Source organism: Citromicrobium bathyomarinum (genome assembly GCA_001306305.2).
Lineage (GTDB): Bacteria > Pseudomonadota > Alphaproteobacteria > Sphingomonadales > Sphingomonadaceae > Alteriqipengyuania > Alteriqipengyuania bathyomarina.
In genome coordinates, this window is record CP155577.1 from 1,689,513 (window position 1) to 1,745,753 (window position 56,241).

The window sequence follows — 56,241 nt, forward strand, 5'->3', positions numbered from 1 at the left end:
TCTGCACACCTGGCAGCCATGGGTCGATGCGCTGAAGGGCCGTTACCGCGTGATCCGCTTCGACCAGATCGGCCACGGGCTGACCGGGCCGGACCCGGACAGCGATTATTCGATTCCCAATTTCGTGTCCGATATCGACGAGGTGGCGGACAGTCTGGGGCTGGATCGCTTCGTGATCGGCGGCAATTCGATGGGCGGCAGCCATGCGGTCGCCTACGCGCTCGCCCATCCGGAGCGGGTCGAAGGGCTGATCCTGGTCGATGCCGCAGGCGCGCCGATCCGCAAGGAAGGCAGGGGCAATATCGGCTTCGCCATCGCCCGCACGCCGGTGGTCAACCGGATCATGAACCACATCACCCCGCGCAGCATGATCGAACAATCGCTGCGCGAAACGGTCAGCAATCAGGCCATCGTCACCGATGCGATGGTCGACCGCTATTGGGAATTGCTGCGCTATCCCGGCAACCGCGATGCGACGCGCATCCGCTTCTCAGGCGAATGGAACAGCTTTTCGCAGGAGGATGTGGCGCAGATCGAGGCGCCCGCCCTGATCATCTGGGGCGAGGAGGACGGGCTGATTCCGGTCGAGGCAGGGCTGTGGTACGACCGCTATCTGCCGGGCAGCACGCTGGTGGTCTATGAGGGCATCGGCCATCTGCCGCAGGAGGAAGAGGCGCAGCGCAGCGCCGATTATGTCGCGCAATGGCTCTCGCGGCAGTCTTTCGCTGCCCGTACAAGCCCTTCGCCCACGCAATGACGGGCATACCTGCCGCGCTGCTATGGACGTTGCGCCCGCTTCCTCGGTAAGGCTGTCAATCCCCCGCAGCTGGATTCGAGGACGTGGTTTTGCGCAAGGTTGGCCTGATTGGCGGTATGAGCTGGGTCTCTACCGGCATGTATTACGAGTGGATCAATCAGGGCGTCACCAAGCACTGCGGGCCTATGGTGTCTGCCCCGCTGCTGATCGAAAGCCTCGATTTCGCAGAGCTTTACGGCCTGACCAAGGACGACGAGTGGGATCGTGCGGCGGAAATCCTCGTCAATTCGGCCAAGCGGCTGGAGGCGGCGGGGGCCGAGGCGCTGGCGATCGCGGCAAATTCGATGCACCGTCTCTACGATCAGGTCGCCGACGCGGTGGACGTGCCGGTGCTGCATATTGCCGATGCGGTGGGCGAGAAGATGAAGGCGGCGGGCGCGGTCAACGCTGCGCTGATCGGTACCCGCAACGTGATGACCGAGAGCTTCTACCGCCGCAAGCTGGTCAGCCACGGGATCGACCTGCTGCCGCCCGACATGAGCAATGTCGATCGCACCAACGAGATCATTTACGAAGAGCTGATGCGCGGCAAGGCGAGCCGCAATTCGGAGCGGTTCTTCCGCACCATGATCACCAATCTGGAACAGGCCGGCGCGAAGGCGATCGTGCTCGCCTGTACCGAGCTCGACATGGTCATCGATGTCGATGCCAATGTCCTGCCGATCTTCGATTCCGCGCGCATCCACAGCGAAGCGGTGGTCGATTGGATACTGGAGCGGTAAGGGGCACCCACAGCTTCCAGTTTCAGCAAAGGTGATCGTCGGGTGGAGAACAGCGCGGTAATCGAGCGGCCAGCGGATCGCTCCCACCTCGCGGCCGATCCCGCGCGTTCGCGCGGGCGCGAATTTCCGGGCACTACCGACGAAAGCCGGGGTCCGCGCAGCGCGTTCCAGCGCGACCGCGACCGGATCATCCACTCGATCGCGTTCCGCCGGCTGCGCAGCAAGACGCAGGTCTTCGTCGCGCCCGAGGGCGATCATTACCGCACCCGCCTGACCCATAGCCTTGAGGTCGCGCAGATCGGCCGCGTGATCGCCCGATCGCTGGGGCTGGACGAGGATCTGACCGAGGCGCTGTGCCTTGCGCACGACATCGGCCATCCGCCCTTCGGCCATGCGGGCGAGGATGCGCTGGACGCCGCACTGGCGGATGCGGGCGGGTTCGACCACAACGCGCAGACGCTGCGCACGCTGATGCGTCTGGAAAGCCCCTATTGCACGCACGAGGGGCTGAACCTGAGCTGGGAAGTGCTCGAAGGGCTGGCCAAGCATAACGGCCCGGTCGAGAACCCGCACTGGGCGCTCGCCGCGCTGGACGATGCCTTTCCGCTCGATCTGCATCAATGGCCCAGCCTGGAAGCGCAGGTCGCTGCGGTCGCGGACGATATTGCCTACGATAACCACGATATTGACGACGGGCTGCGCGCAGGCTTCCTCGAACTCGACGATCTGCTGACGCTGGACTTCATTGCCGATCAGTGGCGAGAGGTCGAACGCCGCTTTCCCCATGCCCCGCGCGACCGCCAATTGCGCGAGCTGGTGCGCGGGCAGATCGGGTGGATGGTCAACGACGTGCTCGCCCACACCCGCGCCTCGACCGAAGGGTTGGACGATCCCGCGCAGATCGCGCAGGCGGGGCGGCAGTTGGCAGGGTTCTCGCCCGCGCTCCACGCGGCGGAACGCAGGCTCAAGGCATTCATGTATGCCAAGCTCTATTACCATCCCGAACAGACCGCCACGGCGGACAAGGCCCATGCCGTTATAGAACAGCTCTGGCACGCCTATTGCGAAGATCCGGCGAGGATGGGATCGGAGTGGGCGGACGGCTTGCCTGCGCAAGAACCGCACCGCAGCAGGCATATCGCGGATTATATCGCGGGCATGTCCGATCGATTCGCGCTAGAACGCATTCGCGAGATCACCGGAAACGCGCCGGACGATCTGAGCAATGTGTAAAGGGGGCACATGAGCAGCCGATTTCGCGTCGCTATGGGGGGAGTGAGCGAGGTCGTGGGGCTGCGCCTGATCCATCAGGCGTTGCATCAGCCGCAGATCCGCCTCGTCGCGCTGACGCTGGGCGAGATCGAGATGCCCCGGGGCAGCCGGATGGAAGTGTTCATCGCCGATGCGGACCGCTGGTCGCGCGTGATGAAAGCGATGCGGCCCAAGGTGTTCATCGTCGGCCTGGGCCCCGCGCTCAATCTCGCCGGGCGCGACGACAGTCCGCTGCGCGCGATCGAGGACGAGGAAGCGGTGGTCGAAATCGCCAAGACCGCGCGGTTTGCAGGGGTCGAGCGGCTGATCGCGATTAGCGCCGAAGGGGCAGACCGCTGGTCGCGCGACCGGCATCTGAGCGCCAAGGGCAAGGCGGAGGCGGAGCTGGCGCGGCTCGGCTTCAAGCGGCTCGACATCATCCGCCCCGGCCCGCTGGTCGAAAAGACCTCGCCCGATGGGGGCAAGCTGGCTCGACTAGGCGCGCTGCGCGGTCGCGGGACCGATATGCAGACCGTGGCGGAAGCGATCATGACGCTGAGCCTGCGGCGCACCCCGGGCAAGTTCACCCACGAGGAGGACGGGATAGAGCGCGCTGCGGCGATGCTCTCGCGCGCGCCGACAGGCAGGCAGGCGACGGGCGCGGGCGCAGACGCGACGGGTGAGGATACCGGCGACGCGGAGCACCCGCGCGCGCAGCAGGAATAGACGCAATGTGGCAGGCCCTGTTCGATATCACCAACGCGATCGCGCTGATCGGCTGGGCGCTGCTGATCCTGCTGCCCCGGCGCGAGAGCGTGATCTACACCATTCTGTACGGCGCGATCGGCTTGTTGTGCGCGACCTATCTGGTGATGCTGGTCGCGCTGGTGGGCAATCTGGTCGATCCGATGCCGGCCGCCGGAGCCGCGGCGGATCCGGGATTCGACTATTCGGTCGAAGGGCTGATGGCGATGTTTCGTTCTCAGGGCGCGATCGTGGTCGGCTGGACGCATTACCTCGCGCTGGACCTGCTCGCCGGGCTATGGATCGCCCGCGATGCGGACAGGCTGGGGGCGGGGCGGTTGCTGCAGGTGCCCTACCTCGTCGCGACCTTCATGGCCGGGCCGGCGGGCGTGTTCGCCTGGCTGGTGACGCGCCAGTTCATCGGCGACGACAAGGCGGCGCGCTGATGGCACTGGTCGATCAGGATAGCGCGCAGGTCCGTTTCCCCCCGCCGCTGGTGGTGCTGGGATGCCTGCTCGCGGGGCTCGCGCTCGACCGGGTGCTGGGCCTCGCCACGCTCGATATTGCGGTGCTGCGCCCCGTGGGCGTGGTGATCGGCGCGCTGGGTGCTGCGATCCTCGGCTCGGGACTGATCGGCTTCTTCAGGGCGGGCAATGACCCCGAACCGTGGAAGAAGGATACGCAGCTGGTCACCTCGGGCCTCTACCGATTCAGTCGCAATCCGATGTATCTGGGCATGGTGATGGTCCAGCTGGGCATCGCGCTGTTCTGCCAGAGCATCGGCGGCGTGCTCTCGGTTCCGCTTGCCATTGCGCTGGTCGATCGGTTCGTGATCGCGCGGGAAGAACCCCATCTGCGGGCAACCTTCGGGCGGGATTACGAGAACTACTCCAAACGCGTGCGGCGCTGGCTGTGAGCGCGAAACGCGAAAGCCCCGCCGCACAGCGCAACCGCGAACCTATCGCGGACGTGCTGGCCGATGTTCTGCCCGAACGGGGCATGGTGCTCGAAATGGCGAGCGGCACGGGCGAGCATGTCGTCCATTTTGCGAAGCGTTTTGCGCATCTCGATTGGTATCCGAGCGATCCCGATGCAGAGGCGCGTGCATCGATCGCCGCACATGTCGCGCAGGCCAGGCTCGCGAATGTGATGCCACCGCTCGCTCTCGATGCGGCGGCGAGCGAATGGCCGCTGGATGCGGCCGACGCGATTTTGTGCATCAACATGGTCCATATCAGCCCGTGGCAGGCGACCGAGGGGCTGTTTGCGGGGGCCGCGCGGCTGCTGCCGCCGATGGATGGCCCGCTGATACTCTACGGCCCTTATCTGGAGCGTGAGGTCGAGACAGCGCCGTCCAATCTCGCCTTCGATGAAAGCCTGAAGGCGCGGGATCCGCGCTGGGGCCTGCGCGATCTTGCCGAAGTTGATGCACTGGCCAAGCGCCACGGGTTCACGCGCACGTTGCGCGTGGCGATGCCCGCGAACAATCTTATCCTGGTTTACCGCAAGCCCTGACGGTCGGCACTGCCGACCGTCAGGATGCCGAGCCTCAGGACGTCTGCGTGAGAGCGGGCCGCTCGTAATTCTCCGGCGTCAGATCCAGCCGTTCGATCCGTTGCACGGGCTCGCGTACGCGCAATCTGGTGCCGGTGGTTTGGGCGAAGCGCTGGGTGATCGTGTAGCGCTCGATGATGTAGAAGCCCGGAATCTCGCCATCGCGGGCCACGGGGGCGTAGCGGCGGCTGTTCACGTGCCGTTTGACCTGATCGAGCCAGCCGGTTTCGCCTTGCGAGCGCAGGACTTCGAAATCCTCGACCACGCCGTCCGTATTGACCCAGAAGGCAACGTCCGCCCATGTCGGGTGATTGCGCGACAGCGACGTCAGACGCGCGTTCCCGCTGTTGGGTCGCGCCGATTCGCGGTCGAGATCCGCATCCGTGTAGAGCGGGGCGGAATAGAGCAGCATCGGCCGTTTGACGCCGCCACGTTCGGCAAAGCGGCGGATCAGATCTTCGGTCGAAGCATCCTTGCCGTCCCTACGATCGACCCGCGCCAGCATGACGTCAGCGATCAGGCCGAGATCCTCGGCACCCTCTAGAGGTTTCTGGCGAATTTCCTGCAATTGCTGGACGAAACGGCGGCGATAGACATCGTTTCTGGTGGTTACGAAACGGCTGTCGTCGAGCAATGCCTGCCGCAGTCGGGCATAGGTCGCCACGCGCGGCTGACCTGCTGCCAGCGCTTCTTTTTCGACCCGCTCGTAGATGACCCTCGCATCGTCCGGATGGCCGAGCTTGGCGCGGCTGTCGCCGACATCGAGATCGGCGAGCAGGACGCGCGGATCGTTGTCGTCGAAGCCTGCCTCCAGCGCGTCGCGCGCATCGAGCGTGGCGAGCTTGAAGCTGTTCGCTTCGCCCAGATGCTCGGAGACGCGTGAATAGGCGCGGTACAGGCCCGACACCTCTTCGGGCAGTCGCTCATCATAGCGGCTGTTGCGACCGATCGCCTTCCTGAGGATGGAGCTGGCGTCGCGATATTCGCCTGCGACGAACAGATTTTCCGCGTAGGCCAGCGAGGCCGCGATATCTTCTTCCGGAGGGCACCCGCGTTCGAGACAGGCGGCAAGATCGCGCGAGGTATTCTCAAGAGACCTCGCGGTGACGACGATGTTAGACTGGTCGTCCGATTGTTGCTGTGCAGATGCGCCAGAGCCCAGGGCCAGCAAGGATACGCTGAGCGGAAGAAGAATACTGCGGGTCATGATAAATTTACCTCACCGTAGTTCCAAGGAGTTATTTTATACCATGCTTTGCCGCATTCGCCTAATATCTTTGCGCGATGAGGAAAACGGGGCGCGCAGCCGTGCCGTGCGCCCCGCAATGGATATCAGTCGATGGCGTCTTCGCCGGCCTGCCCGACGGACTGAATGTCTTCGCCGGCACCCTTCACGGTGTTGCAGGCGGTCGCGGTGAGGCCGAGGGCTGCGATTCCGGCGGCGATGGCGAGCTTGCGGATCATGGGTAAGTCCTTTCAAGAAAAAGGCGCTCCATGCGCCTTTGCCGATCTTAACGCTGTTGCTGGGCGAGCGGTTCCTCGGGCGCAGGAACGTCCAGCCGGGCGCGCCGTGCCTTGCGTGCAAGATGGCCCTCGCGCACCAGAATGATGGTCCCGGCAAGGATGATCAGCGGCGCACCGATCCAGGTATTGGGCACCGGCAGCTCATCGAACACCTGCCAGCCGTACAGCGTGGCCCACAGCAGCGCGGTGTAATCCATCACGATCACCGTCGCCGCCGATCCGAAGCGCAGCGATGTGGTCAGCAACAGCTGCGCCGCCGCCCCGCTCAGCCCGACGCCGCCCAGCAGCAGCCAGGTCTCGCTCGAATGCGCCTTCGCGACGAAGGGCAGGGCAAGGGCGAGCAACGGCACGGTCAGCAGGCAGAACCAGAAGACGATGCTGGTCGGGCTTTCGGTCTTGTTCAGATCCTGGATCTGGATCGATGTCAGCGCGACCATGAACGCCCCGCCGAGCCCGACGGCGATCCCCAGCGGGTCGACCGGATTGCCGCCCGGCTGGGCGACGATCAGGATGCCGGCGAAGCCGATCGCGATCGCGCTCCAGCGATAGCGGCCGATCCGCTCCTTCATCAGCAGCATGGAGAGGATCACCGCCCAGATGGGCGCGGTGAAGTTGATCGTGGTCGCCTCAGCCAGCGGCAGCATGATGACCGCGCCATAGACCAGCGCCATGCCGACGATGCCGTAGGCGCTGCGGATCGCGTGGCTCCTGAAGCGGACCGGTTTGAGCGTGGCGAACCCGACCGTGGCAGCGGCGAACGCGATCATCGCCAGCAGCGTGACCGCCTGACGCCAGAAGATGATTTCGAGCAGGTGGACGCCATCTTCGCCGACCAGCTTGACCAGCATCGACAGCGTGGTGAGCGAGAACGCGGCGAGCAGGCGCAGCCCGATCGCGGTCAGTGGGCGGGACTGGGCGACCGATGCATCCATGCGCTGCTGGTAGTGATTGCTGGTGCCGGTTCAAGCGATGATTGGATCATTGCGCTTGGCGCGGTCAGGCCCCACCTGCGCGCGATGACGTGGTGGCACGATCTTCTGTTCATCAGCGATGCAGGGCGGGTCGCTCTGCTTGGCGCGGGGTTCATCGCGCTCGCGCTGGTGGCGCTGGTCGGCGAAAGGGTGCGCACGAAACGCGCGCGGATCGACCGGGTCGGCTGGGTGCCGTGGACCACCATCTTCCTCGCGGCAGCGGTGATCGGCGGCGGCCTGCTGGCGACTGCGATTCCGCCGCTGCTGCAAGGGTAGCTAACGCCGCTGGCGCCGCGATCCCACCCCCCGATGCCCTCCCTTGAAAGGGGGGGAATTACGAGAAATCCCGCAATCGCGAGCCGCAGGCTAGGGCAAGGCCGGAGTCGGAGCCGAAGGCGCAGACGGCCGAAGGCCACCTGCACGGCCGCCCGAGCTTTTGCGAGGACATCGCACACCCGGATGGGTGTGCGTCAGGCATGTCAGAGACATGCCTCCAAATACGCCTGATCGAAACCGAACTGGCGGGCCTTTTCGAGCGTGTAGGGGCGCAGGCCCGAACTGCGGAATTCGCCCTTGATCTTCCCGTCTTCGCCTTCTTCCAGATATTCGAACTTGAACAGTTCCTGGGTGACGATGACTTCGCCCTCCATCCCGATCACCTCGGTGATGTTGGTCGTGCGGCGGCTGCCGTCGCGCAGACGCTTGACCTGAACGATCAGGTCGACGGACTCCGCGATCTGGCGGCTGATCGCTTCTTTGGGGATCTTGATGTCGCCCATCAGGATCATGTTTTCCATACGCCCCAGCGCCTCGCGCGGGGAGTTGGCGTGCAGCGTGCACATCGAACCATCGTGGCCCGTGTTCATCGCGGCGAGCAGGTCGAAGGCTTCCGCGCCACGAATTTCGCCCAGGATGATCCGGTCGGGTCGCATACGCAGCGCGTTCTTGACCAGGTCGCCGATGGTGATCGCGCCTTGCCCCTCCAGGTTTGGCGGGCGGGTTTCGAGCGGCAGCCAGTGCGGCTGCTGCAGGCGAAGTTCGGCGGCGTCTTCGATGGTCAGCACACGCTCGCCCGGGTCGATCATCTTCGACAGGGCGTTGAGCATGGTCGTCTTACCCGAGCCCGTACCGCCGGAGATCACCACGTTCATCCGGCAGGCGCCTGCAACCTTGAGCGCGGTCGCCATCTTGTCGTCCATCGAGCCCCAGTTCTTGAGCATGTCGATGGTGATCGGCTTTTCGGAGAATTTACGAATCGAGATCGCCGTGCCGCGCAGGGATAGCGGCGGGACGATCACGTTGACGCGGCTGCCATCCTTGAGGCGCGCGTCGGCCAGCGGGGTGGTCTGGTCGACCCGGCGGCCGACCTGGTTCACGATCCGCTGCGCGATCTGGAACAGGTGCTGTTCGTCGCGGAACTGAATCGGCGCGATCTGCAGCTTGCCCTTCTTTTCGATGTAGGTCTGGTCCGGGCCGTTGACCATGATGTCGCTGACGTCGGGGTCGGTCAGAAGCTCTTCGAGCGGGCCGAAGCCGAGCAGCTCGTCGATCAGCACCTTTTCCAGCGCGAACTGCTCACGCCGGTTGAGCGTGATCTTGAGCTCGGCCAGCACCTCCATGATGATCGGCCGGAATTCCTCGGCCAGTTCGTCCTTGGTCAGGGTGGAGGCGGCTTCGGGGTCGATCCTCTCGAGCAGGCGCGGCAGCACCTGTTCCTTGATCTTGTGGACGCTCGCCTCGAACCCGGTGACCTCTTCGCGCACGTGGACCGCGTTGGAACGCTCGTCCAGGCGGCTCATCGCGCTGGCGTGGCGGTTGGCGGAAGGAGACGGGGCGGGAGAGGGAACTGCGGGCGCATCCTGTCGGGAAGATGCATCGCCGTCATTGGGAACCGGCGGAAACTGCTCGCCGCCTTCGGGGCCGCTTTCCTGCGACGGATTGCCACCTCTCATCGGCTTGGCATTTCCGAAAGCCGGACGGCTGCCGGAACCCATGCCTCCGGGGCCGTTCCTGCGTCCGAAAGCGCTCATTTCATTCCCCCATGCCCGTCCGGGCGGATAATGGCTGCGGGTGCGGCGCGAATGGCCAACACCGCGTTCTCGAAATTGGTGAATAGAATGGAAAGCTTAGCAATTTCCTAAATGATAAACCGCGCCTCTGCGCGAAGGCGGCGCTGCCAATGGGGCCGGTGCTAAAGCCTCCTTAACCAAGCTGGCTTACCAGCAAGGGCATGGACATGCAGTTGCGCAGCGGCGCGTATAGCGGCGGACAGGCCCATAGCATTGTGCGCGAACCCGCGCTGGTGCTGGTCGCGCTGATTGCGATCGTGATGCCGATCGTATCGGCGCTGGTCTATCCCACCTATATTCATCACATGCTGAGCCCGCAGGCCGAATTTTCGCGCCTGATAGAGCTGCCTTTCGTGGTCAGCGAAGTCGCGGCCGTCTTGTGGGCAGGGCGACAGGGTTTCGATTTGTCGAGCGCATGGCGGGCACTGCCGCGCGACATCCGCATCGCGGCGGGCGTGCTGCTGCTGGCGATCGGCGTCTCTGCACTCCTGATATCGAACAATTTCGCCTATTCGCTGACCCATAGCCTGATCGTATTGATCCACCTTGTCTTCGCGCTGGCGGTTTATCACCTGCTGGCGCGGCGCAGCATCCCTGCGCCCGATCGGATCGCGCCGCTGATCGCGGTGGGGGCGATCGTTCTGGTGCTCTACACCGCGTGGTGGCTGCTGACCGCGCCGCCGCCCGAAACGCAGCTCTATGGCAAGATCGAGTGGCACGCCGCGCTGCCGGGCTTCATCAGCGTGCGCCATTTCGGCGCGTGGTATGCGGGCCTTTCCTCAGTCTTTGCGCTGCGCATCCTGTTTGCCGAGCGGGACGGACGGATCGGGTGGGATCACCTGTTCTACTGCCTGACGGCCGCCGCGCTGGTCTGGTCGGGGACGCGCGCGGGCGTGCTCGCACTCATGGTGGTGGTCGGCATCGCGATGCTCTCGCTGCGCCGCATCCCGCCGGCCCGCAATATAGGTCACGCCGCGATCCTCACCGGGTTCGCGCTGTGCCTTGCATGGATCGCCATCCCGCCCGACGACAGCTTCCGTCTATGGAACCTGAACGACGGGCGGCTCACCGAGAGCATTGATGCCGGCCGTTTCCTGGCGTGGAAGCTCGGAATCGAGAGATGGACAGATTCGCCGCTGTTCGGTTGGGGCACTGGCTCTTTCCTGTGGGAGGTCGATCCCGGCTTTCCTCACACGCAGCCGCACAACGTGATCGTCCAGTTCCTGATCTCCTGGGGGATCATGGGCGCCATCCCGGCCTTCTGGCTGCTGGGGCGGGCGATCCGCGCTGCACATACAAGCGCGCTTGCCCACCGCGAGATGCTGCCGTTTCTCGGCATGGCCTATGCGCTGCTGCTGCAATCGCTGCTGGAAGGGATGCTGCACTATCCGCGTTTCATCGGGGCGATCATCGTGCTGCTCGCACTGGTAATCGCACGCGCGCGCCAGCCCGGCGCCGCCACGACACATTGATTGCCGCCCCCGCGCGACCCGGCAACCGCCGCGCGCATTGCAAGGCCCGCCAGACACGCTAGAGGGCACCGCAAGCAGAAGCGTGAAGGGCAACTGATCTATGTGCGGCATTATCGGGATCGTCAGCGGTGAATCGGTGGTCGACCGGCTGGTCGATGGCCTCCGGCGCATGGAATATCGCGGCTATGATTCCTCCGGCGTGTGCACGCTGGACGATAGCGGTGATGGCACCCGGATGATCCGCCGCCGCGCGCAGGGCAAGCTGGGCAATCTGGTCGAGGTGCTGGCGCAGGAGCCTGCGCCGGGTACCATCGGCATCGCCCACACCCGCTGGGCGACCCACGGCGCGCCGACCGCAGCCAATGCCCACCCGCACGCGGGCAAGGCCGCTGCGCTGGTCCATAACGGCATCATCGAGAATTTCCGCTCGCTGCGCGACGAATTGCAGGCCGATGGCTATTCGGTCGAGAGCGAAACCGACAGCGAAGTCGTTGCCCTGCTGGTCAGCCGCGAGGTGGAGCGCGGCGCCTCGCCCGAAGACGCGATGCGCACCGTGCTGCCGCGGCTTCGCGGCGCCTTTGCGCTGGCGATCCTGTTCCCCGACCACCCCGACCGGATTATCGGCGCGCGGCTCGGCTCGCCGCTGGTGCTCGGCTATGGCGAGGGCGAGATGTTCGTCGGCTCGGATGCGCTGGCACTGGCCCCGCTGACCCAGCGGATCACTTATCTGGAGGAGGGCGACTGGACGGTCGTCACCCGCGATGGCGCGCAGATCTTCGACAGTGAGGGCAACGAAGTTACCCGCGAGATCGTCGCGTCGGGTGCAAGTGCGGCTGCGGTCGAGAAGGGCAATCACCGCCACTTCATGCAGAAGGAGATCTTCGAGCAGCCGACCGTGGTTGCCCAGACGCTCTCCAGCTATGTCCGCCAGGCGGACCAGACCGTGGCACTGCCGCAGATGGATTTCGACCTTTCGAGCATCGAACGCATGACCATCGTCGCGTGCGGCACCTCCTATTATGCCGGGATGGTCGGCCGCTACTGGATCGAACAGTTCGCGCGCGTGCCGGTCGACATCGATGTCGCCAGCGAGTTCCGCTATCGCGAGCCGCCGCTGGAGAAGGGCGGCCTTGCGCTGTTCATCTCGCAGAGCGGGGAAACCGCCGACACGCTCGCCGCGCTGCGCTATTGCAAGGCGCACGGGCAGACCATCGCCGCGATCGTCAACGTGCCCACCAGCACCATGGCGCGCGAGGCGGACCTGCTGCTGCCGATCCATGCCGGGCCGGAAATAGGCGTCGCCTCGACCAAGGCGTTCACCTGCCAGCTGGCAGTGCTCGCCGCGCTTGCGGCCAAGCTTGCGGTGGTCAAGGGCACGATGGACCGGGCGGAGGAACAGGAGGTGGTGCGCCACCTGCTGGAAGCGCCCGCCGGCCTCAACGCCGCGCTCGACCATGACGACGATATCGCAGCCATGGCGCACCTGATCGCTCCGGCGCGCGACGTGTTGTATCTGGGCCGCGGCGCGGATTATCCGATGGCGCTGGAAGGCGCGCTGAAGCTGAAGGAAATCAGCTACATCCACGCCGAAGGCTATGCCAGCGGAGAAATGAAGCACGGGCCCATCGCACTGATAGACGAAGATGTGCCGGTGGTGGTGATCGCACCCAGCGGGCCGCTGTTCGAAAAGACCGTGTCCAACATGCAGGAAGTGCGCGCACGCGGCGGCAAGGTCGTCCTGATCTCCGACGCGGAAGGGCTGGAAGAGGCGGGCGAGGGGTGCCTCGCGACGATTGAGATGCCCAAGGTCCACCCGCTGATCGCGCCGCTGATCTATGCCGTGCCGGTGCAGCTGCTGGCCTATCACGTCGCGCTGGTGAAGGGCACCGATGTCGACCAGCCGCGCAACCTCGCAAAATCCGTGACGGTCGAGTAACTTACGTCGTCGGGATCGGGAGGTGATGAGGGCGAGGTTTTACAGCCCACTAACCTTTTCGGTCTAAGCCGCGAGCTGTGAAAAAGCTTGTCGCTCAGAAAACGCCGGAACTGCCGAGTCAGCTTCCGCTGGCGGTCCTCCTCGGACTGCGCGACATTGCGGGGCTCGACCGGGCGTTCCTGCGCAGCCTGCAATATGATCATCTCGCCGGGCTTAGCCTGTTGCGGGTGGTCGGCCACTCGGTCGGTGCACTGGTCGGGTTTGCCTGCCTGATTCCCTATGCGCCGCCCTTGCTGATCGCCGCATGGATCATGCTGCTGGCCGGCGGGGTGGTCTACTTCGCCCGGCTTGAGCGCGCGATGATCGCCGCAGACCTGCGCAAGGTGACCGATCGCGACGTCAACCGGCACCTGATTGGCTCGGCCTGGCTTGGCCTTGCCTGGATGCTGCTGCCGATATTGCTGTTCGTCTATGCCGACGTACCGGGCATGCTGCGCGGATATGCACTGATCGGCGTGATCGTGACGGGGGTCGGCACCGCGCTGGCGGTGGTGCCGCTGCGCGCCGTGGTTTTCATCTCGCCTGCATGCATCGTTGCGACCGTGTGCTTCGCGCTGGCGGGCGACATTGTGATGACGAGCATTGCGGGAATCTATTACCTCGCCAATTTCGCCGCGATCCTGCGCCGGGCAGAGAGCTTCCTGCGCGCAGGTGTCGCCGAAACCGCGATGCAGCAGAAGTCGGAGACGGTGTCCTTGCTGCTGCGCGAGTTCGAGGAGAACGAGGCCGACTGGCTGTGGCAGATCGACAGGACCCGGCTGATCCGCTCGGTTTCCCCGCGTTTTGCCTTCGCGCTGGGCTCACCGCCCGAGCAGATCGAGGGCAAACCCTTCTTCGAGGTGCTGTCGGGCGATGGCTGGGAGGTGTGCAATTTCGCCCCGAGCCTGCGGGTGCTGGCAGATCGGATCAAGGCTCGCGAGAGCTTTTCCAACCTGATCGTTCAGGTGTGGGTTGGCGGGCAGAAGCGCTGGTGGGAGCTCTCTGGCACCCCGATGCTGGACGAGCGGGGGCAAGAAGTCGGCTTTCGGGGGGTGGGATCGGACGTTACCGAACAGCGCAAATCTTCCGAAAAGATCGCTTATCTCGCCCGCTACGACACGCTGACCGGCCTGCCCAACCGCCTGATGCTGAACGAGTCGCTGGGCGAGGCGATGGACGAAGCGCGCCAGTGGCGGCGCCGCTGCGCCTTCATCATGCTCGACCTGGACCGGTTCAAGGCGGTCAATGACTCGCTGGGCCACCAGATCGGCGATCGGCTGCTGGAACAGGTCTCCCGCCGGTTAAGCGAGCTGACGGGCGAGAACGAGATCTGCGGTCGGCTGGGCGGGGACGAGTTCGCCATCGTGATGCGCGATGCCCCCGATTCCTGCGCGGTCGACGCGCTTGCCCGCAAGGTGATCGAACGCCTGTCGCAACCATACGAGGTCGACCAGCACACTTTGTTCGTCGGGGCGAGTGCCGGCTCCGCGCTGGCACCGCGCGACGGCAAGACGGTCGAGGAACTGATGCGCAACGCCGACCTTGCGCTGTACCGCGCGAAAGACGGCGGGCGCGGGGTGCACTTTGCCTACGAACCCTCGCTCCACGCCGATGCGGAAGAGCGCCGGCAGCTCGAATTCTCTCTCCGCAAGGCGCTGGAGAAGGACGAGCTGCTGCTCAATTTCCAGCCGGTGGTCGATGCCAACAGCGAACGGGTCGTCAGCTTCGAAGCGCTTGTCCGCTGGCAGAGCGAGGACCACGGCTTCGTCAGCCCGGGCAAGTTCATCCCGGTGGCGGAAGATACCCGCCTGATTGTGCCGATCGGCACCTGGGTGATGCAACAGGCCTGCCGTGAGGCGATGGCTTGGCCGAGAGGGGTCAAGGTCAACGTCAACGTCTCGCCCGAACAGCTGATGGAGCCCGATTTTGCCGATACTGTGGTCGATGCCCTGACGCGCAGCGGGCTCGACCCGCAGCGGCTCGAAATCGAGGTAACGGAGAGTATCTTCCTTGGCGATGCGGAGATCGCGCGGCAGGCGCTGGCCAAGGTGATGGCGCTGGGCTGCCAGGTGGCGCTCGACGATTTCGGGACCGGCTATTCCTCGCTCGGCTATCTGCGCAAGCTCCAGTTCTCCACCATCAAGGTCGATCGCAGCTTCGTACAGGGCGCGGCGCAAGGCAGCAGCGAAAGCTTGGCAATCGTGCGCGCCGTGGTCGCCATGGCGAAGAGCCTCGAGATGAAGACCACCGCCGAAGGGGTCGAGACAGAGGATGAAGCCCGTCTGGTCTGCCGGATGGGCTGCGACCGGATCCAGGGCTTCTATTTCGGCCGCCCGATGAGCAGCGCCGATGCCCGCGCGCTGTTCAGCAATGATTACAGCCAGCTGCGGGCGTGATTAAAAGGGTTCGCTAGCGCGAACCGCACCGTCCGCCCACCTCCCCGCCCGGCCACCATATCGTGGTGGTACCCTTGGTGGCCGGGCGGGGAGGTGGGTGAACGGCTGCCCCCCGAAAAACTACGCCGCTTCGGCGAGGCTCCGCGCGAGCGATTCGAACAGTCGCCGACCGTCTGTGCCGCCGTGGGCGGCTTCGATCGCGCGTTCGGGGTGCGGCATCATGCCCAGCACCGTGCCGCTTTCGTTCACGATACCCGCAATGTCGCGGCGCGATCCGTTGGTTGCGTGGGTATAGCGGAACACCACGCGGCCATCGCCTTCCAGCGCATCCAGCGTCGCATCGTCGGCGAAGTAGTTGCCGTCGTGGTGCGCCACGGGGATGGTGATCGTCTCGCCCGCTTCATAGCCTGCGGTGAAGCGGGTCTGCGTGTTCTCTACTTTGAGCTGCGCGTCGCGGCACACGAAGCGCTGGCCGGCATTGCGCATCAGCGCGCCCGGCAGCAGGCCCGCTTCGGCGAGTACCTGGAAGCCGTTGCACACGCCCAGCACAGGCACGCCGCGCGCGGCGGCAGCCTTCACTTCGCGCATGATCGGGCTGTTCGCCGCCATCGCGCCCGAGCGCAGGTAGTCACCGTAGGAAAAACCGCCGGGCAGGGCGATGAAGTCGACGCGATCGGGCAGCGCGGTGTCGCGATGCCAGACCTGTACGGGCTGCTTGCCGAACACCTCGGCAATCGCGACCATCATGTCGCGGTCGCAGTTGGAGCCCGGGAAGGTGACGACGGCGGTGTTCATTATCCCGCGTCCTCGATCCGGTAATTCTCGATCACGGTGTTGGCGAGCAGCTTCGCGCACATCTCGGCGACCTTTTCGTCCGAGATGCCATCGGCGAGCTCCAGCTCGACCAGCCGGCCGATCCGCACATCTTCGACCCCGTCGAAGCCGAGCCCGTCCAGCGCATGGTGCACGGCACGCCCCTGCGGGTCGAGCACGCCGGGCTTGAGGGTTACGAACACGCGCTTTTTCATCTTGGAGCCTCGGATCCTGACAATCTCTTACGGGCCTCGCCGCCTAGCGCCACGTGCGCGCCCGCGCAACGCAGCGCTTAGGCGATACTCACTTCTTCTTCGGAGTGCTGCCGCGCTTGCGACCGCGATGGGCGGACAGGTCGAACACCTCACCCGGGGTGTTGCCGTCGTTCTGCAGCACGCCTAGGCGCCGGGCGACTTCCTGATAGGCCTCTTCCTCGCCCCCCAGATCGCGGCGGAAGCGATCCTTGTCGAGCTTTTCGCCAGAGTTCATGTCCCACAGGCGGCACCCGTCGGGGCTGATCTCGTCGGCGAGGATCACGCGCGCATAGTCGCCATCCCACAGCCGCCCGAATTCGAGCTTAAAATCGACCAGCCGGATGTCGACCGCGGCGAACATCCCGGCGATGAAATCGTTGATGCGGATCGCCATCGCGGACATGTCCTGCATCTCTTCCTGGCTCGCCCAGTTGAAGCAGGCGATGTGCTCTTCGGCGACCAGCGGATCGCCCAGCGCATCGTCCTTGTAGTAATATTCGATCAGCGAATGCGGCAGCGGTTCGCCTTCTTCCAGCCCCAGCCGCTTGCACAGCGATCCCGCCGCGACGTTGCGCACGACGACTTCCAGCGGAATGATCTCGACCTGCCGGATCAGCTGTTCGCGCATGTTCAGGCGGCGGATGAAGTGAGTCGGGATGCCGATGTTGGCGAGGCGGGTGAACACGTGTTCGCTGATGCGGTTGTTGATCACGCCCTTGCCGTTGATCGTGCCCTTTTTCTCGGCATTGAAGGCGGTCGCGTCGTCCTTGAAATACTGGATCAGCGTGCCCGGTTCGGGCCCCTCGTAAAGGATCTTGGCCTTGCCTTCGTAGATCTGGCGACGACGGGACATGAGCGTTCCTTGCGCTTTTCAAAAGAACCGCGCCCCGGCATCGCGAACGGCACCGGCGTGGCGCCGCCCTGCCGGGGCGGATTTGGCTGGCAGTACAGCCAAACGCCGGATGCTTCAATCCGCGTGGCTTCAATCTGCGCCGGAGGTTCGTGCCGTCGGCTCCTTCTGCATGCACGGCGAGTCGTCCGCCTGCAGGCCGTCGATCAGCTTGCCCAGCGTCGCGCGCTGGATCAGCACGGAAAACAGCACCGCGCCGAATGTCGCAGCGAGCAGGATGTCGCGGGTGTCACCGGCCGGCAGCGAGAGCGCAAGCGCGACCGAGATGCCGCCGCGCAGTCCGCCCCACCACAGCACCCGGCCCGAGCCCGGCGTGTCCAGACGTGCAGAGGGCATCACCTTGATCGCGCCGAACACCGAGATTCCGCGGGCGGCGAGGACGATCGGAATAGCAGCTAGGCCAAAGATGAATTCCGTCCCACCCGGCACCAGCGCAATAAGCTCCAGCCCGATCAGCAGGAACAGCACCGAATTGAGCAGCTCGTCGACCAGCTCCCAGAACTTGTTCACGTAGTCGAGCGTCTCGTCGCTCATCGCGTAGTGCGCGCCAAAATTGCCGATCAGCAGCCCCGCCACGGCCATCGCGATCGGGCCGGAAAGATGGAGCTGACTGCACAACGCATATCCGCCCATGACCACCGCCAGCGAGATCAGCACTTCCAGCGTGTATTCGTCCATCGACCGCATGCCGCGAAAGCCGAGCCAGCCGATCGCGACGCCCACCGCAAGGCCGCCCCCCGCCTCGATCATGAACAGGCGGGCGCCTTCGGCGATGCTGAAATCGGCCCCCGTGACCGCCGCGCCGAGCAGGATCGTGAAGACCACGATGCCGACGCCGTCGTTGAACAGGCTTTCTCCCGCGACCGCGCTCTGGAGCGAGAGCGGCACGTCTTCGGTCTTGAGCACGCCGAGGACCGAAACCGGGTCCGTCGGTGAAATCAGCGCGCCGAACACGAAATACCAGATCGGCGCGATTTCCACGCCCAGCAGCAATCCGAGCCCCCATGTCGCGCCGCCGACCAGGACGGTCGATGTGACGACCCCGACAGTGGACAGCAGCAGGACCGGCAGCCAGTCCGCGCTCAACCGCTTGAGATCGACGTGGAGCGCGCCTGCGAACAGCAGGAAGCTGAGCATTCCCTGCAGCAGCGTATCGGTAAAATTCAGCTGTTCGAGCAGCCGGGAAACCGTGTCGTCCAGCGTGATGCTGGGCACCAGCGCGTTGAGCACCGTGAGCACGATCGCGGCGAGCGCACCCATGATCGTCAGCCCGATGACATGCGGCAGGCGGATGTAGTGGTGGTTGATATAGCCGAACACCGCCGCCGCCACGACCAGCAGCGCGGCAATGTCGAACGGCGAAAGCGCGGCTGCGGCGGTATCGTGCATTGCACCTGCCTAGCCGCGCCTTGTGTTGCCGGGAAGAGGCGCGTGGTCGAACCCTATTCGCCGTCCTCCCCGAACAGCATCGCCTTCATCCGGTCGAGATAGGCGATCCACGCCTCGCGCCCGACATCGGTCATGCAGGCTGTGGTGACGGGCTTCTTGCCCTCGAAGCGCTTCTCGATGCTGACGTAGCCCGCATCCTCCAGCTTGCGCAGGTGGACCGAAAGGTTGCCGTCGCTCACCCCGGTGCGGGCGCGCAGCTCCCCGAAATCGGCGCACTCCGCGCTGGAGAGATAGGCCATCGTGGCCAGCCGGACGCGCCCGTGGATCGTGTCGTCGATCGCTCGGTAGTCGAGTGGGGGATCAGCCACGGGTGGCGTTCTCGCGCTGGATCAGCATCACTCCGGGCACGACCGAGACGAGCAGCACGCCCACGCCCATCACCGCGAACTGCATCGCGGTGCCCGCCGTCATTGCGGTTGCCACCACGAATGCCATCGCGAGCGCGGCGAACGGCCGCAGCGCCGCCACCCGGCCCGCCGCCGCGCTTGCGGCAAGCGCGGTCGCATAGACGCCGAAGGTGACGGGCGCGATCATGCTCATGAGGTAGAAGGTGACCGTTTCGCCCGTCCGGTCCAGCTGCAGGTATGCGAGCGCCAGCGTCGATATCGAGATGATGCCGAGAAACGCACCGCCCGTCTGCCATACTTCCTTTTCCACCTTGTGGCCTAGCGAGGGGCGCCAGTCGCGCTCGCCCGAACGCCACAGCTTGCTGATGACCATGGCGGGCACGATCAGCCCGAGCCAGATGACCGGCAAGGCGTTCGGCGACCAGTCGAGTGTGCCCAGCATGACCAGCCCGTGCAGCAGGCTGGCCAGCGCGATGGCCGCCCCGAACAGCACGAGGTGGCGGCCGGAGAGGAGCGGGCGGGTCAGCCCCTCCTCCGCCAGTTCGCGCATCATGCGCAGGTCGTCCTGCGCGGTGGGGGCCGGATCGATGGGAGCCGCGGCGCTCATTCGCCGTCTCGCGGATAGAGCACCGGCTCGGTAACCGTGGCGCTGCCGTCGAGCGTGAAGCTTTGCGCCGCGAAGGTCGGCATGCCGCGCAGCGCATCCGCGCCGATCATCGACCAGCCGTCCGTCGGGCCCTGCGGACCCATGCTGAACGTGCCGTCGCCGTCGATGTCGTGCCACACCATCAGGGCGTACTGGCCGTCGGGAACGTCGTCGAAGGTCACGGTGACCGTGCCGTCCTTCGGGTTCTCGACCGTTTTGCCGGCGAGCGCGGCGGCCTGCATGAACTGCGCCTCGCTCTGCAGGCTGACATAGAGATCGCCCGCATCTGCGCGCACATTGGTGAGGGTGACGGTGACCTCGCCTGCGAGGGCGGGGGTGGCGAGGGCTGCCCCGGCAAGCGCCGTGGCAGCGAGAACGGACATGCGAATCATGACAGGCTCCTTTGTTTCTATATGCACTTTAAATCATAAAGTGCTTGTTTGTGCAAGAGTGGTTCGAGACCAGCACCGCATCGCGCCATTCGCCGCTTTCCTACTTGGGTGAGGGGCCGCTAGGCCGAGACAGTGAAAACCCGAGCCGACCTCTTCCGGCAGTCCGTGAACTGCGGGGAAGGGGCGGCCCGGGTTTCTAGCCCTGGGCTGTGTGTCAGGTGTGTCAGGGGCGCGGCGGGAAGCGCGTATGCAACCCGCGCCGCGCCCCCGAAAGCGGCGTCAGCCGTGCAGTTTGGCGGCGGTCGTCGCGACTCGCTTGCCGAGGTAGCGGGCACCGTCCAGCTCGGTCTTGCTCGGCTGGCGGCTGCCGTCGCCATCGGCAATGGTCGTCGCGCCATAGGGCGCGCCGCCCTTGACCTCGTCGACACCCATCTGGCCCTGGAAGCCGTAGTCGAGCCCCACGACCGTGCAGCCCATGTGCAGCAAGTTGGTCAGGATCGACATCAGCGTGGTCTCCTGCCCGCCATGCTGGCTGGCGGTGGAGGTGAATGCCGCGCCGACCTTGCCGATCAGCGCGCCCTTCATCCACAGCCCGCCGGTCTGGTCCCAGAAGGACGCCATCTGGCTGGTCATCCGGCCATAGCGTGTGGGCGAGCCGACCACGATGCCGTCATATTCGGCCAGCGCGTCGGGCCCCTCGATCTCCTCGTGCCCCGGCATCCCGGTGAAGCCGGCGTTTTTCGCAACCTCCTCGGGCGCGGTTTCGGGCACGTGGCGGATAACCGCTTCGGCACCGCCTTCGCGCACGCCTTCGGCAACCGCCTCGGCCATTGCCGAGGTGTGGCCGTAGGAGGAATAGTAGAGGACGAGGATCTTGGTCATGGGCTTCCCTTTGCTGGATTGTCCGGTGTCTGACCAATCAATGCGCGGGGGGCGCAGGTGTTTCGCAAAGCTTGCGGCCGGATTTTCCTACTCGCTCACGACCCGTTAGGCCGATGGCGCTCTTTCCCAGCGTCGATCACCCACGCGGAGGCAACGCGTTTGCACGCGCGCCTGTGGCGGTCCGCACCGGGTAGATCTGTTAAAGAGAGGGGGCGTGGTGCCCAGGGGCGGAGTCGAACCACCGACACGACGATTTTCAGTCGTCTGCTCTACCACTGAGCTACCCGGGCAATCGCCGCGACGGCGGACCAGAACGGCCCGGCGAGCGAATGAGTGCGCGCCTATGGCGAAGGCGCGAAGGCTTGGCAAGCCCTGTTTGGTGTTCAATCCTGTTCGCGGGCAATCTCTTCCGGATCTGCCGGCCTTCCGGGCAGCGCATAGCCGTCGTTGAACCAGCGGTTGAGGTCCTTGTCGCGGCACCGCGCGGAGCAGAATGGCTTGTATTCGGGCGTCTGCACGGAGGACTTGCAGATCGGGCAGGGTCGTTTGGTCTCGCTCATGATGCGAGGATTTGGGCGTGCCCCGCCTCCAGTGCAAGCGCGGGGTAGCGCTCGACCTCGACCTTGCGGCCGCTGCGGCGGGCCAGTTCGGCGAGCCATGCGTGCGACAGCCGGTCAGCCACCGCCGGATGCGCGCGCAGCAGCAGGCGCGGGCCGATGCCTTCGGCCAGCTCGCCCCGGCGCAGCAGCATCCGCGCGGCGGCGGAGGTGCGGTTGTGGTGCAGGCGGTGCAGCAGCGAAGGCCGCTCCAGCCGGGCGACCAGCTGGACGAATCCGAATCCGTTCATCGCGGTCCGCTCATGCGGCCAGCCCGACAGCGCCTCTTCCAGCGCGTCGTCGACCGCCCGCCGCTGCGCTTTCTCGGCAAGGGTGGGGAAATCGATCCCGATCGACCCCGCCAGATCGAATCGGCGCAGCGTGTCGGCCAGCGCGGGGACCGCCGCCAGCGCAAGATCGCGCGGGGACAGGTCGCCGTCGATGTCGATCACGGTCATCGCGGGGGCGGGGCTGACGATCAGCGATCCGCCGGCGAATGCGACCTCGCCCTCCCATGCGTCGGTCCAGACGTCTTCCCACAATCCGGGGGGGAAACGGCGCTGTGTGCCTTGGGGCTCGGTTGAGCGCGCCCTGGTGTCGCCTTGTTGCGTTTGTGTGCGCCGGTACACGCCCTGAGCGCGCTTCAACCGCCCTCGCTCGGCGATCGGGACACGGGTGAGCAGGACCGGGATCGTGCTCCCCTCGCTCGCGTCTTTCGGCAGGCCGGAAACGTTGATCTCGACGCCCTCGCCGGTGCGCGCCAGCCCGCGACTGGCACCCTTGATACGACGGGTCAGCGTGGCGGTCGCGGGGCCCAGCGCGATGTCTTCGGGCCAGTGGAGCCGGGCGGCAAGCACGCGGTCGTCTTCGATCAGCAGCCAGCGGGTCTCGCCGATTCCGCGCTCGACCCACCAATCAGCCAAGGGCGATTCCGGCCGCTTTCAGCAGGGCGCGCGTCTCGAACAGCGGCAGCCCGACCACGCCCGAATGGGTGCCGGAAAGGAAGTCGATCAGCCCCGCCGCGCGGCCCTGGATCGCGTAGCCGCCCGCCTTGCCGATCCCTTCGCCGCTGGCGGCGTAGGCGGCGATTTCCTCGTCGGAGAGGCTCTTGAACCGGACCTGCGAACTCGCACAGCGAACCCGCTGCTTGCCTTGCGCATCGATCACCGAGATCGCCGAGTGGACCCGGTGGCGGCGGCCCGAAAGCAGCCGCAGGAAACGCGCAACATCGGCTTCCGATTCGGCCTGGGGCAGGATCCGGCGACCGACCGCCACGGTGGTATCGCCGGCCAGGATCACCTCGCCCTCGGCCCGGGCCACGGCAAGCGCCTTCTCCGTCGCCATACGCTCGGCATAGGGGCGGGGAAGCTCGCTCTTGCGCGGATTTTCGTCGATATCGGGCGAGCGGATGTCGTCCGGCACGACACCGATCTGCGCCAGCAGATCGCGTCGGCGGGGGCTCGAACTGGCGAGGATCAGGCGCGGCGTCACGATCCGCTCCGGGTGTTGTGGATCAGGACGGGTTGTTCTGCGGACCGGGCCCGCCGCGACCCGGCATGAAGCGGTAGGTGATCCGCCCCTTGGTCAGGTCGTATGGGGTCAGCTCGACCAGCACTTCGTCGCCGGTCAGCACGCGGATGCGGTTCTTGCGCATCTTGCCGGCGGTGTGGCCGAGGATTTCGTGGCCGTTCTCAAGCTCGACCCGGAACATCGCGTTGGGCAGCAGCTCGACAACCCGACCGCGCATTTCGAGGAGCTCTTCTTTCGCCATGGATTTGGTCTTGTCCCTATGCAGTTCGTCGAATTCTGCGGCGATTTAGCGACGATGGCTCGAAAATGGAAGTGTGTGTCAGCAACGCGAAAGGATCGGGCGACAATTCGTTACGCGCCGAGGTTTGCTTCCGACCGCCCCGGCTGCGAGGGCTTTGGCGGGGGCGGACGAAAATCTATGAGGAAACTTGCCCCGATGAAGCTGTCCCGCCTGCGCGCCTGCAATATCTCCGTCCTGGCGCTGGCCAGCGCGATCTGCGCGCCCGCCGCGGCGCAGGACAATGCGCAGGACACGCCGCCCCCGGCGAGCAAGGAACCGCTGCCCTCGGAGCAGAACGAAATCGTCGTCACCGCGCAGCGCATTCGCGGGTCGGTCGACACGGACGTGCCCCCGGTAGTCGAGCTGACCGAGGCGGATATCGCCGCCTATGGCGCGGATTCGCTGACCGATCTGGTCGCGCAGCTTTCCCCCCAGACGGGTTCGGGCCGCGGACGTGGAGGCGGGCAGCCGGTCATCCTGGTCAACGGCCAGCGGATCGCCAGCTTCCGCGAATTGCGCAACTATCCGCCCGAAGCGATCCAGAAGGTCGAGGTGTTCCCCGAAGAGGTCGCGCTGCAATACGGCTACTCAGCCGATCAGCGGGTCATCAACTTCATTCTGAAGGATAATTTCAAGAGCCGTGAGATCGAGCTCGAATACGGCGATTCGTTCGAAGGCGGCGCACCGGGAGGCGAAATCGAAGTCTCCCAAGTGGCGATTTCCGGACCGCGCCGGTTCAACATCTCGGGCCAGTTCGAAACCCAGTCGCTACTGACCGAGGCGGAGCGGGACATTACGCAGACCCCGGGCACCGTCCCCACGGTTGCGGGCGATCCCGATCCCGCACTTTTTCGCAGCCTGCGGCCCGATACCGAAAGCTACAAGCTGGAAGGATCGTTCAACACCGCGATCGGCGAAGGTGCGAAGGCCAAGGCCCTCTCGCTCAACCTGACGGCGGAGCAGAACAATTCGCGCTCGCTCTCCGGGCTGGACATCGTCACCCTGACTGCACCGGGCGGCGACAGCGCGGTCCGCTCGATCGATGCCGATCCGCTGATCCGTGACACGCGCACCACCTCGCTTTCCGCCGCAGCAGGCTATCGCCAGCCACTTGGCGATTTCGAACTCAACGTGACGCTGGATGCCGCCCATGGTCTCAGCGAGACCGATATCGACCGGCAGCGCGATCTCTCGGTGCTGCAGGATCTGGTCGATGCTGGATCGCTAACGATCGACGGGGCACTGCCGCCGGTCGCGACCGACGGTTTCGATCGCGCGTCGAGCAAGACCTACACGCTCGATTCACTGGCCACCATTCGCGGGGTCCCGCTCACCCTGCCCGCAGGGGATGTGAACCTGACGGTCGATGGCGGCTACAAATGGAACCGGATCGAGAGCGAGGATACCCGCACCCTGCTCGGCGTAACGGAGCTGACGCGAGGGCGGATCAATGGCGGGATCAACCTCGCGGTGCCGCTGACCAGCCGGCGCGAAGGCTTCCTCGACGCGCTGGGCGATTTCACGCTCAACGCCAGCGCGGGGCTCGACTACCTGTCCGACTTCGGCACGCTGACCGACCTGACGGTGGGGCTCACCTGGAACCTTACCGATCGGCTGACCCTTGCCGCGACCGTGATCAATCGCGACGCGGCACCCAGCCTGACCGAGCTGGGCGCACCGGTGGTCGAGACGTTCAACGTGCCGCTGTTCGATTTCGCCACCGGTCAGAACGTGCTCGCCACGCTGACCACCGGGGGCAACCCGCTGCTCCCCGCCTCGAACCAGAACGACCTGAAGCTGAGCGCGAATTACGAGCTCGACCTGTTCGAACGGGCGAACATCCTGTTCGAATACAACCGCAACAGTTCGACCAACACGACCGAGAGCTTTCCGCTGTTGACCGCTGAGATCGAGGCGGCGTTCCCCGATCGCGTGACGCGCGACGGGGCGGGGCGGCTGACCGCGCTGGACCAGCGACCGATCACCTATGCGGAGCGCAAGGGCGAGCGAATTCGCTACGGCTTCAACCTGTTCGGCCGCGTCGGCAAGGCGCGCGAGCAGGAGCCCGGCGGCGGCGCTCCCGGTGGTGGCGGCGAAGGGCGTGGCGGGCCTCCGGCAGCGGGCGCGGGCGGCGGGCAGATGCGGATGGACCCGCAACAGTTCCAGCAGATGCGCGATCAGTTCTGCGCCAGCGAGCCGGGCACCGTGCCCGACCTCTCCAAGCTGCCGCCCTTCATCCGCGACCGGCTGACCAATGAGGACGGGACCGTCAATCAGGAACGGCTGGCACAGGTGCGCGAGCGGTTCTGCAGCGCCGATGGCCAGCCCGGCGCGGGTGGACCCGGTGGCCCCGGCATGTTCGATCCCGAGCAGGCCGCGGCGATCCGCAACGCGCTGTGCAGCGGTGAGGACGGGCAGCCGATCGATCTCTCCGCACTGCCCGAAGGCCTGCGCGCGCGGCTGACCAACGAGGATGGCACGATCAATCAGGAGCGGCTGGCGCGGCTGCGGCAGGCGGTGTGCCAGGCAGAGGGCGCGCAGCAGCAGGGCGAGGGCTCGCAGGGCCAGCGTCGCGGCGGCGGTGGGCGTCGTGGCGGGGGCGGCGGCCCCTTCGGCGGTGGCGACGGGCAGGGCCGCTGGTTCCTGTCCGCCTATCACACGGTCGAATTGGAGAACGAGGCGCTGATTGCGCCCGGCATCCCGGTGATCGACTATTTCGACCTCGGCCAGGCGCGCCATTCGGTCGAGCTGGAGGGCGGGGTGTTCTACAAGGGCATGGGGACCCGCCTGAGTGGCCGCTACACCAGCGGTTACACCATCGCTGGCAGCGATCCGACCGGGGCGAGCGACCTGACCTTCGGCGACCTGGTCAAGTTCGATCTGCGCTTCTTCATGGATCTTGAACAGCAGAAGTGGCTTACCGGCGAGAACCCGGGCTTCTTCAAGGGCACGCGGGTCTCCTTCCGGATCGATAACCTGTTCGACGCCCGCCAGAATGTGACCGATGGCAATGGCGCTACCCCGATCCGCTACCAGCCCGCGCTGATCGACCCGCTGGGGCGGACGTTCGAGATCGAATTCCGCAAGCTTTTCTGAGCTCATAAATCAGCGGTTAAGCTGACCGGCCCTTAGACGTTCCGTATGGACTACAAGTGTAGACGGGAGGAATGTCCAGATGCGTTTTAAAGCTATCCTAGCGGCAGCATCGGTCGTGGCGATGGGAGGGGCGGCTCAGGCGGACGATGGGCCATGCAGCGAATGGCGCGAAGCCGGTGTGATCGGCGATTTGCGATGCGAAGCGGCAGACGGGGGCGCGGTTATTGGAGGCGCGGCGCGTGCCACCGAATATGCGCAGGTGTTCCCGCGTGCTTTCGCAGCATTCGCGGATTACTTCGCGCCAAGCGAGCAGAAGGTTGCGCTGGTGGTGCAGTCGGAAGTTTCTGCGGAGCTGACGGCCGCGCTCGCCGCCGATGGCTACAAGCCGCTGCCCTGGATCGACAACGAGACGAAGGCCGCAATGCTCAGGGACAGGATCGTTGCTCAGGTGGAAGCGCAGACGGCCTCTCTGCCGGAAGCCCAGCGCGCTGCGGTGGTTCAGCAGGCGCTGGCGAAGGCTGAGGGGGCCGCTCCCGCCCATGCGGACCCTGAGATGGAAGACGGTGCAATCGCCCATGAAATCGGGCACCTGCTGTTCAATCGATATTTCGACGGGCCCGAGACGGGTTCTGCCGATCGTAGCGCGCGCTACGGTTCGAGCGCGCCCGACTGGCTCGACGAAGTAGCGGCGGTTGCCTTGGAAAACGACGCTCAGACCCGCAGCCGCTATGTTGCCGCGCGCGAAGCGTACGATGCGGACGGCACGGTTCTGGCATTTCCCCTCGATACCTACCTTTCGATGGAGCACCCTTTGCTGCAATCCGCGCAAGCGCTGAAGACACTGAAACGCGGCTCGACCGGGGCGGTGATGCTGTCGGGCGACGAGGCTGACGCTTTTCTCGAAGCAAGCGGCGGCAACCCTGCGGTCTTCTATCGGCAAACCCGAATGTTCATCGATTATCTGATGGAGACGAGCGGCGATCCGCGCATCCTCAATTCAATCGCTCAGGCCTATCGCGATGGCGGCGATCTGAGCGGCTGGCTGACCCAGTCGGGTGGCGAGAATGGCCTGCCGGAAACGCTGGACGGGCTCGAGACCCAATTCGAAAACTGGGCGAGGGCGAGGCTGGCCGCCATCTCGGCGGACCCCGTCACCTGAGCGGATAACCGCTCCGCCGCGCTGGCAAGCGGGGCGGGGGCCGCCTATCTAGCTGGCCATGTCGGACAGCAAGGCAAACCGTCCCCACGACCCGCGTGGCAAGGAGCGTTTCAACGAGGAACGCGCCGCCTATACGGTCGCCAGCGCGCAGCCCGATCTGGAAGCCGGGCTCAACGCGATCCGCGAGACGGTGCGCACGCTCCCTCCGCGCCCCGGGGTGTACCGCATGCTCGATGCGCGCGGCGATGTGCTCTACGTGGGCAAGGCGCGCAGCCTGAAGGCGCGCGTGGCGAATTACACGCAGATCAATGCGCTCACCAACCGGCTCCAGCGGATGGTCAGCCAGACGCGCAGCATGGAGATCGTCACCACCAATTCGGAGGCTGGCGCGCTGCTGCTCGAGGCGCAGTTCATCAAGCGCTATCGCCCGCCGTTCAACGTGCTGCTGCGCGACGACAAAAGCTTTCCCTTCATCCTGCTGCGCGCCGACCATTCCTTCCCGCGCATCCACAAGCATCGCGGTGCACGGCGCGCGAAGGGCAATTACTACGGGCCGTTCGCAAGCGCGGGCTCGGTCAACAAAACGCTTAATGCACTGCAGAAGCTGTTCCTTCTAAGATCTTGTACCGACAGCTTTTTCAACAATCGCGACCGGCCCTGTCTGCTCTACCAGATCAAGCGCTGCTCGGCGCCGTGCGTGGGCCGGATCGACGAGGACGGGTACGAAGAGCTGGTCCAGCAGGCGAAGGATTTCCTTGGCGGAAAATCTTCCTCGGTGCAGCAGGATCTCGAAAAGCAGATGGCCGAGGCGGCGGAGAAGCTCGACTTCGAAACCGCCGCAATCCTGCGCGACCGGCTACGCGCGGCGACCTTCATCCAGGGCGCACAGGCGGTGAACGCGACAGGGGTGGGTGACGCGGATGTGTTCGCGCTTGCCGCCAAAGGCGGGCAGATCGCGGTGCAGGCCTTCTTCATCCGGGGAGGCCAGAACTGGGGCCACCGCGCCTTCTTCCCCACGCATACGCAAGATGTCGACAAGGACGAGGTGCTCGCCCGCGTCATCATGCAGTTCTACGAGGAAGTGCCCCCGCCACGCACCCTGCTGGTCGACCGCGAGCTGCCCGAGGCGGAGTTGCTGACGCAGGCGCTGTGCGAGATGGCCGAGCACAAGGTGGAGATTTCGGTGCCGCAGCGCGGCGACCGGCGGCGGCTGATGGAACAGGCGCAGCGCAATGCAGTCGATGCGCTCGACCGGCGGCTGGCCGAGACGGGCACCAAGGCGAAGCTCAACCGCGACCTCGCCGAATTTCTCGAACTGGAAGAGCCGCCGCAGCGGATCGAGATCTACGACAACTCGCATATCCAGGGCGCGAAGGCGGTCGGCGCGATGGTGGTGGCGGGGCCGGAGGGGTTCGAGAAGGGGCAGTACCGCAAGTTCAACATCAAGTCCGCGCAGACGAACGATGATTTCGGCATGATGCGCGAGGTGATGCAGCGCCGCTTCCGCAACCTCGCCGAGAATCCCGACGGGGAGGAGGGCAAGCGCAACACGCATGAGACGGTCTGGCCCGATCTCGTATTGCTCGATGGCGGCAAGGGGCAGATGTCGACCGTGCGCGATACGCTCGCCGAGATGGGAATCGATAACGTGCCGCTGATCGCGATCGCCAAGGGGCCGGACCATGGCCGTGAGGGGCGCGAGGTGTTCCACTTCCCCGACGGGCGGGAGAAGACGCTACCGGTCAATTCGCCGCTGCTGTTCCACCTCCAGAACCTGCGCGACGAGGTCCACCGCTACGTCATCGGCGCGCACCGGGCGAAGCGCAGCCGCGCGATCACCGCATCACCGCTGGACGAGATCCCCGGCATCGGCCCGGCACGGAAGCGCGCGCTGCTGCTGCATTTCGGCACCGCGGGGAAAGTCCGCGCTGCGGCGCTGGACGACCTCAAGCGTGCACCCGGGATCAGCGATGCCGTGGCGCAGCAGATCTACGATTTCTACCACGCGAACTAAACCGAGGGGGGATCAGTCCTTCACGCGCTTCAGGTCGAGGTCGTGGAAATCGTAGGAGAAGTCGGTCAGGTCCGAGATCGCCTTCATTTTCATCCCCGTCACCTTGCCGTTCTCGACCGTGAAATCGACGAATGCATCGGCCTTGAGCGATTTGTCGGGCCAGAACGCCGCGAACCGGTCGCCATCATAGTGGGTGAGATCGCCATCGAGAATCTCGCTGCGGCCCATGTCGATGAACAGGCGATCCGGGCCATCCATGCGGATGCGGACATCGCCGTACCACGGGTCGTGATATGTGCCGACATAGGCGGATAGCGGCAGGCTGGCCGGCGCCGCGTCTTCGGGGGCGCTCGCTGCGGTGTCGGCAATCAGCTGCGTGCCTTCGGCCTCCGCTTCGGCAAAGGCTCCGCCCCAATCCGCAATGAAATCGAATTCCGGGCGGCCGAGCAGCCCAGCGGCGATGTGGTAATTGAAGGTCGACGGCGCGCCGCGATAATCGTTGGTCGCGCTGAACAGGACCAGCTTTTCTTCCGGGATGATCATGAAATTGCTGACCACGCCGGGCGCGCCGCCGCCATGGCTGACCAGCAGTCGGCCCGCGAAATCCTGTGTGCCCCAGCCCAGCGCATAGGCAGAGAGGTGGGAGAGGCCGGCCGCGCGCAGCCTGCCGTTGACGCCGGTGGGTGTGACGCCCTGCCACACCTCGCGCACCTGCTGCTCGTTCAACAGGCGCTTGCCGTCTTCGGTCACGCCTCCATCGAGCCAGAAGTTGCCCCATTTCATCATGCCTTCGGTGTCGCACCAGATGCCGCCCGCAGCATTCCAGGTTTCCGAAAACGCCAGCCGCTCGTCGATCGGGACGCCCGCATCCGCCCCCGCCGCACGCTCATGCCCGGTGACGAAGCGCGCGCCCGCCGGGATGCGCGTTTTATCGGCAACGCAGCGTTCCATGCCGACCGGCCTGAGAATCTCGTCGGTGATGAAATCGGCCCAGCTCTTGCCGGAAACCCGCTCCACGATCTCACCTGCGACCACATAGAGCAGATTGTCGTAGGCATATTCGGATCGGAAACCGGCGCTGGGGCGCAGCAGGGGCAGCGCCTTGATCACGTCCTCGGGCTCGGCATTGCCATCGGGCCAGATCAGCAGATCGCCCGCACCCAGCGGTAGGCCGGAGCGGTGGGTAAGGGCATCGCGCAAGGTGAAATGCTCGCTCACCCACGGGTCGGACATCGCGAATTCGGGGATGTAGGTGCGGATGGGCTCGTCCCAGTCGACAGAGCCGCGTTCCACCAGAATGGCCAGCGCGGTGGTCGTGAACGCCTTGGAAATGCTGGCGATCGGGAACAGCATGTCCTGCGTAACCGGGCGGTCCGTGCCTTCTTCGGCCAGCCCGCGCGCGCCCTGCCAGATCGTCTCGCCGTCCTTCGAGACGGCGGCGACCATGCCGGTCGAATCATAGGCCTGCGTCGTCCGCGCCAGCGCGTCGTCGAAGTCGATAGGCTTGGGGGCCGGGGCGACCGGCGTCGATACCTCGGCAACCAGGGTCGGCTGCGGCGGCGCTTCGTCCGCGGCGAGATGTGCGCAGGCGGACAGGGCGCAGGGCAGGAAAAGCAGCGCCCCGGTCTTGGCAAAATTCATAGGTTTCGGGCTCCCGATTGCGGGGCCCTTATGCAGCGATTCCGGTACGGATCAAACGCCGTGTGGGCAGAGCGTGACTACGCCTCGCCCGCACGCAGCCGCCGTTCCTGATAGGCGAAGCGTGCCGCCTCGCCGATATCGCCCTGGAACGATACGTTCACCGCGCCGCCGATCACCGATCCGACCAGCGGAACCGCCGCACCCACGCGGCGACGGAACAGCGCGATCGCCAGCGCGCGGGACACGCGCTCCACCGCCTGTTCGATGACCGGGTCGATCTCTTCGGGCGGCACCTCGGACAGGCTGCCATCCGCGCCGATGCCGGCTTCGAGCGCTGCGAGCCGTTCGGCCCGCTGTTTCTTGTCGTTGATGCTTGCCAGTTCGAGGATCTGCAGGCGGAACAGTCGCTCGCGCGCGCCCTTACCGTCGTAGCCATAGGCTCGGCCGGTATCGCGGATGCAGCGCAGGGCCAGCGCAATGGTCGCCGGGATGTCGAGGCCCATGGTGAGGATGCCACCGATACCCGAGGCCGCGCCGGTCGTGCCGCTGATCGCGCGCACTGCGATGGCAACCCGCTCTGCGGCGTCATGACAGGCCTTGAGGTCCGTAAGGTCGTGGTCGAACTTGACCAGTTGCGGCGTACCGATCGCCTGGTCGATCCCCATGAGTACACCGCGCACGAGCCCGTTGGGCACGAATCCTGCGACTGCGCCGCCTACCGGGCTGGTGATCTTTTCAAACCCGCGCCCGATCAGGGAGGGCTTGGCGTTGCGGAAGGCCTGCTGCTGTTTTTCAAAATCCATGACTGCCGAACGGAGCGTGCGCCCGCTTCGTTCCGCACCTGACAAAGGCTTAGTCGGAGCCCTTCTTCCGACGGGCCTCGCGGATCATGCCTTCCTGCGCGACGCTGGCGACCAGCACGCCGTCGCGGGTGAATATCCGCCCGCGATTATAGCCGCGCCCGCTGCCGGACCACGGGCTGTCGGTTTCGTACAGCAGCCATTCGTCGGCCCGCGCATGGGCGTGGAACCAGATCGCATGGTCGAGGCTGGCGCTGACCAGCTCGCCGCGCATCCACGAAAGGCCATGCGGCAGCACCGCGGTGCCCAGCAGCGTGTAGTCGCTGGCATAGGCGATCACCGCGCGATGGATGGCCGGATCGTCGGGCAGGGGAGCGACCAGCCTGAACCAGCTGAAACTGTGCGGTTCGCGCGGTTCGGGGTTGAGCCAGTGCTGCCGCCCGCTGGAGCGCATTTCGATCGGGCGCGGGCGCATCATCAATGCGCGCTGCGCATCGGACATCTTTTCCCCGAAAGCCTCCAGCGCCTTCGCGCGCACTTCATCGTCCGTGGGGAGGTCTTCAGGGCCGGGCACGTCGGGCATCGGAGCGGCCTGATGCGACAGGCCTTCCTCGGCGCGCTGGAAACTGGCGGTCAGGTTGAGGATCGGCGTGCCGCCCTGGCTCGCCACGACGCGGCGGTTGGAGAAGCTGCGGCCATCGAAGTCGCGCTCGGTCGCGTAGTCGATCGGCGGCCCTTCCTCGCCCCCGCGCAGGAAATAGGCGTGTAGCGAATGGGCTTGCTTGCCATCAGCGATGGTCGCCTGCGCGGCCTGAAGCGCCTGCGCGATGACCTGTCCGCCGAACACCCGGCCGACGCCGCCCGGCTGCGCCTGCCCGACAAATCTGTCGTCGGAGGAACGCTCGAGGCTCAGCAGCTCGACCAGTCCGTTGGCCAGCTCTTGTGCGGTTTCTTCTTTGGGCGATGCGTGAGAAGCAGAATCCATACGTCAAGCAATGCGCATGTCGTCCGGCAAAATCAACGAAGCCGGATGTAATCGCGTGCGCTATTCTGATCTTTTACCGCGAAAACTGCTGGGTCAGGCAGATCGCATTCGCCGGAAAACACTCCCGCGCGCATTCTCCCGGCCTCCAGCCAAGCTAACCGCCGCGCTGCCAGAAGTAGGCCGCGATCCGTGCGATCACGGGGTTGCGGACGAACAGCAGGTCGATCACCGACGCATCCTCGTGCGCACCCATCGGCCCCTTGTAGCCGCCATCGCCGAGGCCCCAGTCGATCCGCGCAAAGCCGCGATCCGCAGCGTCCTCGAAATCATGGTAGAGGAGCACGCGGCCGGGGCTGAACTTGTTGAATTGCTGATCGAAATTATTGGCGATGCAATAGCGCGTATCTCCGGCCTCCAGTCCGAAGGTGAAGGCGGCGGGGGTCTCTCCGACCCACAGGATATGACCGCGGATCATGGCGGCGATGATCGGGTCTTGCGCCGCACGCTCCCAATAGCGGCGCAGCTCGGCATCGTGGAACTTGGTGTCGCCGCCGCGGTCGAGTTGCCCGACCCAGGATGCCGCTTCGATGGCGGCAATCGCGTCGCGGGTCGCGGCGGTCCAGTCGCACCCGGTAAACGTCTCCATCCGGACCGGGCCTGTCTTTTCCAACTGACGCACCCGCCAGCGGTCTTTCTGCTTCCCTTTGATCGACGGCCAGGAACCCGATGCGCGCAGGGCCACCAGATCGAGGCAGAACAGCGAGCTTATCTGTCGCTCGAGACAGTGCCATCCGGCTTGGGCTGCGGCTTCCCGCAGCAGCACGAGCGAGGGATCGTCGGCGATCGCCGGGCCGAGGCGCCATGCCGCACCGAGTTCACGCGCGACGGTATGGTCTGCAAGAGCACTCGCGAGCTCTTCGACGCTCGTGGTCGGATCGATCGGTGCGCCACGGAACGGCCAATAGGCGCCGGCGATCTGCGGGATTTTGAGCGGCCCGACAGATTTTGCGACCAGTGGAAGCGCGAGCAGTGGACGGCCCTGGAAGTCGCGCGCGATATGTGTCTGCAGGCTCGGATCGTCGCTCGCTTCAAACCAGCACGCGCGCAGGAATGCGCGGCGCGGGTCGTCTGCCTCGGCCAGCGCATTCACCTCGTCCCGCAGATCGGGTGGAGCGATCGAACTCAGTGCATTCATGCCGGGGCTGCGGGTGGTTTCGGCGGGCCGAACGCCTTGCGATAGGCGCGAAAGCCGACGCACTTGGCGCGGTTGGAGCCCGGCCAGCGCTTTGGCGGGGCGGGGTTCATGCCCGCCTTGCGCAGGATCGCGTTGAAGCACCGCGCACCCGCCTCATCATAGCTCCAGTCCGATCGCCAGGTGATGCTGAGCGAGATCGAACTCTCCGGTCCGTTGCGGACATAATGCGGTGCCATCACCGGCACGAACAGCGCCTCGCCCGGAGCGATCGCGAAATCCGTGCCGCCATCGGCCAGCTCGTCGCGCCAGGTCAGCTCGCGCGGGCCGCCGAGGTGGTAGCTTTCGTGCATCCAGTCCGGCGCGTAGCGGCCGTCGCCTGCGGGGAACTGGGTCATCACCTTGCTGCCGGTGATCTGCAGCAGGATGTTGTGCTCCGGATCGAAATGGTAGGGGGTGACCGCATCGGGGCTGGAGATGAACACGAAGCCCTGCGGGTGCAGCATCGCGCCGGTCTTCGCCTCGATCGCGGGGCGCAGCTCTTCCAGCAGCTCGTGCAGCAGTGCGCGGTAGCCTTCGTCCTGCTCGATATTCTTGACCGCCGCCCAGCTGTTCGCCTCGGCAATCTTGTGGATCGTCTCGGTGATCGAGAGCCCGGTATGGCCCGGCTTTCCGTCGATCCCGATCGGCAGGTCGCCTCGGTTATATTCGATTGAGGACTCGGGCAGACGCCCTGCCAGATCGGCCAGCGCGTCGAGCCCCAGCAGCGGGTGGTCGCGCAGGTTGTGCGACAGGACCAGCGGGGTTTCCGGATAGGCTTTGGCAAAGGCTTCGCGCGAGGATTGCGGAAACACCGCGTCGGTGGCGGGGGTATCGGGCGTAAGGTCGGTCACGGCGTTCATTCAGCACTGCTCCGATGAAAACGGCGGCTCTCGAACGCGATCAGGCTTTTCCCGAGCGTTCGACGGGCCTGGCCGCCGATGGCGAGATTGAGCGCGACCATGCTGCGCTGCCCGCGCCAGAAATGGTCTATCATGGGGTGGTCGGGCGCGGCGCAGCTGTCGCACCAGGCAATGTCCTCGCGCGCCAGCAGGTCGAGGTTTTCCTTCTGCAGCAGCACGCCGGGCGAATAGCGGGCGAAGCGTTCGTCGTAGACGGTCTTGAAGCTGAACGCGCCGGGCGCGGTGAGGAAGGTCGCAAGCATTGCGATCGGGCGACCATCGAGATGCAGCGCGAGCCCTTCGAACCGATCCTGCGCCGCCGCACCCGACAGGCTGTTGCGGAAGAACTGCGCGTGGGCGGGTGAATCGGCCAGTGCGCTGCCCGCTCGGCTTTTCCAGCTCGCCGCTTCGAGCGCGAGGTAATCGTCGGCCCAGCCGGGTACTTGTACGGGATCGGTGGTGCGGACGACCTCGAGCGTGCCGTATTCGGCGAGGCGGCGTTCCTGTCGGCGCAGTTCCTTGCGCTTCTTGGTGGATAGCGACTGGGTGAAATAGTCCGCCGGGCTCAGATCCGAGGCGAGCAGCGCGCGTGCCTCACGCTCGACCACCGAATGGCCGCGATGGGTCTGCGTGGCGAGGGCAGTGAGGGCGTGCACCGGGGCACAGTCTTCGGGCATTCCGGGCAGATGAAGAAAGGCGGCCATGCCCGGCTGGCGGTCTGACCAGCCGAGCAGTGACGACCAGAACACCGTCTCGAACCCTTCCGCGATCAGCGGCACGCCGCAGAACGCATTGGCGTGCAGCCAGAGCGAGAGGTGGGGCAGGGGGCGACCGTAATAGTGGCCCGCACGCCCCAGCGGCGCAAGGCCGACGAGCCGCCCATCGACCCGCAGCTGCGCGAGGACCACGCGCCCCTCTGGATCGAAGGACGCGAGTGAGGGGGTGAGAAACCACCGTTCGAAGAAGGGGTTGGGTTCGCTCGCCGCGGCGGCGAGGGCATCCCACTCGTCATCGGCAGGCATGCAGTCGCGCCAGCGCGCCACCGCGAAGTGCGGCGCGACCTCGCTTGTCCTGTCGCAACAGGTATCAACCGCGTTCACCGCCGTCATCGCGCTTATCGTCTCCTTTCGCACCAGGTCTGAGTCTTACCCTGCCGTTAAGCCTAGGGCGGAAAGGCTGAGAATTGCTTAAGTCCGGCGCACAAAAGCGAAGGCCGCGGCTCCTGCTGAAGGAACCGCGGCCTTGCGAAAATCAGGCAACCTGTCGCTTAGTTCAGCGAAATCAGGGCCGGAGCGGCGTCCCCGTCGGAGGGGATGTAGGCCGGGTTGTACTTCTGCAGCCAGGCATAGGCTTCGTCGATCCACTGCATGTGCACGTCGTCATAGGGCAGGTTGTGGGTGCCCTTTTCCTGCACGATGTAACGGAAATCCTGCCCTTCGACCTTGCCTGCGCGGCGCAGTGCCGAGACGAGGGTTTCAGCCTGTTCCATCGGAATACGGGCGTCGCGCTTGGCGGTGACGATCAGGATCGGTGCCCACTCACCTTCGGCGTTGCGCGCGGGCGAGATACCCTCGGCATCGTCGGAGGTTGCCTGGAAGCCTTCGCTGAACCGGCCGAGGTTCTTGCGATCCCACGCATTCATCAGCGGCATGTCGTACACGCCTGCGCCCGCGACGGCGCACTGCCACACGTCGGCATCGCGCTGGGCCCCGCGCGCCGCTGCAAAGCCGCCGTAGGACCAGCCCATGACGCAGGCACGGTCCGCGTCGATCATGCCCTGCTGGCTAAAATAGGTGACCGCATCGTTGAGGTCGTCCTGCATCCGCTTGCCGTAGCCGCCCGGCTCGCGGCCCATCTTCTCGAACTCCTTGCCGTAGCCGCCCGAGCCGCGATAGTTCGGCTGGATCACGACGTAGCCCTGCTCCGCCAGAGCCTGGTGCCATGCAGCGAAGCCGAAATTGATCGTGTCCTTGACCCCGAACGGGCCACCATGCGGCAGCACGACGACGGGCAGGTTCTTCTGCCCCTCGCGATGACGCGGAGTGGTGATGATCGCTTCGATCCTGGTGCCGTCGCTGGCGGTGTAGGTTTCCGCCCGCATCGGATTGATCGGCGCATCCTTGAGCGCCGAGAACTGCCAGTCCAGCAGGTCCAGCTGTCCGGTCTTGGTGTCGAAGATGTAATATCCGCCGATCCGTTGGAGGCCGCCACCGAAGACGACGACCTTGCCGAGGTCGGTCGAGTAGTCGACGATCTGCGCCTCATCTTTGCCGAACACGCCCTCGAGCGCGGCCTTGACCGCCTTAAGCGTCTCGTCGGTGTAGACGGCGCGCTCCTGCCCGTCTTCGAAGGTGTAGTAACCGAGCACGCGGTTGCCATCGTCGCTTTGGATCACTCCGCTGACGTCACGCTCGGGAACCTCGAAAACCGGTTCGCCAAGATTCATGGTCTCCATGTTCATCCGGTAGACCTTCGTGAACCCAGATTCGCGGCTCGTCACAAAGGCTTCGTCGGTCCCGGGAATGAACACCTGCGGCGCCGGCAGCGATTCGGTGAAGGTTGCATCGGCCTGATTGTAGACCGTGCTGAAGTTATCGCTCTCGCCGGAGCGATAGAGGATCCGCTGACGGCCGGTGTCGCGATCATAATTGTAGCCCGCGCGCACCACGCCCATGCCGTCGGCCTGCCAGTTGGTGACGACCGGGTTGGTCCGCTGGACATACTTGTATTTGCCCGTGTCGACATCGACCTCGACCACTTCGGGCAGGAAATAGCGTTCGGTGCTGCCAGCCGTGCTGTCACGCTGGAGAAGGAACGTGCCGTTCTTGTGGTCGATGTGCAGTATGTTTCCCGCATCGAACCCGGCGTCGCGCCATGCGAGCTGGATAAGTTCGCCGTCCTTCACGTCGTAAGCGATCAGGCGGCGGAAGTCGGCGAGGTTCCCGGCCATGTCTTCGCGGCTGATCACGGTCATCACGATATGCTCGTTGCCGACCCAGCGGAATCCGCGAAGTGTGCGCTCACCCGAATCACGGGCTTCCTCAGCCGCCAGGATCAGCTTCGGCCCCGCAGCGATGTCGTTCAGGTTCAGCGTTACCAGCACCTGCTTCCCGCCGCTGTTGGCGAGATAGGCGAGGCGGGTGCCATCGGGCGAAATTCGTACCGTGCGCATGTTGGCCTGCTTGACGAACTCGCCTGCCGGGATCCGGCCCTCGGCAGTCGCGGGCACCTGCGGCTGGGTGTCTGCGGTCTGCGCCTGCGCCTGAGACGCGAGCGCGGCGGGCATTGCACCGGCTGAGAAAGCGGCCACGGCCATGAAGGCGGCTCCGCGCAGAAGACTGGTCTTGATCATGAGTTTATTGCGTCCCTTCCAAACTCGGATTTGTTCTGTGGAGGAAGGGCATATCCGTTCAGCCGGTCTTGGTAAAAACGTACCGCGATCAATGGCATGATGGCGCAAGGCGATCCAGACGGCCCCCCGACCGTGATGTCAGGTTTAAGAGTTATCGCTTCAATCGCAAGCAAAAACCCCCGCCTGGGCCGTCCCTGCGATGGCAGAGGATCGGTCCGGGCGGGGGCATGTATTTCGCTGTTAAAGCGGTGGGTTAGCTGACCACACCCTGCGCCAGCGCGGCGAGCAGGAGCAGCGCGACGATGTTGGTGATCTTGATCATCGGGTTCACCGCCGGGCCCGCCGTATCCTTGTACGGATCGCCCACGGTATCGCCGGTCACCGCAGCCTTGTGTGCCTCGGAGCCCTTGCCGCCGTGGTTGCCGTCTTCGATGTACTTCTTCGCATTGTCCCACGCGCCGCCTCCGGCGGTCATGGACAGCGCGACGAACAACCCGCCGACGATCACGCCCAGCAGCAGCGCGCCGAGCGCGGCGAAGCCATTTGCTTGCCCTGCGATCAGCGTGATGACGAAGTAGACCACCACCGGTGCCAGCACCGGTAGCAGCGACGGAACGATCATTTCCTTGATCGCTGCACGGGTCACAAGGTCCACCGTGCGCGCGTAGTCGGGCTTCTCGGAGTAATCCATAATGCCCGGCTTCTCCGCGAACTGCTCGCGCACGTCCTTCACCACGTCGCCCGCTGCGCGGCCCACCGCGGTCATGCCCATCGCACCAAACAGGTAGGGCAGCAGCGCGCCCAGCAGCAGGCCGACGATTACGAACGGGTTCTTGAGGCTGAAGTCCACCGTCACGCCGGGGAAGAACTCGGTGAGGTCGGTGGTGTAGGCAGCGAACAGCACCAGCGCGGCGAGGCCTGCCGAACCGATCGCATAGCCCTTGGTCACGGCCTTGGTGGTGTTGCCTACCGCGTCCAGCGCGTCGGTCTTCTCGCGAACGGAGTCGTCCAGCCCGGCCATTTCCGCGATGCCGCCGGCATTGTCCGTCACCGGGCCATAGGCGTCGAGCGCCACGACCATGCCCGCCAGCGCCAGCATCGCAGTCGCCGCGTAGGCGATCCCGATCAGGCCTGCGAGCATGTAGGCAACGATGATGCCCGCGACGATCACCAGCGTGGGCAGCGCGGTCGCTTCGAGCGAGATGGCGAGGCCCTGGATCACGTTGGTCCCGTGGCCCGTTTCGGACGCTTTGGCGATCGAGCGAACCGGGCGGTATTCGGTGCCGGTGTAATACTCCGTGATCCAGATGATCAGGCCGGTGATGACCAGGCCCAGCATCGTGCACCAGAACAGATCCATGCCGGTAAACCCGCCGACGACTTCGGCAGTACCCTCGGTCACCAGAGTGTCACCCAGCGCGACCGTGGCGGTTTCGCTGACGACGCTGGCGCCGATCAGGGCATTCATGTCGCCCAGGGCCCAGGTCATCACGCCGAAGATCGCAGGGATCGAGAGCACGGCGGTGACGATGAAGCCCTTGTACATCGCGCCCATGATGTTCTGTTTGCGGCCCAGCTTCACGAAGTAGGTGCCGATGATCGAGGTGACGATGCACGCCCCGCCGATCAGCAGCGGCAGCGCCATCATCGGTAGCAGCAGGTCGCCGAGGCTGGTCAAGAGCAGCGCGGTCAGCACCATGGTCGCACCCACGGTGACGACGTAGGTCTCGAACAGGTCGGCCGCCATCCCGGCGCAGTCGCCGACATTGTCGCCCACGTTGTCCGCGATCACCGCCGGGTTGCGGGGGTCATCCTCGGGAATGCCCGCTTCGACCTTGCCGACGAGGTCAGCGCCGACATCCGCCGCCTTGGTGAAGATACCGCCACCCAGACGCGCGAAGATCGAGATCAGCGAGGCCCCGAAGGCGAGGCCGACCAGCCCGTCGACCACTTCGCGGCTGTTCGCTTCGAAGCCGAGCGCTCCGGCGAGAAAGTAGAAGAAGCCCGCGATCGCGAGCAGCGCTAGGCCAGCGACCAGCAGCCCCGTGATCGCACCCGCGCGGAAGGCGAGGGTGAGGCCCTGCTGCAACCCGCTTTGCGCGGCGGCTGCGGTGCGTACGTTGGAGCGGACCGAGATGTTCATCCCGATATAGCCCGCCACACCGGAAAGCACCGCGCCGATCACGAAGCCGGTCGCTGCGATCCAGTTGAGGAGAAGAAAGACGAGGATGCCCACGACCACGCCGACAATGGCGATGGTGGTGTATTGCCGGTTCAGATAGGCGCGCGCGCCTTCCTGAATGGCACCTGCGATTTCCTGCATCTTCTCGTTGCCGGCTCCGGCCCCGAGAACCTGTCTGCTTGTGATGATTCCGTACACGACGGCCAGCAGGCCGAGCACGATAGCGACGAGAACGAGTTCCACGCCTTATTTCTCCCCCAAGTTTTTTCCGAATAGCATCCGGTTGCTCACCCTTATCGACGGGCAATTTAAGGAGGCTATGGCTATAGGGGCGTTTCGCGAGGCGCAAGCCCTCGCGTCGTTTCTGCACATTTCCTGCGCTTTCTGCGCAATTTAGTGTCGGTAGCCGAGGCCTTCGGGATCGCTCAGCGCTTTTTCATCGAGCGTGAGCGGAGTGTCGCCGGCCTCGTGAACAAGGCCAATCAGGTTCGCATCTGTTGGCAGAGCGGTATCGGTGGGGGCAGTGAAAAGCAGGGCGTAATCATCGCCCCAGCGCAATGCATCGTCGCGGCGGCTCTCCGGGGCGGCGATCGGCACCGCAGCGCTGTCGATGGAGAGCGTGACCCTGCTTGCCTGCGCCATCCGCCACGCATCCAGCAGCAGACCGTCCGAGACGTCCATCATTGCGGTCACATGGGGTGAGAGGGCGCATCCCTCGGTCAAGAGCGGGGTGGGGCGGGTAAACGGCGTCCGATCCGCCCGACCGGTGCCGATCAACGCCTCGAACCCCATCATTGCCCCGCCAACGCTGCCGCATAGGTATATGCCGTCCCCCGACCTCGCACCGGCGCGCGAGGGTACCGGGGTGTGCGTTGCGCGGCCAATGGCGGTAAGGCTGAATGTGCGGCCATCGCCTCCGGACACGGTGTCGCCGCCCAGCAAGGGGACGTCGAAGGCGTCAAGCGCCGCTCTCATACCGTCCAGAAAGGCGGAATCGTCCGCCCCGAGTGCATAGCCAAGCAAGACGCCAACGGGCAGGGCACCTTTTGCTGCAAGGTCCGACAGGTTTACCGCGACCAGCTTCCACGCGACATCCGTGAGCGATTGCTGCGGCGGCCAGTGGACGCCCTCGACCATCACATCCTTGGTCAGGACCAGGGTTTCACCACCGATCTCGAGCACTGCGGCATCGTCTGTCAGTCCGCGCGCGGCAGGGTGGGCCGCCAACTCGCGGAGACTGTCGATGAAAGCGATTTCGCCCGAACTCATCCTCCGCCGATAGGCGAAGGTGAGGCTTCACGCCAAGGACCGATCAGAGCTTGCGCAATTCATCCGCTGCGGAGCCGGCAATTTTCCGCTCGTCGGACGCACGAGCCCGCTGGAGCCAGTATCGCGCGGCTTCGGGCTGCTTCTCGATATTCAGACCCCGCGCAAGTGCGGTGCCCAAAATGAGCATGGCACGCTCGTCTCCCGCGATCGCCGCTTCCTGGAACCAGCCAAGCGCAGCCGCGGGATCTGCCGTGACGCCGCGACCATTGGCGTACATCCAGCCGATCTCGCGCATGGCGCGCCCGTCACCCTGCTGGGCGAGCGTGATCAGACCCTCGTAAGCGGCGGAGTAGTCCCGTTTTGCCAGCAGCGTAAGCGCGTCCGACAGGGCGCTGTCCTGGGCCCCTCTGGGCTGCGTCGTGTCGCCGGGCCGGATCGGTTGCACCAGATTGCGCTGCGGAGCTTCGGTCGCGTTTGCCGAATAGGTTACGCTCTGCTGGCTCTGGGCCGAGGCAGATGTGGCGAGCAGCGATGCAGCCAGCGTCGACGCGACAGAAAATTTCAACATGGCGAACCTCCAGTGCGATGGAATTTCAAGAGGATCGCCCGAAATCACCAAACAGTCAAGTCGAGGGCCTTACCGCCTTCGCCACCGCATCGAGCACGCCATTGGCGAACTTCGCCTCGCGGTCGTCGAAGAAGGCCTTGGCCACGTCGACATATTCGCTGATCACCGCGCCGGTCGGAATGTCCGCGCGGGCGATCAATTCGTAGGTGCCGCAGCGCAGCACCTGCAGCATCGTCTTGTCGAGCCGCTTGAGGCTCCAGCCTTGCGCCAGCTTCTCGCTCAGCTGGAGGTCGATTTCCTCGCGTCGGGCGTCCACACCGCGCACGATATCGTCGAAGAAGGGCACTTCGGCGTCGGCGTAGGTGTCGCCTTCGATCTCGCGGCCCAGCCGGTGCTGGTGAAATTCGTCGAGCAGCTTGGGCAGCTTCGTGCCCTCCATGTCCTGCTGGTAGAGCGCCTGGACGGCAGCGAGGCGCGCGGCGGAGCGCGCGGTCGAACGGGTGTTGTTTCCGGACATTATTTCAATCGCAATCTGATGGACTGGGCATGGGCCGGCAGGCCTTCGGCCTCGGCAAGGGCGATGGCGGCGGGGCCGACTGCGCCAAGCGCATCGGCATTCGCCTCGATAAAGCTGGTGCGTTTCATGAAGTCGAGCACCGAGAGTCCGCTGGCGAAGCGTGCGCGGCGACCGGTCGGCAGCACGTGGTTGGGCCCGGCGACATAATCGCCGACCGCCTCGGGTACCATCCGGCCGAGGAAAACACTGCCCGCGTGGCGCAGCTTCGCGAACAGCGCCTCGGGATCGTCGACCGCCAGCTCGACATGCTCGGCGGCAATCCGGTTGGCGAGCGGCATGGCATCGTCGAGCGTGGGCACGACGATGATCGCGCCATGCGCATCCCACGCAGCGCGCGCGGTCTTGCCGGTGGCGAGCATTGCGGCCTGCACATCGACCTGGTCTTCTACCTGCGCGGCGAAATCGGCGCTGTCGGTGATGAGGATGCTCTGCGAGCTGGGATCATGCTCGGCCTGGCTGAGCAGGTCGGCGGCGATCCATGCGGGATCGTTCTGATCGTCCGCGATCACCAGAATCTCGCTCGGCCCGGCGATCATGTCGATCCCCACCGTGCCGAAGACCTGCCGCTTGGCCTCCGCTACCCAGGCATTGCCGGGCCCGGTGACCACGTCGACCGCCGCGATCCGATCGGTGCCATAGGCAAGCGCGGCAATCGCCTGCGCCCCGCCGACGCGCCAGATTTCGTCCAGCCCGGCAATATGCGCGGCGGCGAGCACCAGCGGATTGGCTTCGCCCTTGGGCGTGGGCGTGACCGCCACCAGCCGCTCGACCCCCGCAACCCGCGCGGGGATCGCGTTCATCAGAAGCGAGGAAGGATAGGCCGCGCGCCCGCCTGGGACGTAGATCCCTGCCGCATCGACCGGGGTCCAGCGATGGCCCAGCCGCATGCCGACATCGTCGGTATAATCGCGCGGGTTGGGCTTTTGCGCCTCGTGATAGGCGCGGATGCGATCGGCCGCGAGGTTGAGGGCATCGCGAAGCTCGGCGTCCAGATCCTGGTAGGCCTGCTCGCATTTCCACGCGGGAATGCGCCAGTCCTCTTCCGACGAGAGCGTATGCCCGTCGAGCCGGATGGTCAGATCGGACAGCGCGCGGTCGCCATGCGCGCGCACCTTGGCGATGATTTCCGCGACATCGCGGCTGACATCATCGGCGCTCTCGCGACGGGCGTTGACCACCCGGTCGAACCGGTCCGCAAAGTCTGGCGCGGCGGCGTTGAGGATTTCCATCAGGCTGCTGCCTTCTCATTGGCGCGCGCTTCCGCCTCGCGGCGGAAGGTCTCGACCAGCTCGGCAACGCGGGCGTCGGTCTTGAGCGCGGCGCGATTGACGATGAGCCGCGCGGTAATGTCGAGAATGCGCTGCGTCTCCACCAGCCCGTTCTGCTTGAGCGTGCGCCCGGTGGAGACGAGATCGACGATCCGCCCCGCAAGGCCCAGCGACGGGGCAAGCTCCATCGCGCCGTTCAGCTTGACGCATTCGGCCTGCACGCCCGCGCGCTCGTAGAAACGGCGGGTGATGTTGGGATATTTGGTCGCCACTCGCACGTGGCTCGCGCCACCGGTATCCTCGCCATCGACAGCTTGCGCCACCGCGAGGTGGCAATGCCCGATGTCGAGATCGACCGGCGCGTAGAGGTCCGAATAGTCGAACTCCTCGATCACGTCCGATCCGACGATCCCGATCTGCGCCGCGCCATGCGCGACGAAGGTCGCCACGTCGAACGCGCGCACGCGGATCAGGCGCAGGTCATCGCGTGTCGTTGCGAAGCATAGTGCACGGTTGGCCTTGTCGTGAAAGCCCGCCTCGGGCACCACGCCCGCGCGTTCCATCACGGGCAGGGCATCGTCGAGCAGTCGGCCCTTGGGCACGGCGAAAGTGAGGTCGCTCTGCGGCATGGAGCGCCAGATAGGGCGAGCGAGACGAAAGGGCAATTGCGCGCGAGATATGTCAGGCGGCGAAGCGAAATACGAGAAGGTCGATCCACAGGCGAAAGGGTTCGAGGCGGTGCAGCGCGCGTTTGCCAACCAGGTCGCCTATTGCCGCGACAACGGCGCGCCCGTGACGGCGGAAATCTGCGAGGCGCTGCTGGGCCTGCTCGATACGGAGCGGGGCGGGGCGGTGATGCGCCGGGTGCGCAAATGGGCAGGCGCGCCGCTGGCCGACGCGCTGCCGCTCAGAATCGCGGGTGGGCTGCACGCGCTCCATCTTGGCGACGACGACCCTGCGCTTTCGGCAATCTATTTGCGCCAGCGGGTCAGCAATCCGAAGGACGTCGTCGCGGACGCGATCGAGCGGCATGAGGCGTTCCTGATGCCATGGCTCGACGGGCCCCCGCAGACCAACGAGGCGGGGCGTAGCTGGGCCTATGCCGCTGCGATGCTGTGGCTCTCCGACAAGGGGCTTCCGGCGCAATTCGCGCTGAACGAGATCGGGTCGAGCGCCGGGATCAACCTGATGATGCGCCGCTATTTCTTCGATCTGGGCGGGGTGACTGCCGGGCCAGGCGGCGCGCAGATGCGGCTGGTGCCCGAGTGGCGTGGCTCTCCGCCTCCCGACACGGCGTACGACATCGTCGGTGCGCGCGGGTGCGACATCGCGCCGGTCGACCTGACCGATCCGGCGCAGGCGCTGCGGCTCAAGGCTTATATCTGGCCTGAATTTACCGAGCGATTCGCGCGGATGGATGCGGCCATCGCGGCGGCCAATACGATGCCGCCGGAGATCGCGCGGGAGAGCGCGGATATCTTCGTGGAGAAGGTGCTGGCCGAGCGTGCGAAGCCGGGCGTGACCCGCGTGATCATGCACTCGATCGTGTGGCAATACGTGCCCGAGTATCAGCGCGAGAAGGTGACCGAAGCGATCGAGGCAGCCGGCGCAAAGGCCACGCAAGACGCACCGCTTGCGTGGATTTCGCTGGAGGCCAACCGCGACACTCACCGCCACGAACTGTCGGTCCGCTACTGGCCCGATAGTGAAGGGGGCGGTGAGGGATGGCAGCGCCTCGGCGTTGCGCATCCTCACGGTGCCTGGGTCGAGTGGGAGGCGGCCTAGGCCGTCCGCCCCAGAAACGCATCCATCGCCGCGTTGACCTTGGCCGGCGATTCCCAAGGGACGAAGTGGCCACAGCCGGTCACTTTCTCGATCGTCAGATCGTCGATGATCTCGTCCATGCCGACCATGTTGCCCGGTGGCAGCGCGAGGTCGTCCATCGCCCAGATCACCAGCGTGGGGATTGAAAGATTGGGCAGCTGTGGCGGCTGGTAGTCTGCCGGAACCTCGAACGGCGCATCCATCGGCGGCACGATCATCGGACTCGCGCGGTACCAGTTGAGCATACCGAAGGCGGCGTCGCGGTCCTGCCAGTCCTTCAGCAGCGCCTCACGTTCCTCGGCCTCCATCGCGTCGGGCCGATCCCACCGCACCTCTTTCATCAGAATGCCGACAAGCCCGTGCTCGCGCACCAGATCGTCGTTCGCGGTGTCGCGGAAGCCGCGGATATACTGGCTGCTCTCGCGCTGGTTCGGATCGGTGAACAGCAGCTTCTGGAAGATCGCGGGGTGCGGCGCGTTGGCGATGACGCAGCGCGTGACGCGGCCATTCATCTGCCCGCCCAGCGCAACGCCCCAGGCGATCGCGCCGCCCCAGTCGTGGCCGACAATCGTGAATGTCTCGACGCCCAGCGCATCAGCCAGCTGGAAGATATCGCCGACCAGCTTGTCCGGGCTGTAGGCGCTTACCTCCTGCGGTTTTGATGATCCGCAATACCCGCGCTGGTCGGGCGCGATGCAGCGGAAACGGTCTGAAAAATACGGGATCTGGTGGCGCCAGGTCCGGTGGCTTTCGGGAAAGCCGTGAAGGAAGATGAGCGCGGGCGCGTCCTTGGGTCCTTCATCGACCACATCCAGCTCGATTCCGTTGGCGAGCCTTACCCGTGTCTGTTCCATCGTCATCCTTCACCCTCGATCTTGTCCATGTAACCATTGGCGACCATCGCCGCGACCTGATCGAACAGCGCGTCTGGCGTCCGGCGCTGTTCGCCCCAGCTATCTTCCCCGCCGCGCGCAACAATGATTTCACGCTTGCCCGAGGCGACGCCCTCGACGATCCGCCGGGCCGCCTCTTCTGGCGGCATGCCGTTGTCGATAACGCTGTCGCTGCGCCCACGCGCCGATCCATCGGCGCTCAGCGCGTTGCGGCTGACATTGGTCGCGACCGATCCGGGACAGATGACGTGCACTGCAACGCCCGTCTGCGAAAGCTCGGCCCGCAGCGCGTCGGCATAGCCGACCAGGCCATGCTTGGCGGCGCAATAGGCGGTCCGCAGCGGAATACCGATCTTGCCCGCGACGGACGAGACGAACACCAGATGCCCGCTCCCGCGATCGGCAAAGTGCGGCAGGAGTGCCTGCGTGGCGGCGATCTGCGCGGTCAGATCGATATCGATGATGTCGCGATAGACCTGCATCGCGGTCTGCGTCGCGCGGCTGCGCTGCGAGATGCCCGCATTGGCGACGAACAGATCGACCTCGCCGCGCCATTCGATGGCCCGGGAGGTGGCGGCGTGCATCGCATCCTCGTCACGCACGTCGAAGGGCAGCAGCAGCGTTTCGGTCTCGCAGTCCTGCGCCACCTCGGCCAGTCGCGCCTCGTCGCGGCCCGACAGGATCACGTGCATCCCTGCGCCCGACAATGCGCGTGCTAGCGCTGCGCCGATGCCGGAGGATGCACCGGTGATCCAGCCGACCTTGCCGGCGTACACATCGCTCATGATTTTTCCTTCAGGGATAGGTGACCGTTTTGGGCTTGTCGGGCAGGGGAATCCATTCCTGATCGTCGCCGGGCACTTTGGGGAAGCGGCCTTCGCGCCAGTCTTCCTTGGCCTGGTTGATCCGCTCGCGATCCGAACTGACGAAGTTCCAGAACACGTGCCGCTTGGTCGCGAAGCTCTCTCCGCCCAGCAACATCACCCGCGCGCCTTTCTCCGACCTGAGGAGCGGCGCATCTCCGGGTCTAAGGACGACCAGCGTGTAGAGCGGCAGTTCTTCGCCATCGATTCTCGCCTCACCATCGACCATCATCAGCGCCCGCTCGTCCGCCGGAGTTTCGATGGGCAATTGCCCACCGGGGGCGAGCACGATCTCGGCATAGATCGTGTCGGCATAGGTCGTGGTGGAGGCGCGTTCGCCCCAGAGGTCGCCCATGATGACGATCGCGCGCGCGCCCGCATCCTCGATCACCGGCAGGTCCTCGACCGCCTCGAATGCGGGGTCGATCTCCTCGCGGCCGTCGGGCAGGGCGAGCCAGGTCTGCATCCCGAACATGCGCGGGCCGCCCTTGCGCTCGCTCGGCGGCGAACGTTCGGAATGGACGATACCGCTGCCTGCGGTCATGAGGTTAACCGTCCCGGGGCGGATGGTGGAGAAGGTGCCGATGCTGTCGCGATGGTCGATCGCGCCCTCGAACAGCCAGGTCACCGTGGCGAGGTTGATATGCGGATGCGGGCGCACGTCCATCCCGCCGCCCGGCGGCAGATGCGCCGGGCCGAACTCGTCGACGAAGATGAAGGGGCCGACCATCCGGCGCTGCTTGGATGGCAGCGCGCGCCGCACCTCGAAATCGCCGAGGTCGTGATTGGTCGGGGTGATGGTCGCTTCGATGGGGCCGCCGATCATGCTGCGTCGAGCTCCGGATAGTGGCGGAAGATGCCGTCCTCATTGAACGCCAGCCGGCGCTCGGATGCAAGATAGTCCTTGATGCCATCCAGCTCGGCCACCGCGTCGTGGCAGGCGATCAGTTTCGGATAGTCGCCCTCGATCGCCTTCATGCGCTTGGGAAACGCATAGCGCAGGCCCTCGATCAGCTGGAACAGCGAGGTGTCGACATGGCTCCATCTGTCGCCGAGCACGAAGGGGCCTTTGTGGGCGCCGAGCGCGTCTTCGAAATAGCGGAAGAACTTCGGCATCCGCTTTTCACGGAAATCCTCCGCCACGCGGCCGGCCGCTTCCTTCTGGTCTTCGTAATAGAGCGCATCGGCAATCGGGTGGTGCACGTCGTGCGCTTCGGCGGTGATGTCGGTGACGGTCAGCTGGAGCATGATCAGCTCCAGATTCCCGCGTTCGTCCTGTGCGTCGAAACCGTGCCGCTCGGCCAGCCAGGTCACGATATGCGCGACCTGGGCGATGCAGACATCGTCGTGGACGAGATAGGGCGGGGCAAAGGGGCGGATGCCACTGCGCTGGTCCATATCCTCGACCAGAGCATCGACCCCGTCCTCCCGAGCCCTGTCACGATAGGCCACGCCCGCTGCCTCCAGCGCGACACGCACGAATTCGCCGCGGCCCGGGGCGCCGGTCCAGTACCAAAGATCATAAGTCATCGCGCTCATCCCGGATGGCTCGGCGCGGTGGCCTTGATCGCCAGCGCGTGGACCCGGTCGCCGGGAATATCGCCCAGCGCGGCGTTGACCATCCGCTGGCGTTCGAGCCGCGATTTGTCGACGAAAGCCGGTGCCTCGATCAGAATCGTGAAATGCGATTCACCGGTGCCGTCGTCGCCCGTGTGGCCGCGGTGCTTTGCGCTGTCGTTGAGAATCTCCAGCTGGGTAGGCGAGAACGCCTCGCGCAGCAGCTGTTCCATCTCTTCAGCTACGGATTGTGCCATTTTGTCGTTCGATCCCTTTGCAATTTTGCTCTGCGCTGCCCATCCTAAAGCGCTATGCGACAGACCCGGTTCCATGGCCGCCACGAGGCGCAAGGCAGGCTTTGTGCCCACCCGACATGCGAAGAGCCGGGCGAGTTTCGCGCACCCGGCGCCTATGGCAACAGCTTCGACGGGCCGGGCCAGTGGCGCTGGTTCTGCCTCGATCACATACGCGAGTTCAATGCCGGGTACGACTGGTTCGAAGGGATGAGCGCGGAAGAAATCCTGCGCGCGCAATCGCCGTCCGCCGGCTGGCAGACCGAGACGCCTGCATTTCGCGCAAGCGGTCCGGTCGACGGGATGCCGCGCTGGGGCGAGTTCGACGATCCGCTCGATGCGATCTCCGCCCGTGCAGGCGGGATCAAGAGCCGCGCCCGGCGCGAGGCCGAAATGGCGATGGACGGGCGCTTCTCGAAGGAGGAGGCGAAGGCGCTTGAGGTGCTGGGCCTCGGTATCGAGGCCGATCGCAAGCGGTTGCGCCAGCGCTATTCCGAACTCGTCCGCCGCTACCATCCCGACCGCAACGGCGGCGACCGGACTCACGAAACGCGGCTGAGGCGGGTGGTGGAGGCCTATCAGCTGCTGAGGAAAAGCGCGGCGATCGCCTAGTCCTGGGGGCCGCGCTCGGCGATCAGCTCTTCGTCGATCGTGTCCGCTATTCGGTACGCGACGCGTTGTTTGACGCGCTCTGCATAGGCCACGAAGGTGTCGCGTCTGGGCAGCGTGTCGAAATCGACGCCCCAGACGACCTGCGCGCCGACATAGATATCCGCTGCGGTGAACCGCTCGCCGCACACATAGTCGCGGCCTGCCAGCATTGCTTCCAGCGCATCGACCGCAAGCTCGAAGCTGCCGAACCCGAGCATGCGCCGGGCTTGCGGATCATCGCTCGACCATCCCATCCGCTGGGAGATGCTCGCCTGCTCCAGCGGCCCGGCGACGAAAAACAGGTAACGGAAATAGTCCGCTTTCTCGTGGGCTTCGGGCAGCAGCCCGGCCTCCGGGTGCATCTCGGCCAGATAGTGGCAGATCGCGGCGCACTCGGTGACCACGTGGTCGTGGCCAGCATAGTGGTGAACCAGCGTGGGTACCTTGGCCATCGGATTGGCTTTCAGGAATGCCGCAGCCTTGCTCTCGCGCGGGCCGTATTCGACAATCACCTGATCGTAGCGCGCATCCACCTCGTGCAGCGCCCAGCGGGCAATCCGCCCCCGGCTCATCGGATTGGTGTAGAGCGTGTAATCAGCCACGAAATCTCTCCGCAGTTCGGTCGCTTTCGAAGACGGCTATGCCAGCTACTGCCGCATCGCCCAGCGCAGGGTTCTGCCCAGTGCGCGGGTGGTCGCACGCGCGGGCAGAGCGGTGAGGCCGGGGCGGTGCAGCCCCAGCATCGAACGGGCGAAGGGCGGCAGCAGCATCACCGCCTCCGCCGCAATCGCCTGCTGCAACGCCGCCGGAAAGCCCTGCGGGCGAATCGCGAGGACGAACTGCGCGATCTCGCGCGCTTCCTTCGAGGTGGTCAGTTCCTGCCGGAACTCGCGCATGATTGCCTCCGCCTCGGCGACACTGGTTGGCACCGGATCGGCGTGGAGCGCGCGACCGATCACCGCCATTTGCGCGTAATACTCGTCCTGATCGGCACGCGGCATGTCGGGCCGGGCGTGCCGCAGGTATCCTTGCAGGAAGCTGGAGGCTTCCGCGATGTGGACCCAGGCGAGCGTGCGCGGGTCGCCCGCGGAATAGGGCGTGCCATCGGGCAGCGTGCCCGTGATCTTGCGATGGATCTGGTTGACCCGTGCAATCGCCTCTTGCGCGCGGTCGCGATGGCCGAAGGTCGTCACGGAGATGAACTGCGCGGTGCGGTGGAATCGCCCCTGCGCATCCTCGCGAAAGTTCGAATAGTCGAGCACGCCTTGCAACGCGGCGGGGTGCAGCATCTGCAGGAACAGCCCGCGAATGCCGCCGATCATCATCCCCATCACATCCGCGTGGACCATCCGGATCGGCGAATCTTTCGCGAACAGCGCATCGTCCGACGGCGGATCGCGGGTTTCTGGCACCTTGCCCTGGTTGAACGCCGCGCGCACCTGCTGGACAATCGCATTGCGAAGCGCATCGAGCGGATCGGGGCGGGGTGTTGCCATCTCGTCGCAGACTATACCGCGTGACCGGGGATTGGAAATCCATCGCGCAAAGCCCGCTTGCTAGGCCCGCGCAACACCTCTAGGTCCGCGGGTGATGAGCGACGACAAGACCTTCAATCCGACCGAAAGCACCATCCTCGCCGCGACCGACACCACGGTCGACGTGCGCGAGACCTTCGGAATCGACATTGACTGGCAGGTGCCTGCCTTCAGCAAGGCGGACGACCGTGTGCCCGATCTGGACGAGACCTATGTCTTCGATCCGGACACGACGATGGCGATCCTCGCAGGCTTCGCGTTCAACCGCCGCGTGATGGTGCAGGGCTATCACGGCACCGGCAAATCGACCCATATTGAACAGGTCGCCGCGCGGCTGAACTGGCCGTGCGTGCGCATCAACCTCGATGCGCATATCAGCCGTATCGACCTGGTCGGGCGCGACGCGATCGTGCTGCGCGATGGCCTACAGGTCACCGAATTTCGCGAAGGCCTGCTGCCGTGGGCGCTGCAGCACCCGGTCGCACTGGTATTCGACGAGTATGACGCGGGCCGTCCCGACGTGATGTTCGTGATCCAGCGCGTGCTGGAGGCGGAGGGCAAGCTGACCCTGCTCGACCAGAACCGCGTCATCCGTCCGAACCCGGGTTTCCGCCTGTTCGCGACCGCGAACACGGTCGGTCTGGGCGATACCAGCGGGCTGTATCACGGTACGCAGCAGATCAACCAAGGCCAGATGGACCGCTGGAACGTGGTCGTGGGCCTCAACTACCTGCCCGCCGAGACCGAGCAGACCATCGTCTCCGCCAAGGTGCCGGAGATGGAGAAGAAAACCATCGCCGACATGGTCAAGGTGGCCGATCTCAGCCGTCAGGGCTTCATGAACGGCGATATCTCCACCGTGATGAGCCCGCGTACGGTCATCACCTGGGCGCAGAACACCGCGATCTTCAAGGATATCGGCTTCGCCTTCCGGGTGAGCTTCCTCAACAAGTGCGACGAGGCTGAGCGGATGCTGGTGGCGGAATACTACCAGCGCGTGTTCGGCACGGACCTGCCGGAAAGCGTCGTCGCGCAATAGCCGCGCGGCGCTGCCGGGCTGGGGCCTGCCGCCTCAGTCCGCGTCGGCCTCGTCCAGATAGCGGGCCTTGATCGCCTTCCACTTCGGCTCGTCGCGGTCGTTGCGGATCATGATCGCCTCGACCTCGTCGAATTCCTCCAGCCCCAGCGCGTCGGCCACGCTGATCGGGAAATAGATGCTTTCGTCGGTGTCGCAACGCACGCCGTAGGCGCCCTGGTTTTCGTTGCTGGTGGTAATGATGCAGGCCGATTTGGCTGCCATTATCGTAGTTCCCTTTTGGTAGATTGGTAGCTTCGTAACCGGCGGAAATTAGCCCAGCGTGGCGGAGTGGGCAAGCAGCGTGCATGCGCACCCGCACGCATCGTCTGGTGTGGTTCATGTGGTTCTTGTATTCAGGCGCACATGGCATCACCGCGAGGGACATGGCGCGACGACGAGGAGGATGAGGCCGGGCCTGTCGGGCACACCGGCTATTACTCCCTGTCCGAAAGCATGATCGACGATCCGTGGGAGGAAGACGACCCTGATTTCGCCGACGAGCGCCCGCGCGGACCTGGCCTGTGGCCCGCGCTGTGGGATCGCGGGATCGATATCCTTACCGCGCACAGCACGCGGTTCTGGGCGATCCGGGGTGCGGCGGCGTTCCTGTTCCTGCTGATCCTGATCGTCGTCTGGCTCGCGATCACGGCCCCGCTGTCCAAGTCTCTCGAACCGATCGCCCCGCCGCAGATCACGCTGCTGGCGGCGGACGGCACACCGATCGCGCGCAATGGCGCTGTGTATGACGAGCCTGTCGAGGTCGACCGCCTGCCCGATCACGTGGTGGAAGCTTTCCTCGCGACCGAGGATCGCCGGTTCTACGATCACTGGGGCGTCGATCCGCGCGGCCTTGCACGCGCGACGATCAACAACTGGACGGGTGGCCCCACGCAAGGGGGCAGCACGATCACGCAGCAGCTGGCCAAGTTTACCTTCCTGACGCCCGAACAATCGCTGAGCCGTAAGGCGCGCGAAATGCTGATCGCGTTCTGGCTCGAAACCTGGCTGACCAAGGACGAGATCCTCGAGCGCTATCTCTCCAACGCCTATTTCGGCGACAACACATACGGCCTGCGCGCGGCGAGCCTGCACTATTTCTACCGCCAGCCGGAAAAGTTGAAGCCCGATCAGGCGGCGATGCTGGCCGGTCTGCTGAAGGCACCGTCGGCCTACGCGCCCTCGCAGCATTACCAGCGCGCGGTCGAGCGGATGGGCGCGGTCAAGGCGAGCCTGGTCTCCGCCGGTTACATCACGCAGGAAGAGGCGGACGCGATGCGCCCGCCGCCGCTCGACATGCGGCTGACCAACGACCTGCCTACGGGCACCTACTTCGCCGACTGGGCGCTGCCCGAGGCGCGCGACCGTGCATCGCCGGGCTATGCGCAGCAATCGCTCACCACCACGCTCGACGCGCGGCTGCAGAACATTGCGCGCGATGTGATCGCCGGAGCCGGACTTGGGAATGCGCAGGCCGCGCTGGTCGCGATGCGTCCCAATGGGGAAGTGGTCGCGATGATCGGCGGGACCGACTATTCGCAAAGCGCCTTCAACCGCGCGACCATGGCCACGCGCCAGCCGGGCTCCACCTTCAAGACCTTCGTCTATCTCGCCGCGCTGCAGGAAGGCTACGAGCCGGATGATCCGATCGCCAACCGGCCCTTCACGCAAGGAAGCTATCGCCCGGAAAACTATGACGATCGCTATTCAGACTTCCTCACGCTGGAGCAGGCCTTCGCTCGGTCGAGCAATGTCGCCACCGTGCGCCTGTTCAATGAGGTCGGCAGCGATCGGGTGATCGGCCTTGCCCGCGACCTCGGCATCAACAGCCCGATCGCGCGCGGCGACCCGAGCGTGGCGCTGGGCACCGCGGGCATGTCTCTGATGGAGCTGACCGCCGCCTACGCCGGGATCGCTGGCAATTCCTACCCCGTCCGCCCGACAGCATTCGTGCGTGAACCGGTCGGCCTGTGGGACCGGATCTTCAACGCGCCGCGCAGCATGTCGGCCTCCACCCACCGCGAAATCGAGCAATTGCTCCGCACCGCGATCAACAGCGGGACGGGGCGGGCGGCGCAGCTGCCGGGGCCCAACTTCGGCAAGACGGGCACCACCCAGAACAACCGCGATGCGCTGTTCGTCGGCTATGCAGGCGATCTGGTGGTGGGCGTGTGGATCGGCAACGACGACAACACCCCGCTCAAGGGAATCAGCGGTGGCGGGCTGCCGGCGCGCATCTGGAAGGCATTCATGCGGCGGGCGCAGGGCAGCGGCGATGCCGCACCCGCGCGTCGGCGCAGCCCCAACGCCCCGGTTCAGCCGCTCGACGTGCCCGATGCGCGCGACATTCCGACCTCGATCGAAGAGGATGGGGTGGAGATCACCACCGACGAAAGCGGGATCACCATTCGCGAGGCACCGCCGATCGACGCGCCGACCGATGCGCCGCGGCCTGCGCCGGAGATTGCGCCTTTGCGTGAGGAGGAACCGGCACCGGCGAACTGATCGCTCCGTCGGTCTGCCTCAGTCGGCGTCGGGTTCGCTCCGGGCGATCATCACGTTCATCACCGCGCTTGCCCGCGGTCGGTCGCGCTCTTCCTGCCATGCCTCGACGGTCACGTTCGCACTCCGGCGGCCGAGCTTGGTGATCCGCGCCTTGGCGAACAGCGGTTCCTTCTTCGCTGCGGCGAGGAACTGCACGGTGATGTTGATCGGCTTGAGCTGGGCATGCTCGCCGCGCTCGTGCAGCGCCAGCCGCAGTAGCGCGTAGGCCGCGGTTTCCATCAGCCCGCTGGTCGCGCCTCCGTGGAAATGGCCGGGACGCCCTTCGATCGCGTCGATGCCGGAAACACACAGCACCGGCACGCCGTCTTCGAAGCCGGAGACTTCGATGCCGAGCGAGCGGGCATAGT

The 56,241-nt window shown here is 65.4% G+C and carries 56 protein-coding genes and 1 tRNA gene (2 of these 57 running past the window's edge); 18 read left to right on the plus strand and 39 right to left on the minus strand.

The genetic code is table 11. From position 1 onward, the window contains the following. The 7 genes from VO57_008340 to VO57_008370 all read left to right on the plus strand — a co-directional run. Positions 1-757, plus strand: the 3' portion of a protein-coding gene (locus tag VO57_008340; GenBank protein XBL68155.1) for an alpha/beta hydrolase. Its footprint begins 233 nt before the window's first position; only the last 757 of its 990 coding nucleotides appear in the window; its start codon lies off the left edge, out of view; its stop codon occupies positions 755-757. A gap of 116 nt (positions 758-873) precedes the next feature. After that, positions 874-1,539, plus strand: coding sequence for an amino acid racemase (locus VO57_008345; protein ID XBL68156.1), 666 nt, complete (start codon positions 874-876; stop codon positions 1,537-1,539). A 42-nt stretch (positions 1,540-1,581) separates the two neighbouring features. Then, complete coding sequence (locus VO57_008350) at positions 1,582-2,772, plus strand: deoxyguanosinetriphosphate triphosphohydrolase (protein XBL68157.1); 1,191 nt, start codon at positions 1,582-1,584, stop codon at positions 2,770-2,772. Positions 2,773-2,781: 9 nt separating this feature from the next. Beyond that, positions 2,782-3,516 carry an NAD(P)H-binding protein gene (locus tag VO57_008355; GenBank protein XBL68158.1) on the plus strand — a complete coding sequence of 245 codons (735 nt, stop codon included), beginning with the start codon at positions 2,782-2,784 and terminating at the stop codon, positions 3,514-3,516. Between the two features lie 5 nt (positions 3,517-3,521). After that, the gene (locus VO57_008360; protein XBL68159.1) at positions 3,522-3,980 is read left to right on the plus strand and encodes an abscisic acid-deficient protein Aba4 family protein; all 459 of its coding nucleotides are present in this window, start codon (positions 3,522-3,524) and stop codon (positions 3,978-3,980) included. Beyond that, positions 3,980-4,450, plus strand: coding sequence for an isoprenylcysteine carboxylmethyltransferase family protein (locus tag VO57_008365; protein XBL68160.1), 471 nt, complete (start codon positions 3,980-3,982; stop codon positions 4,448-4,450). Before VO57_008360 ends, VO57_008365 begins: the two co-directional genes overlap by 1 nt. Next, positions 4,441-5,049 carry a DUF938 domain-containing protein gene (locus VO57_008370; GenBank protein ID XBL71314.1) on the plus strand — a complete coding sequence of 203 codons (609 nt, stop codon included), beginning with the start codon at positions 4,441-4,443 and terminating at the stop codon, positions 5,047-5,049. Before VO57_008365 ends, VO57_008370 begins: the two co-directional genes overlap by 10 nt. A 34-nt stretch (positions 5,050-5,083) precedes the next feature. On the opposite strand, the gene VO57_008375 is transcribed toward VO57_008370, so the two are convergent. From VO57_008375 to VO57_008385, 3 genes are all read right to left on the minus strand, one after another. Further along, positions 5,084-6,295: a hypothetical protein gene (locus tag VO57_008375; GenBank protein ID XBL68161.1), complete on the minus strand. Its 1,212-nt coding sequence runs from the start codon at positions 6,293-6,295 to the stop codon at positions 5,084-5,086. Between the two features lie 125 nt (positions 6,296-6,420). Next, positions 6,421-6,552, minus strand: a complete 132-nt coding sequence (locus VO57_008380; GenBank protein ID XBL68162.1) for an entericidin A/B family lipoprotein — start codon at positions 6,550-6,552, stop codon at positions 6,421-6,423. Between the two features lie 47 nt (positions 6,553-6,599). After that, complete coding sequence (locus VO57_008385) at positions 6,600-7,544, minus strand: DMT family transporter (GenBank protein XBL68163.1); 945 nt, start codon at positions 7,542-7,544, stop codon at positions 6,600-6,602. A gap of 84 nt (positions 7,545-7,628) precedes the next feature. On the opposite strand from VO57_008385, the gene VO57_008390 reads away from it, so the two are divergent. Next, positions 7,629-7,859 carry a hypothetical protein gene (locus tag VO57_008390; GenBank protein XBL68164.1) on the plus strand — a complete coding sequence of 77 codons (231 nt, stop codon included), beginning with the start codon at positions 7,629-7,631 and terminating at the stop codon, positions 7,857-7,859. A 203-nt stretch (positions 7,860-8,062) separates the two neighbouring features. Here the strand turns inward: VO57_008390 and VO57_008395 are convergent, their stop codons facing one another. Then, on the minus strand, positions 8,063-9,613 hold the full coding sequence (locus VO57_008395) for a CpaF family protein (GenBank protein ID XBL68165.1): 1,551 nt from the start codon (positions 9,611-9,613) through the stop codon (positions 8,063-8,065). Between the two features lie 206 nt (positions 9,614-9,819). On the opposite strand from VO57_008395, the gene VO57_008400 reads away from it, so the two are divergent. From VO57_008400 to VO57_008410, 3 genes are all read left to right on the plus strand, one after another. Continuing rightward, on the plus strand, positions 9,820-11,124 hold the full coding sequence (locus VO57_008400) for an O-antigen ligase family protein (protein ID XBL68166.1): 1,305 nt from the start codon (positions 9,820-9,822) through the stop codon (positions 11,122-11,124). 100 nt (positions 11,125-11,224) lie between these two features. Further along, a complete protein-coding gene (gene glmS, locus VO57_008405) occupies positions 11,225-13,060 on the plus strand; it encodes a glutamine--fructose-6-phosphate transaminase (isomerizing) (GenBank protein ID XBL68167.1) in 1,836 nt (611 codons plus the stop codon). 77 nt (positions 13,061-13,137) lie between these two features. Beyond that, positions 13,138-15,495 carry an EAL domain-containing protein gene (locus VO57_008410; protein ID XBL68168.1) on the plus strand — a complete coding sequence of 786 codons (2,358 nt, stop codon included), beginning with the start codon at positions 13,138-13,140 and terminating at the stop codon, positions 15,493-15,495. A 120-nt stretch (positions 15,496-15,615) separates the two neighbouring features. Here the strand turns inward: VO57_008410 and purQ are convergent, their stop codons facing one another. The 13 genes from purQ to infA form a co-directional block, all read right to left on the minus strand. Next, complete coding sequence (gene purQ, locus VO57_008415; GenBank protein ID XBL68169.1) at positions 15,616-16,290, minus strand: phosphoribosylformylglycinamidine synthase subunit PurQ; 675 nt, start codon at positions 16,288-16,290, stop codon at positions 15,616-15,618. Further along, on the minus strand, positions 16,290-16,523 hold the full coding sequence (gene purS / locus VO57_008420) for a phosphoribosylformylglycinamidine synthase subunit PurS (protein ID XBL68170.1): 234 nt from the start codon (positions 16,521-16,523) through the stop codon (positions 16,290-16,292). The genes purQ and purS overlap by 1 nt, the downstream gene beginning before the upstream one ends. Positions 16,524-16,611: 88 nt before the next feature. Then, on the minus strand, positions 16,612-17,415 hold the full coding sequence (purC, locus tag VO57_008425; protein ID XBL68171.1) for a phosphoribosylaminoimidazolesuccinocarboxamide synthase: 804 nt from the start codon (positions 17,413-17,415) through the stop codon (positions 16,612-16,614). Positions 17,416-17,544: 129 nt separating this feature from the next. Beyond that, on the minus strand, positions 17,545-18,861 hold the full coding sequence (locus VO57_008430; protein XBL68172.1) for a sodium:proton antiporter: 1,317 nt from the start codon (positions 18,859-18,861) through the stop codon (positions 17,545-17,547). Between the two features lie 53 nt (positions 18,862-18,914). After that, positions 18,915-19,229: a transcriptional regulator gene (locus VO57_008435; protein XBL68173.1), complete on the minus strand. Its 315-nt coding sequence runs from the start codon at positions 19,227-19,229 to the stop codon at positions 18,915-18,917. Continuing rightward, entirely contained in the window at positions 19,222-19,875 is a 654-nt protein-coding gene (locus VO57_008440) for a hypothetical protein (GenBank protein XBL68174.1), read from the minus strand. Before VO57_008440 ends, VO57_008435 begins: the two co-directional genes overlap by 8 nt. Then, a complete protein-coding gene (locus VO57_008445) occupies positions 19,872-20,306 on the minus strand; it encodes a DUF2141 domain-containing protein (protein ID XBL68175.1) in 435 nt (144 codons plus the stop codon). The genes VO57_008440 and VO57_008445 overlap by 4 nt, the downstream gene beginning before the upstream one ends. Before the next feature lie 279 nt (positions 20,307-20,585). Continuing rightward, complete coding sequence (wrbA, locus tag VO57_008450) at positions 20,586-21,188, minus strand: NAD(P)H:quinone oxidoreductase (protein ID XBL68176.1); 603 nt, start codon at positions 21,186-21,188, stop codon at positions 20,586-20,588. A 215-nt stretch (positions 21,189-21,403) separates the two neighbouring features. Next, a tRNA-Phe gene (locus VO57_008455) sits at positions 21,404-21,478 on the minus strand. Positions 21,479-21,571: 93 nt separating this feature from the next. Next, the gene (gene yacG, locus VO57_008460) at positions 21,572-21,748 is read right to left on the minus strand and encodes a DNA gyrase inhibitor YacG (protein ID XBL68177.1); all 177 of its coding nucleotides are present in this window, start codon (positions 21,746-21,748) and stop codon (positions 21,572-21,574) included. Further along, positions 21,745-22,707: a ribonuclease gene (locus VO57_008465; protein XBL68178.1), complete on the minus strand. Its 963-nt coding sequence runs from the start codon at positions 22,705-22,707 to the stop codon at positions 21,745-21,747. Before VO57_008465 ends, yacG begins: the two co-directional genes overlap by 4 nt. Continuing rightward, positions 22,700-23,275, minus strand: coding sequence for a nucleoside triphosphate pyrophosphatase (locus VO57_008470; GenBank protein XBL68179.1), 576 nt, complete (start codon positions 23,273-23,275; stop codon positions 22,700-22,702). The genes VO57_008465 and VO57_008470 overlap by 8 nt, the downstream gene beginning before the upstream one ends. A gap of 22 nt (positions 23,276-23,297) precedes the next feature. Continuing rightward, entirely contained in the window at positions 23,298-23,555 is a 258-nt protein-coding gene (gene infA, locus VO57_008475; protein XBL68180.1) for a translation initiation factor IF-1, read from the minus strand. Positions 23,556-23,750: 195 nt separating this feature from the next. Between infA and VO57_008480 the strand changes: the two genes are divergently transcribed. From VO57_008480 to uvrC, 3 genes are all read left to right on the plus strand, one after another. Then, entirely contained in the window at positions 23,751-26,690 is a 2,940-nt protein-coding gene (locus tag VO57_008480; protein XBL68181.1) for a hypothetical protein, read from the plus strand. A gap of 79 nt (positions 26,691-26,769) precedes the next feature. Further along, positions 26,770-27,849, plus strand: coding sequence for a hypothetical protein (locus tag VO57_008485; GenBank protein XBL68182.1), 1,080 nt, complete (start codon positions 26,770-26,772; stop codon positions 27,847-27,849). Between the two features lie 58 nt (positions 27,850-27,907). Continuing rightward, the gene (uvrC, locus tag VO57_008490; protein ID XBL68183.1) at positions 27,908-29,863 is read left to right on the plus strand and encodes an excinuclease ABC subunit UvrC; all 1,956 of its coding nucleotides are present in this window, start codon (positions 27,908-27,910) and stop codon (positions 29,861-29,863) included. A gap of 12 nt (positions 29,864-29,875) precedes the next feature. On the opposite strand, the gene VO57_008495 is transcribed toward uvrC, so the two are convergent. The 13 genes from VO57_008495 to hisG all read right to left on the minus strand — a co-directional run bounded on the left by VO57_008495 (position 29,876) and on the right by hisG (position 45,267). Then, on the minus strand, positions 29,876-31,504 hold the full coding sequence (locus tag VO57_008495) for a serine hydrolase (GenBank protein ID XBL68184.1): 1,629 nt from the start codon (positions 31,502-31,504) through the stop codon (positions 29,876-29,878). A gap of 77 nt (positions 31,505-31,581) precedes the next feature. Then, complete coding sequence (locus tag VO57_008500; protein ID XBL68185.1) at positions 31,582-32,307, minus strand: EcsC family protein; 726 nt, start codon at positions 32,305-32,307, stop codon at positions 31,582-31,584. Between the two features lie 49 nt (positions 32,308-32,356). Then, positions 32,357-33,289, minus strand: a complete 933-nt coding sequence (locus VO57_008505; GenBank protein ID XBL68186.1) for an acyl-CoA thioesterase II — start codon at positions 33,287-33,289, stop codon at positions 32,357-32,359. A gap of 154 nt (positions 33,290-33,443) precedes the next feature. Next, positions 33,444-34,484, minus strand: coding sequence for a GNAT family N-acetyltransferase (locus VO57_008510; protein ID XBL68187.1), 1,041 nt, complete (start codon positions 34,482-34,484; stop codon positions 33,444-33,446). After that, entirely contained in the window at positions 34,481-35,383 is a 903-nt protein-coding gene (locus VO57_008515; protein XBL68188.1) for a cupin-like domain-containing protein, read from the minus strand. Before VO57_008515 ends, VO57_008510 begins: the two co-directional genes overlap by 4 nt. Next, positions 35,380-36,531, minus strand: a complete 1,152-nt coding sequence (locus VO57_008520; protein XBL68189.1) for a GNAT family N-acetyltransferase — start codon at positions 36,529-36,531, stop codon at positions 35,380-35,382. Before VO57_008520 ends, VO57_008515 begins: the two co-directional genes overlap by 4 nt. A 158-nt stretch (positions 36,532-36,689) precedes the next feature. Beyond that, the gene (locus VO57_008525; GenBank protein XBL68190.1) at positions 36,690-38,774 is read right to left on the minus strand and encodes an alpha/beta fold hydrolase; all 2,085 of its coding nucleotides are present in this window, start codon (positions 38,772-38,774) and stop codon (positions 36,690-36,692) included. A 253-nt stretch (positions 38,775-39,027) separates the two neighbouring features. Next, positions 39,028-41,199, minus strand: coding sequence for a sodium-translocating pyrophosphatase (locus tag VO57_008530; protein ID XBL68191.1), 2,172 nt, complete (start codon positions 41,197-41,199; stop codon positions 39,028-39,030). Between the two features lie 150 nt (positions 41,200-41,349). Beyond that, positions 41,350-42,225 carry a thiamine-phosphate kinase gene (thiL, locus tag VO57_008535; GenBank protein XBL68192.1) on the minus strand — a complete coding sequence of 292 codons (876 nt, stop codon included), beginning with the start codon at positions 42,223-42,225 and terminating at the stop codon, positions 41,350-41,352. Between the two features lie 43 nt (positions 42,226-42,268). Beyond that, complete coding sequence (locus VO57_008540; protein ID XBL68193.1) at positions 42,269-42,793, minus strand: tetratricopeptide repeat protein; 525 nt, start codon at positions 42,791-42,793, stop codon at positions 42,269-42,271. Between the two features lie 55 nt (positions 42,794-42,848). Then, positions 42,849-43,310: a transcription antitermination factor NusB gene (gene nusB, locus VO57_008545; GenBank protein XBL68194.1), complete on the minus strand. Its 462-nt coding sequence runs from the start codon at positions 43,308-43,310 to the stop codon at positions 42,849-42,851. Beyond that, entirely contained in the window at positions 43,310-44,599 is a 1,290-nt protein-coding gene (gene hisD / locus VO57_008550; protein ID XBL68195.1) for a histidinol dehydrogenase, read from the minus strand. The genes nusB and hisD overlap by 1 nt, the downstream gene beginning before the upstream one ends. Continuing rightward, a complete protein-coding gene (hisG, locus tag VO57_008555) occupies positions 44,599-45,267 on the minus strand; it encodes an ATP phosphoribosyltransferase (GenBank protein ID XBL68196.1) in 669 nt (222 codons plus the stop codon). Before hisG ends, hisD begins: the two co-directional genes overlap by 1 nt. 49 nt (positions 45,268-45,316) lie before the next feature. Between hisG and VO57_008560 the strand changes: the two genes are divergently transcribed. Further along, positions 45,317-46,423 carry a DUF2332 domain-containing protein gene (locus tag VO57_008560; GenBank protein ID XBL68197.1) on the plus strand — a complete coding sequence of 369 codons (1,107 nt, stop codon included), beginning with the start codon at positions 45,317-45,319 and terminating at the stop codon, positions 46,421-46,423. On the opposite strand, the gene VO57_008565 is transcribed toward VO57_008560, so the two are convergent. The 5 genes from VO57_008565 to VO57_008585 are packed head-to-tail and all read right to left on the minus strand — an operon-like array spanning position 46,420 to position 50,032. Continuing rightward, on the minus strand, positions 46,420-47,322 hold the full coding sequence (locus tag VO57_008565) for an alpha/beta hydrolase (protein ID XBL68198.1): 903 nt from the start codon (positions 47,320-47,322) through the stop codon (positions 46,420-46,422). The two genes, VO57_008560 and VO57_008565, sit on opposite strands and share 4 nt — an antisense overlap. Next, entirely contained in the window at positions 47,319-48,140 is an 822-nt protein-coding gene (locus VO57_008570; protein ID XBL68199.1) for an SDR family NAD(P)-dependent oxidoreductase, read from the minus strand. The genes VO57_008565 and VO57_008570 overlap by 4 nt, the downstream gene beginning before the upstream one ends. A gap of 10 nt (positions 48,141-48,150) precedes the next feature. Next, positions 48,151-49,044: a pirin family protein gene (locus tag VO57_008575; protein ID XBL68200.1), complete on the minus strand. Its 894-nt coding sequence runs from the start codon at positions 49,042-49,044 to the stop codon at positions 48,151-48,153. Next, a complete protein-coding gene (locus tag VO57_008580) occupies positions 49,041-49,748 on the minus strand; it encodes a glutathione S-transferase (protein ID XBL68201.1) in 708 nt (235 codons plus the stop codon). Before VO57_008580 ends, VO57_008575 begins: the two co-directional genes overlap by 4 nt. A gap of 5 nt (positions 49,749-49,753) precedes the next feature. Continuing rightward, positions 49,754-50,032 (minus strand): BolA family protein, encoded by a 279-nt coding sequence (locus tag VO57_008585; protein ID XBL68202.1) that lies wholly within the window; start codon positions 50,030-50,032, stop codon positions 49,754-49,756. Between the two features lie 54 nt (positions 50,033-50,086). Here VO57_008585 and VO57_008590 point away from each other — a divergent pair, with 54 nt between their 5' ends. Then, positions 50,087-50,680, plus strand: a complete 594-nt coding sequence (locus tag VO57_008590) for a J domain-containing protein (protein XBL68203.1) — start codon at positions 50,087-50,089, stop codon at positions 50,678-50,680. On the opposite strand, the gene VO57_008595 is transcribed toward VO57_008590, so the two are convergent. Beyond that, positions 50,677-51,321 (minus strand): glutathione S-transferase family protein, encoded by a 645-nt coding sequence (locus tag VO57_008595; protein XBL68204.1) that lies wholly within the window; start codon positions 51,319-51,321, stop codon positions 50,677-50,679. The genes VO57_008590 and VO57_008595 overlap by 4 nt on opposite strands. Positions 51,322-51,366: 45 nt before the next feature. Next, positions 51,367-52,215: an oxygenase MpaB family protein gene (locus VO57_008600; protein XBL68205.1), complete on the minus strand. Its 849-nt coding sequence runs from the start codon at positions 52,213-52,215 to the stop codon at positions 51,367-51,369. A gap of 94 nt (positions 52,216-52,309) precedes the next feature. Here VO57_008600 and cobS point away from each other — a divergent pair, with 94 nt between their 5' ends. Further along, the gene (cobS, locus tag VO57_008605; GenBank protein ID XBL68206.1) at positions 52,310-53,293 is read left to right on the plus strand and encodes a cobaltochelatase subunit CobS; all 984 of its coding nucleotides are present in this window, start codon (positions 52,310-52,312) and stop codon (positions 53,291-53,293) included. A gap of 33 nt (positions 53,294-53,326) precedes the next feature. Here cobS and VO57_008610 read toward each other — a convergent pair whose 3' ends face one another. Next, a complete protein-coding gene (locus VO57_008610; GenBank protein ID XBL68207.1) occupies positions 53,327-53,554 on the minus strand; it encodes a hypothetical protein in 228 nt (75 codons plus the stop codon). A 141-nt stretch (positions 53,555-53,695) separates the two neighbouring features. On the opposite strand from VO57_008610, the gene VO57_008615 reads away from it, so the two are divergent. Beyond that, complete coding sequence (locus VO57_008615) at positions 53,696-55,834, plus strand: transglycosylase domain-containing protein (protein ID XBL68208.1); 2,139 nt, start codon at positions 53,696-53,698, stop codon at positions 55,832-55,834. Between the two features lie 18 nt (positions 55,835-55,852). On the opposite strand, the gene VO57_008620 is transcribed toward VO57_008615, so the two are convergent. Further along, on the minus strand, positions 55,853-56,241 hold the 3' portion of the coding sequence (locus tag VO57_008620; protein ID XBL68209.1) for a PaaI family thioesterase. 40 nt of this gene lie beyond the right edge of the window; the window shows 389 of its 429 coding nt (coding positions 41-429); its start codon lies off the right edge, out of view; the stop codon is at positions 55,853-55,855.

Excerpts from the sequence above, each read along its gene's own strand:
- VO57_008365 (XBL68160.1), top strand. The coding sequence starts at position 3,980 with ATGGCACTGGTCGATCAGGATAGCGCGCAGGTCCGTTTCCCCCCGCCG.
- VO57_008495 (XBL68184.1), bottom strand. The coding sequence starts at position 31,504 with ATGAATTTTGCCAAGACCGGGGCGCTGCTTTTCCTGCCCTGCGCCCTG.
- VO57_008345 (XBL68156.1), top strand. The coding sequence starts at position 874 with ATGAGCTGGGTCTCTACCGGCATGTATTACGAGTGGATCAATCAGGGC.
- VO57_008615 (XBL68208.1), top strand. The coding sequence starts at position 53,696 with ATGGCATCACCGCGAGGGACATGGCGCGACGACGAGGAGGATGAGGCC.
- VO57_008395 (XBL68165.1), bottom strand. The coding sequence starts at position 9,613 with ATGAGCGCTTTCGGACGCAGGAACGGCCCCGGAGGCATGGGTTCCGGC.
- hisG (XBL68196.1), bottom strand. The coding sequence starts at position 45,267 with ATGCCGCAGAGCGACCTCACTTTCGCCGTGCCCAAGGGCCGACTGCTC.
- VO57_008505 (XBL68186.1), bottom strand. The coding sequence starts at position 33,289 with ATGGATTCTGCTTCTCACGCATCGCCCAAAGAAGAAACCGCACAAGAG.
- VO57_008600 (XBL68205.1), bottom strand. The coding sequence starts at position 52,215 with ATGGCAACACCCCGCCCCGATCCGCTCGATGCGCTTCGCAATGCGATT.
- thiL (XBL68192.1), bottom strand. The coding sequence starts at position 42,225 with ATGAGTTCGGGCGAAATCGCTTTCATCGACAGTCTCCGCGAGTTGGCG.
- VO57_008565 (XBL68198.1), bottom strand. The coding sequence starts at position 47,322 with ATGACGATGGAACAGACACGGGTAAGGCTCGCCAACGGAATCGAGCTG.
- VO57_008610 (XBL68207.1), bottom strand. The coding sequence starts at position 53,554 with ATGGCAGCCAAATCGGCCTGCATCATTACCACCAGCAACGAAAACCAG.
- VO57_008380 (XBL68162.1), bottom strand. The coding sequence starts at position 6,552 with ATGATCCGCAAGCTCGCCATCGCCGCCGGAATCGCAGCCCTCGGCCTC.
- cobS (XBL68206.1), top strand. The coding sequence starts at position 52,310 with ATGAGCGACGACAAGACCTTCAATCCGACCGAAAGCACCATCCTCGCC.
- VO57_008570 (XBL68199.1), bottom strand. The coding sequence starts at position 48,140 with ATGAGCGATGTGTACGCCGGCAAGGTCGGCTGGATCACCGGTGCATCC.
- VO57_008590 (XBL68203.1), top strand. The coding sequence starts at position 50,087 with ATGCGACAGACCCGGTTCCATGGCCGCCACGAGGCGCAAGGCAGGCTT.
- infA (XBL68180.1), bottom strand. The coding sequence starts at position 23,555 with ATGGCGAAAGAAGAGCTCCTCGAAATGCGCGGTCGGGTTGTCGAGCTG.
- VO57_008580 (XBL68201.1), bottom strand. The coding sequence starts at position 49,748 with ATGACTTATGATCTTTGGTACTGGACCGGCGCCCCGGGCCGCGGCGAA.
- VO57_008510 (XBL68187.1), bottom strand. The coding sequence starts at position 34,484 with ATGAATGCACTGAGTTCGATCGCTCCACCCGATCTGCGGGACGAGGTG.
- uvrC (XBL68183.1), top strand. The coding sequence starts at position 27,908 with ATGTCGGACAGCAAGGCAAACCGTCCCCACGACCCGCGTGGCAAGGAG.
- yacG (XBL68177.1), bottom strand. The coding sequence starts at position 21,748 with ATGAGCGAGACCAAACGACCCTGCCCGATCTGCAAGTCCTCCGTGCAG.
- VO57_008520 (XBL68189.1), bottom strand. The coding sequence starts at position 36,531 with ATGACGGCGGTGAACGCGGTTGATACCTGTTGCGACAGGACAAGCGAG.
- glmS (XBL68167.1), top strand. The coding sequence starts at position 11,225 with ATGTGCGGCATTATCGGGATCGTCAGCGGTGAATCGGTGGTCGACCGG.
- VO57_008400 (XBL68166.1), top strand. The coding sequence starts at position 9,820 with ATGCAGTTGCGCAGCGGCGCGTATAGCGGCGGACAGGCCCATAGCATT.
- VO57_008375 (XBL68161.1), bottom strand. The coding sequence starts at position 6,295 with ATGACCCGCAGTATTCTTCTTCCGCTCAGCGTATCCTTGCTGGCCCTG.
- VO57_008515 (XBL68188.1), bottom strand. The coding sequence starts at position 35,383 with ATGAACGCCGTGACCGACCTTACGCCCGATACCCCCGCCACCGACGCG.
- VO57_008480 (XBL68181.1), top strand. The coding sequence starts at position 23,751 with ATGAAGCTGTCCCGCCTGCGCGCCTGCAATATCTCCGTCCTGGCGCTG.
- VO57_008485 (XBL68182.1), top strand. The coding sequence starts at position 26,770 with ATGCGTTTTAAAGCTATCCTAGCGGCAGCATCGGTCGTGGCGATGGGA.
- purC (XBL68171.1), bottom strand. The coding sequence starts at position 17,415 with ATGTCCCGTCGTCGCCAGATCTACGAAGGCAAGGCCAAGATCCTTTAC.
- VO57_008445 (XBL68175.1), bottom strand. The coding sequence starts at position 20,306 with ATGATTCGCATGTCCGTTCTCGCTGCCACGGCGCTTGCCGGGGCAGCC.
- VO57_008540 (XBL68193.1), bottom strand. The coding sequence starts at position 42,793 with ATGTTGAAATTTTCTGTCGCGTCGACGCTGGCTGCATCGCTGCTCGCC.
- VO57_008360 (XBL68159.1), top strand. The coding sequence starts at position 3,522 with ATGTGGCAGGCCCTGTTCGATATCACCAACGCGATCGCGCTGATCGGC.
- VO57_008385 (XBL68163.1), bottom strand. The coding sequence starts at position 7,544 with ATGGATGCATCGGTCGCCCAGTCCCGCCCACTGACCGCGATCGGGCTG.
- purQ (XBL68169.1), bottom strand. The coding sequence starts at position 16,290 with ATGAACACCGCCGTCGTCACCTTCCCGGGCTCCAACTGCGACCGCGAC.
- VO57_008355 (XBL68158.1), top strand. The coding sequence starts at position 2,782 with ATGAGCAGCCGATTTCGCGTCGCTATGGGGGGAGTGAGCGAGGTCGTG.
- VO57_008575 (XBL68200.1), bottom strand. The coding sequence starts at position 49,044 with ATGATCGGCGGCCCCATCGAAGCGACCATCACCCCGACCAATCACGAC.
- VO57_008500 (XBL68185.1), bottom strand. The coding sequence starts at position 32,307 with ATGGATTTTGAAAAACAGCAGCAGGCCTTCCGCAACGCCAAGCCCTCC.
- hisD (XBL68195.1), bottom strand. The coding sequence starts at position 44,599 with ATGGAAATCCTCAACGCCGCCGCGCCAGACTTTGCGGACCGGTTCGAC.
- VO57_008440 (XBL68174.1), bottom strand. The coding sequence starts at position 19,875 with ATGAGCGCCGCGGCTCCCATCGATCCGGCCCCCACCGCGCAGGACGAC.
- VO57_008585 (XBL68202.1), bottom strand. The coding sequence starts at position 50,032 with ATGGCACAATCCGTAGCTGAAGAGATGGAACAGCTGCTGCGCGAGGCG.
- VO57_008390 (XBL68164.1), top strand. The coding sequence starts at position 7,629 with ATGACGTGGTGGCACGATCTTCTGTTCATCAGCGATGCAGGGCGGGTC.
- wrbA (XBL68176.1), bottom strand. The coding sequence starts at position 21,188 with ATGACCAAGATCCTCGTCCTCTACTATTCCTCCTACGGCCACACCTCG.
- VO57_008430 (XBL68172.1), bottom strand. The coding sequence starts at position 18,861 with ATGCACGATACCGCCGCAGCCGCGCTTTCGCCGTTCGACATTGCCGCG.
- purS (XBL68170.1), bottom strand. The coding sequence starts at position 16,523 with ATGAAAAAGCGCGTGTTCGTAACCCTCAAGCCCGGCGTGCTCGACCCG.
- nusB (XBL68194.1), bottom strand. The coding sequence starts at position 43,310 with ATGTCCGGAAACAACACCCGTTCGACCGCGCGCTCCGCCGCGCGCCTC.
- VO57_008525 (XBL68190.1), bottom strand. The coding sequence starts at position 38,774 with ATGATCAAGACCAGTCTTCTGCGCGGAGCCGCCTTCATGGCCGTGGCC.
- VO57_008560 (XBL68197.1), top strand. The coding sequence starts at position 45,317 with ATGTCAGGCGGCGAAGCGAAATACGAGAAGGTCGATCCACAGGCGAAA.